The 57312-nt window shown below is 63.0% G+C and carries 54 protein-coding genes and 1 other RNA gene (1 of these 55 only partly in view); 27 read left to right on the plus strand and 28 right to left on the minus strand.

Annotated elements, in window-relative coordinates; genetic code table 11:
• Nucleotides 1-214 precede the first annotated feature (214 nt).
• Nucleotides 215-445, minus strand: a complete 231-nt coding sequence (locus V8352_RS14285; protein WP_336424971.1) for a hypothetical protein — start codon at nucleotides 443-445, stop codon at nucleotides 215-217.
• Between the two features lie 445 nt (nucleotides 446-890).
• On the opposite strand from V8352_RS14285, the gene V8352_RS14290 reads away from it, so the two are divergent.
• Nucleotides 891-1715 (plus strand): helix-turn-helix domain-containing protein, encoded by an 825-nt coding sequence (locus V8352_RS14290; protein WP_336424972.1) that lies wholly within the window; start codon nucleotides 891-893, stop codon nucleotides 1713-1715.
• Nucleotides 1716-2060: 345 nt separating this feature from the next.
• Here V8352_RS14290 and prfB read toward each other — a convergent pair whose 3' ends face one another.
• The 4 genes from prfB to V8352_RS14310 form a co-directional block, all read right to left on the minus strand.
• Nucleotides 2061-3185: a peptide chain release factor 2 gene (gene prfB / locus V8352_RS14295; protein WP_336424973.1), complete on the minus strand. Its 1125-nt coding sequence runs from the start codon at nucleotides 3183-3185 to the stop codon at nucleotides 2061-2063.
• 99 nt (nucleotides 3186-3284) lie between these two features.
• Entirely contained in the window at nucleotides 3285-5801 is a 2517-nt protein-coding gene (locus tag V8352_RS14300; RefSeq protein ID WP_336424974.1) for a penicillin-binding protein 1A, read from the minus strand.
• 12 nt (nucleotides 5802-5813) lie between these two features.
• Nucleotides 5814-5939 (minus strand): hypothetical protein, encoded by a 126-nt coding sequence (locus V8352_RS14305; RefSeq protein ID WP_336424975.1) that lies wholly within the window; start codon nucleotides 5937-5939, stop codon nucleotides 5814-5816.
• On the minus strand, nucleotides 5917-7155 hold the full coding sequence (locus V8352_RS14310) for an N-acetylmuramoyl-L-alanine amidase (protein WP_336424976.1): 1239 nt from the start codon (nucleotides 7153-7155) through the stop codon (nucleotides 5917-5919). Before V8352_RS14310 ends, V8352_RS14305 begins: the two co-directional genes overlap by 23 nt.
• A 192-nt stretch (nucleotides 7156-7347) precedes the next feature.
• On the opposite strand from V8352_RS14310, the gene V8352_RS14315 reads away from it, so the two are divergent.
• Both V8352_RS14315 and V8352_RS14320 read left to right on the plus strand, forming a co-directional pair.
• Complete coding sequence (locus V8352_RS14315) at nucleotides 7348-8682, plus strand: M48 family metalloprotease (protein WP_336424977.1); 1335 nt, start codon at nucleotides 7348-7350, stop codon at nucleotides 8680-8682.
• Between the two features lie 50 nt (nucleotides 8683-8732).
• Nucleotides 8733-9536, plus strand: a complete 804-nt coding sequence (locus V8352_RS14320; RefSeq protein WP_336424978.1) for a DsbA family protein — start codon at nucleotides 8733-8735, stop codon at nucleotides 9534-9536.
• Between the two features lie 52 nt (nucleotides 9537-9588).
• Here V8352_RS14320 and ispG read toward each other — a convergent pair whose 3' ends face one another.
• The 3 genes from ispG to hemA all read right to left on the minus strand — a co-directional run bounded on the left by ispG (nucleotide 9589) and on the right by hemA (nucleotide 13466).
• A complete protein-coding gene (gene ispG, locus V8352_RS14325) occupies nucleotides 9589-10722 on the minus strand; it encodes a flavodoxin-dependent (E)-4-hydroxy-3-methylbut-2-enyl-diphosphate synthase (RefSeq protein WP_336424979.1) in 1134 nt (377 codons plus the stop codon).
• A 127-nt stretch (nucleotides 10723-10849) separates the two neighbouring features.
• Complete coding sequence (locus V8352_RS14330; RefSeq protein WP_336424980.1) at nucleotides 10850-12130, minus strand: helix-turn-helix domain-containing protein; 1281 nt, start codon at nucleotides 12128-12130, stop codon at nucleotides 10850-10852.
• A 112-nt stretch (nucleotides 12131-12242) separates the two neighbouring features.
• The gene (gene hemA, locus V8352_RS14335; RefSeq protein ID WP_336425038.1) at nucleotides 12243-13466 is read right to left on the minus strand and encodes a 5-aminolevulinate synthase; all 1224 of its coding nucleotides are present in this window, start codon (nucleotides 13464-13466) and stop codon (nucleotides 12243-12245) included.
• 278 nt (nucleotides 13467-13744) lie between these two features.
• Here hemA and V8352_RS14340 point away from each other — a divergent pair, with 278 nt between their 5' ends.
• Complete coding sequence (locus tag V8352_RS14340; protein ID WP_336424981.1) at nucleotides 13745-15166, plus strand: M20/M25/M40 family metallo-hydrolase; 1422 nt, start codon at nucleotides 13745-13747, stop codon at nucleotides 15164-15166.
• 189 nt (nucleotides 15167-15355) lie between these two features.
• Here the strand turns inward: V8352_RS14340 and phoU are convergent, their stop codons facing one another.
• The 14 genes from phoU to V8352_RS14410 all read right to left on the minus strand — a co-directional run bounded on the left by phoU (nucleotide 15356) and on the right by V8352_RS14410 (nucleotide 30823).
• On the minus strand, nucleotides 15356-16072 hold the full coding sequence (phoU, locus tag V8352_RS14345) for a phosphate signaling complex protein PhoU (protein ID WP_336424982.1): 717 nt from the start codon (nucleotides 16070-16072) through the stop codon (nucleotides 15356-15358).
• A gap of 11 nt (nucleotides 16073-16083) precedes the next feature.
• Entirely contained in the window at nucleotides 16084-16881 is a 798-nt protein-coding gene (pstB, locus tag V8352_RS14350) for a phosphate ABC transporter ATP-binding protein PstB (RefSeq protein WP_336424983.1), read from the minus strand.
• A gap of 28 nt (nucleotides 16882-16909) precedes the next feature.
• Nucleotides 16910-18214 carry a phosphate ABC transporter permease PstA gene (gene pstA, locus V8352_RS14355; protein ID WP_336424984.1) on the minus strand — a complete coding sequence of 435 codons (1305 nt, stop codon included), beginning with the start codon at nucleotides 18212-18214 and terminating at the stop codon, nucleotides 16910-16912.
• 13 nt (nucleotides 18215-18227) lie between these two features.
• Nucleotides 18228-19604 carry a phosphate ABC transporter permease subunit PstC gene (gene pstC, locus V8352_RS14360; protein WP_336424985.1) on the minus strand — a complete coding sequence of 459 codons (1377 nt, stop codon included), beginning with the start codon at nucleotides 19602-19604 and terminating at the stop codon, nucleotides 18228-18230.
• Nucleotides 19605-19675: 71 nt separating this feature from the next.
• Nucleotides 19676-20713 carry a substrate-binding domain-containing protein gene (locus tag V8352_RS14365; protein WP_336424986.1) on the minus strand — a complete coding sequence of 346 codons (1038 nt, stop codon included), beginning with the start codon at nucleotides 20711-20713 and terminating at the stop codon, nucleotides 19676-19678.
• Nucleotides 20714-21029: 316 nt separating this feature from the next.
• A complete protein-coding gene (gene arsB / locus V8352_RS14370; protein WP_336424987.1) occupies nucleotides 21030-22049 on the minus strand; it encodes an ACR3 family arsenite efflux transporter in 1020 nt (339 codons plus the stop codon).
• A 4-nt stretch (nucleotides 22050-22053) separates the two neighbouring features.
• Nucleotides 22054-22395 (minus strand): ArsR/SmtB family transcription factor, encoded by a 342-nt coding sequence (locus V8352_RS14375; protein ID WP_336424988.1) that lies wholly within the window; start codon nucleotides 22393-22395, stop codon nucleotides 22054-22056.
• A 346-nt stretch (nucleotides 22396-22741) separates the two neighbouring features.
• Nucleotides 22742-24745, minus strand: coding sequence for a Hint domain-containing protein (locus tag V8352_RS14380; protein ID WP_336424989.1), 2004 nt, complete (start codon nucleotides 24743-24745; stop codon nucleotides 22742-22744).
• 195 nt (nucleotides 24746-24940) lie between these two features.
• Entirely contained in the window at nucleotides 24941-25462 is a 522-nt protein-coding gene (locus tag V8352_RS14385; protein ID WP_336424990.1) for a glutathione peroxidase, read from the minus strand.
• A 276-nt stretch (nucleotides 25463-25738) separates the two neighbouring features.
• The gene (locus tag V8352_RS14390; protein WP_336424991.1) at nucleotides 25739-25903 is read right to left on the minus strand and encodes a hypothetical protein; all 165 of its coding nucleotides are present in this window, start codon (nucleotides 25901-25903) and stop codon (nucleotides 25739-25741) included.
• Nucleotides 25900-27036 carry a YeeE/YedE family protein gene (locus tag V8352_RS14395; protein ID WP_336424992.1) on the minus strand — a complete coding sequence of 379 codons (1137 nt, stop codon included), beginning with the start codon at nucleotides 27034-27036 and terminating at the stop codon, nucleotides 25900-25902. The genes V8352_RS14390 and V8352_RS14395 overlap by 4 nt, the downstream gene beginning before the upstream one ends.
• Nucleotides 27036-27968 (minus strand): sulfurtransferase, encoded by a 933-nt coding sequence (locus V8352_RS14400; protein WP_336424993.1) that lies wholly within the window; start codon nucleotides 27966-27968, stop codon nucleotides 27036-27038. Before V8352_RS14400 ends, V8352_RS14395 begins: the two co-directional genes overlap by 1 nt.
• Nucleotides 27969-28299: 331 nt before the next feature.
• Nucleotides 28300-29217 (minus strand): dimethylarginine dimethylaminohydrolase family protein, encoded by a 918-nt coding sequence (locus V8352_RS14405; protein WP_336424994.1) that lies wholly within the window; start codon nucleotides 29215-29217, stop codon nucleotides 28300-28302.
• A gap of 13 nt (nucleotides 29218-29230) precedes the next feature.
• Entirely contained in the window at nucleotides 29231-30823 is a 1593-nt protein-coding gene (locus V8352_RS14410) for an amidohydrolase (protein WP_336424995.1), read from the minus strand.
• 126 nt (nucleotides 30824-30949) lie between these two features.
• Here V8352_RS14410 and V8352_RS14415 point away from each other — a divergent pair, with 126 nt between their 5' ends.
• From V8352_RS14415 to V8352_RS14435, 5 genes are all read left to right on the plus strand, one after another.
• A complete protein-coding gene (locus V8352_RS14415; RefSeq protein WP_336424996.1) occupies nucleotides 30950-31840 on the plus strand; it encodes a LysR substrate-binding domain-containing protein in 891 nt (296 codons plus the stop codon).
• Nucleotides 31841-31955: 115 nt separating this feature from the next.
• Nucleotides 31956-33023: an ABC transporter ATP-binding protein gene (locus V8352_RS14420; RefSeq protein WP_336424997.1), complete on the plus strand. Its 1068-nt coding sequence runs from the start codon at nucleotides 31956-31958 to the stop codon at nucleotides 33021-33023.
• A 38-nt stretch (nucleotides 33024-33061) separates the two neighbouring features.
• The gene (locus V8352_RS14425; protein ID WP_336424998.1) at nucleotides 33062-34183 is read left to right on the plus strand and encodes an ABC transporter substrate-binding protein; all 1122 of its coding nucleotides are present in this window, start codon (nucleotides 33062-33064) and stop codon (nucleotides 34181-34183) included.
• Between the two features lie 59 nt (nucleotides 34184-34242).
• Nucleotides 34243-35061 (plus strand): ABC transporter permease, encoded by an 819-nt coding sequence (locus V8352_RS14430; protein ID WP_336424999.1) that lies wholly within the window; start codon nucleotides 34243-34245, stop codon nucleotides 35059-35061.
• On the plus strand, nucleotides 35058-35867 hold the full coding sequence (locus tag V8352_RS14435; protein ID WP_336425000.1) for an ABC transporter permease: 810 nt from the start codon (nucleotides 35058-35060) through the stop codon (nucleotides 35865-35867). Before V8352_RS14430 ends, V8352_RS14435 begins: the two co-directional genes overlap by 4 nt.
• An 84-nt stretch (nucleotides 35868-35951) precedes the next feature.
• Here the strand turns inward: V8352_RS14435 and V8352_RS14440 are convergent, their stop codons facing one another.
• Nucleotides 35952-36572 (minus strand): TetR/AcrR family transcriptional regulator, encoded by a 621-nt coding sequence (locus tag V8352_RS14440; RefSeq protein WP_336425001.1) that lies wholly within the window; start codon nucleotides 36570-36572, stop codon nucleotides 35952-35954.
• A 134-nt stretch (nucleotides 36573-36706) separates the two neighbouring features.
• Between V8352_RS14440 and V8352_RS14445 the strand changes: the two genes are divergently transcribed.
• From V8352_RS14445 to V8352_RS14470, 5 genes are read left to right on the plus strand one after another with little or no spacing between them, the layout of a single operon-like run.
• Nucleotides 36707-37768 carry an ABC transporter substrate-binding protein gene (locus V8352_RS14445; RefSeq protein ID WP_336425002.1) on the plus strand — a complete coding sequence of 354 codons (1062 nt, stop codon included), beginning with the start codon at nucleotides 36707-36709 and terminating at the stop codon, nucleotides 37766-37768.
• Nucleotides 37768-38616 carry an ABC transporter permease gene (locus V8352_RS14450; protein ID WP_336425003.1) on the plus strand — a complete coding sequence of 283 codons (849 nt, stop codon included), beginning with the start codon at nucleotides 37768-37770 and terminating at the stop codon, nucleotides 38614-38616. Before V8352_RS14445 ends, V8352_RS14450 begins: the two co-directional genes overlap by 1 nt.
• Nucleotides 38613-39386 carry an ABC transporter permease gene (locus V8352_RS14455; RefSeq protein ID WP_336425004.1) on the plus strand — a complete coding sequence of 258 codons (774 nt, stop codon included), beginning with the start codon at nucleotides 38613-38615 and terminating at the stop codon, nucleotides 39384-39386. Before V8352_RS14450 ends, V8352_RS14455 begins: the two co-directional genes overlap by 4 nt.
• On the plus strand, nucleotides 39383-40426 hold the full coding sequence (locus V8352_RS21980) for an ABC transporter ATP-binding protein (protein ID WP_442971039.1): 1044 nt from the start codon (nucleotides 39383-39385) through the stop codon (nucleotides 40424-40426). The genes V8352_RS14455 and V8352_RS21980 overlap by 4 nt, the downstream gene beginning before the upstream one ends.
• Nucleotides 40423-41178 carry an MBL fold metallo-hydrolase gene (locus tag V8352_RS14470; protein ID WP_336425005.1) on the plus strand — a complete coding sequence of 252 codons (756 nt, stop codon included), beginning with the start codon at nucleotides 40423-40425 and terminating at the stop codon, nucleotides 41176-41178. The genes V8352_RS21980 and V8352_RS14470 overlap by 4 nt, the downstream gene beginning before the upstream one ends.
• Here V8352_RS14470 and cobO read toward each other — a convergent pair whose 3' ends face one another.
• On the minus strand, nucleotides 41179-41787 hold the full coding sequence (gene cobO / locus V8352_RS14475) for a cob(I)yrinic acid a,c-diamide adenosyltransferase (protein ID WP_336425006.1): 609 nt from the start codon (nucleotides 41785-41787) through the stop codon (nucleotides 41179-41181).
• An 83-nt stretch (nucleotides 41788-41870) separates the two neighbouring features.
• Entirely contained in the window at nucleotides 41871-43478 is a 1608-nt protein-coding gene (locus V8352_RS14480) for an ABC transporter substrate-binding protein (protein WP_336425007.1), read from the minus strand.
• A 297-nt stretch (nucleotides 43479-43775) separates the two neighbouring features.
• On the opposite strand from V8352_RS14480, the gene V8352_RS14485 reads away from it, so the two are divergent.
• The 10 genes from V8352_RS14485 (at nucleotide 43776) to V8352_RS14530 (ending at nucleotide 51908) form a co-directional block, all read left to right on the plus strand.
• Nucleotides 43776-44114, plus strand: a complete 339-nt coding sequence (locus V8352_RS14485; protein WP_336425008.1) for a P-II family nitrogen regulator — start codon at nucleotides 43776-43778, stop codon at nucleotides 44112-44114.
• Nucleotides 44115-44164: 50 nt separating this feature from the next.
• Nucleotides 44165-45493 (plus strand): ammonium transporter, encoded by a 1329-nt coding sequence (locus V8352_RS14490; protein ID WP_336425009.1) that lies wholly within the window; start codon nucleotides 44165-44167, stop codon nucleotides 45491-45493.
• Between the two features lie 92 nt (nucleotides 45494-45585).
• Nucleotides 45586-45938, plus strand: a transfer-messenger RNA (tmRNA) gene (ssrA, locus tag V8352_RS14495).
• Between the two features lie 165 nt (nucleotides 45939-46103).
• Complete coding sequence (gene chrA / locus V8352_RS14500) at nucleotides 46104-47351, plus strand: chromate efflux transporter (protein WP_336425010.1); 1248 nt, start codon at nucleotides 46104-46106, stop codon at nucleotides 47349-47351.
• A 73-nt stretch (nucleotides 47352-47424) separates the two neighbouring features.
• Nucleotides 47425-47880 (plus strand): SspB family protein, encoded by a 456-nt coding sequence (locus V8352_RS14505; RefSeq protein ID WP_336425011.1) that lies wholly within the window; start codon nucleotides 47425-47427, stop codon nucleotides 47878-47880.
• A 96-nt stretch (nucleotides 47881-47976) separates the two neighbouring features.
• Nucleotides 47977-49380, plus strand: a complete 1404-nt coding sequence (gene fumC / locus V8352_RS14510) for a class II fumarate hydratase (protein ID WP_442971040.1) — start codon at nucleotides 47977-47979, stop codon at nucleotides 49378-49380.
• Nucleotides 49377-49571 carry a DUF4169 family protein gene (locus V8352_RS14515; RefSeq protein ID WP_336425012.1) on the plus strand — a complete coding sequence of 65 codons (195 nt, stop codon included), beginning with the start codon at nucleotides 49377-49379 and terminating at the stop codon, nucleotides 49569-49571. Before fumC ends, V8352_RS14515 begins: the two co-directional genes overlap by 4 nt.
• Nucleotides 49568-49804, plus strand: a complete 237-nt coding sequence (locus V8352_RS14520) for a ribbon-helix-helix domain-containing protein (protein ID WP_336425013.1) — start codon at nucleotides 49568-49570, stop codon at nucleotides 49802-49804. Before V8352_RS14515 ends, V8352_RS14520 begins: the two co-directional genes overlap by 4 nt.
• A gap of 74 nt (nucleotides 49805-49878) precedes the next feature.
• Entirely contained in the window at nucleotides 49879-50325 is a 447-nt protein-coding gene (locus tag V8352_RS14525; RefSeq protein ID WP_336425014.1) for a GNAT family N-acetyltransferase, read from the plus strand.
• A gap of 158 nt (nucleotides 50326-50483) precedes the next feature.
• A complete protein-coding gene (locus V8352_RS14530; protein WP_336425015.1) occupies nucleotides 50484-51908 on the plus strand; it encodes a protein adenylyltransferase SelO in 1425 nt (474 codons plus the stop codon).
• Nucleotides 51909-51960: 52 nt separating this feature from the next.
• On the opposite strand, the gene V8352_RS14535 is transcribed toward V8352_RS14530, so the two are convergent.
• A complete protein-coding gene (locus tag V8352_RS14535) occupies nucleotides 51961-53274 on the minus strand; it encodes a DEAD/DEAH box helicase (RefSeq protein WP_336425016.1) in 1314 nt (437 codons plus the stop codon).
• 368 nt (nucleotides 53275-53642) lie between these two features.
• Between V8352_RS14535 and V8352_RS14540 the strand changes: the two genes are divergently transcribed.
• Nucleotides 53643-54056: a Fur family transcriptional regulator gene (locus V8352_RS14540; protein WP_336425017.1), complete on the plus strand. Its 414-nt coding sequence runs from the start codon at nucleotides 53643-53645 to the stop codon at nucleotides 54054-54056.
• Here V8352_RS14540 and V8352_RS14545 read toward each other — a convergent pair.
• Nucleotides 54043-55191 (minus strand): FAD-dependent monooxygenase, encoded by a 1149-nt coding sequence (locus V8352_RS14545; RefSeq protein ID WP_336425018.1) that lies wholly within the window; start codon nucleotides 55189-55191, stop codon nucleotides 54043-54045. The genes V8352_RS14540 and V8352_RS14545 overlap by 14 nt on opposite strands.
• Before the next feature lie 72 nt (nucleotides 55192-55263).
• Nucleotides 55264-55737, minus strand: a complete 474-nt coding sequence (gene dksA, locus V8352_RS14550; protein ID WP_336425019.1) for an RNA polymerase-binding protein DksA — start codon at nucleotides 55735-55737, stop codon at nucleotides 55264-55266.
• 143 nt (nucleotides 55738-55880) lie between these two features.
• Here dksA and V8352_RS14555 point away from each other — a divergent pair, with 143 nt between their 5' ends.
• Both V8352_RS14555 and V8352_RS14560 read left to right on the plus strand, forming a co-directional pair.
• Nucleotides 55881-56720: an AAA family ATPase gene (locus tag V8352_RS14555; protein ID WP_336425020.1), complete on the plus strand. Its 840-nt coding sequence runs from the start codon at nucleotides 55881-55883 to the stop codon at nucleotides 56718-56720.
• Between the two features lie 222 nt (nucleotides 56721-56942).
• Nucleotides 56943-57312, plus strand: the 5' portion of a protein-coding gene (locus V8352_RS14560; RefSeq protein ID WP_336425021.1) for a DUF2927 domain-containing protein. 986 nt of this gene lie beyond the right edge of the window; only the first 370 of its 1356 coding nucleotides appear in the window; its start codon is at nucleotides 56943-56945; its stop codon lies off the right edge, out of view.

The raw sequence follows: 57312 nt of genomic DNA on the forward strand, positions 1-57312 counted from the left end.
ATGGCACGCGCCAGCTATCTGGGGAGCGCACGTGCCATGGCGCTTGGCACCCCGCCACTGGCCTGGTTTTGCGCCGCCACGTGGCCGGTTTTGTCTCCGCCGTTGACACCGAAGCGACGCGCATTCTACAACACATCTGGTAAGGGGCTTGCAACAAATGGGCCCGCCCTCTCACATCAAGATTCCCCTACTTTCACCTGTGAGCGTTCGGCTCTCAGGCATAGGCCGCCACACGTGCCTCGCGCAGTGGAATGACATTGGCGCCATGATCGCGGTTGACCATGCGGCGCGGCGCCCCTTGCAGCACACCAAGCCGCGCGCCGGCCTTCTTCAACTCGCTCGTAAGGCTTGGATGGCTGCGCTGGGTGATCAGACGCGGAGTGTCGGCCAGGCGCATGTCGCCGCCATCGCGCAGATCGAACTCCACCAGATCGCCCGCTGTCATTGCCGCATCAGCGCCTTCGGCTCCGCGGTAAAAGGCCAGATCACCGTGGTCCTCACACCAGATAACAGCGCGATTTTGACGTTGATCTGTCCAAAGAACGACTCCATACATTTAGCTATCCCCAATTGCCTTGCGTGAGCGCCGCCTTATCGGCTGCTGTTTCCCAAGTCCCGGTTGCCGCACCCTTGGTGCATTTCCCTTGACCTGGCTCACGAACCAAGATGTCGTTTTCGAGCGTCGGAGGCCATGTTTGAATCGGGCGTAAACGAGGTCTATTTGTGTCATAACATGTAAAATCTGACGCTGAATAGCGTCACGTTTCGTGACAATCAATCTGAGGTATGATGTAGTGCAAACTGCCGGGCCATTTACACCAAACGGGCTATGACGACCATGAACCACCCACAGCTTCAACGCGACTTGCGCCTTTTCTGAGGACGCAGCATTGACGCCCCATACCCATAAACCGTCCTCCGCGACAGAGACCCACCCAGCCCAGTTGCGCGCGATCTTCGGCGACAACCTGCGCAGACTCAGCGCCGAATACCCTTCCGTGGCCGAGCTTTGCCGCGACCTCGGAATCAATCGCACGCAGTTCAACCGCTACCTCAGTGGCGAAAGCTTTCCACGCCCGGACGTCCTGCACCGGATATGCCAGTTTTTCGGAACAGATGCGCGCATTCTGCTCGAGCCGGCAGGCGACCTCAAATCGGCCTCCTTCGATCTGCTCAGCCACCCGGCCGTCGCCGGCTTTTTCGGCTCCGAGCCCGTGTCAGTCCCCGAAGAACTCTTTCCAAGCGGAATCTACCGCTTCGTGCGGCGCAGCTTTGTCGATGAAACGCTGTTCGTGCGCGGGCTGGTGTATATTCACCGCAAGGATGGATACACCTTTCTGCGCGGCAGCGAGCCGCTGGATGCGCTGCGACGTCAGGGCCTCTCAACAGCCCGGCGGGACCGCGAGTTCAAGGGGATCGTGATGCGCCAGGAGGAGGGAATTTTGATCCTCGTCACCCATCGCAATTCCTTGGCCTGCTCGTTCAACTTCCTAGCGCCCGAGACATCGTTTCAGTCAAATCTTTGGGAGGGCTATGTGACGCGAACGGTTCGCGAAAAAATCACCGGAATCCGCGCCGCCCGCATGGTGTACGAGCATCTGGGCCGTGACACAGGCGCCATTCTCGCCGCTGCACGCGGCAAGGCCCTGCTGAGCATCGATGAGCTGCCGCCATTCCACGCGCGACTGCTGCGACTGGATCAGCCGTTCCGCTAGCGGCACGATAATGCTCCTGAGTGCCCGCCCCGCGCAGGATCAAAGCACGTCGCCTTATTCTCGCGCGCCGTCCAAATCTGGGTGGAATGGCGCAGCCCTCGACCGCGCGGTGACCAACGCATGAACGAGGCAGTCGTCACGGATGGACAAGCGGACCGAGGCCTTAGCCTCATCGCATCAGCCGACCTGAACAAACCAGCCCTTCCCTTCATGCGTGGCCTAGGGGCTTACGTCTCACGGAAAGGGCACAGATCAAAGGCGAGCGCGGTTCGCAATCCTGCCACATCCCGGCTTTCATTGTTCCGAAAATACTCAGAACCCGCAGCTCAGGGCTAGGCGCGGCGCTCAGTCGCCTTGCGCCTCCGCCCGGCTCTTGCCACTCACATCCATTGCCAGCGTAGCGGCCATGAACTGGTCCAGATCACCGTCCAGAACGCCCTTGGTATCCGACGTCTCGACCTGAGTCCGCAAATCCTTGACCATCTGGTAGGGCTGCAAGACGTAACTGCGGATCTGGTTCCCCCATCCGGCATCCCCCTTGGCATCATGCGCCTCGTTGATGGCAGCGTTGCGGCGGTCCAGCTCTAGCTGGTAGAGGCGCGATTTCAGCGCCTTCATGGCGATATCGCGGTTCTGGTGCTGCGATTTTTCCGAGCTGGTCACGACGATTCCGGTCGGATGGTGTGTGATACGCACCGCGGAGTCGGTCGTGTTGACGTGCTGGCCACCCGCGCCCGAGCTGCGGTAGGTGTCAATGCGGATGTCGGCGGGGTTCACCTCGATCTCGATATCGTCATCGACCACGGGATAGACCCAGACCGAGCTGAAGGAGGTGTGCCGCTTGGCCGCTGAATCAAACGGGCTGATCCGCACGAGGCGGTGCACGCCACTTTCCGATTTGAGCCAGCCATAGGCGTTGTGTCCGCTGATCTTGTAGGCAGCCGACTTGATCCCGGCCTCTTCGCCCGCACTCTCGGATTGCAATTCAACGGTATATCCGCGCTTTTCGGCCCAGCGGACATACATCCGTGCCAGCATGTTGGCCCAGTCGCAGCTCTCGGTGCCGCCCGCCCCCGCGTTGATTTCCAGAAAGGTGTCGTTGGCGTCCGCCTCACCGTTCAGCAGCGCCTCCAGCTCCTTGGCGGCGGCGCGTTTTTGCAGCGCCTTGAGCGCGGTCTCGGCCTCGGTGATGACATCCGCGTCACCCTCGGCCTCGCCCATTTCGATCAGTTCGACGTTATCCGAAAGCTCTTGGTTGATGTCATCATGCGTCTTGAGCGCATCCACCAAAGCCTGGCGGTCGCGCATCAGCTTTTGCGCCCTCGTGGGATCATCCCAAAGCGTTGGATCCTCCACACGCGCGTTGAACTCCTCCAGCCGGTGCTGAGCCGTTTCCCAGCCCAGGCGCTGGCGAAGCAGCTCGAGCGATGTCTGGATCTCTTGGGTGATATTCTGAATTTCAGCGCGCATCTGGGCCTTCCTGAGTGGTCACCTGCCTGATACCGCAGCATCGGAGGGCGGGCAAGCCGTGGCGGCCTGCCTGCCCCTTGTTGACGCAATGTGGAACAGTCAATACAGCCCGCCCGAACTCATCGAGCCGAAAGTGGCCCGGTCGCCAACCTGGCCGGTCTCGCCACTGGAGGTGGTCACGTCGCGTACCTGCTCGCCCTGCCCCTCGACATAGAGCTCCAGGTCGTCGCCCATTGCAAAGCCGCCATCGAAGGCAAGACCGAACATCGGATCTTCACCGTCGCGGAAGTATTCGGCCACGACATTTGGACCGGAGGCATCATCGGCCAGACGGGCGCCGGTAAAGCGATCAATCTTGATGAAGTGCCCGCCGGGCGGCACATCGAATTCGCCGCCACCGTATTTTGCCGTCGCCTTTTGCATGAACTGGGTAAAGACCGGCCCGCACATGCCGGCGCCATAAGCGCTCCGTCCCAGACTGCGCGGCTGATCATAGCCGATATAGCAGCCCGCGACGATATTGCTGGTAAAGCCGACGAACCAAACGTCGCGCGCGTCATTGGTCGTCCCGGTCTTGCCCGCGACGGGAACCGACAGGTTCACATTGCCTGCCGCCGTTCCGCGCTCCACCACGCCCTCCATCATCGAGGTCAGCTGGTAGGCTGTGATCGCGTCAATCACGCGTTCGCGGTTCGACACGATGCGCGGGCTGCGACCCGGCGAAATGTTGGGATCGTCACAATCGGTGCACGCGCGCGGATCGTGGCGATAGACCGTGCGGCCATAACGGTCCTGCACCCGGTCCACCAGTGTCGGCTCGACGCGTTCGCCGCCATTGGCAAACATCGCATAGGCCGCAACCATGCGATAGACGGTCGATTCCTCGGACCCCAGCGCATTGGCCAGATACGGACCCATGCTGTCATAAACCCCAAACCGCTCGGCATAGGAGGCGACCGTGTCCATCCCGACCTCTTGCGCGAGGCGGATGGTCATCAGGTTGCGCGATTGCTCGATGCCAGTCCTGAGGGGCGTCGGCCCATAGAACTTGTTCGACGAGTTCCGCGGCCGCCAGAGGCCGTCCGGCGTATCCACCTCGATCGGCGCATCGACCACGACGGTTGCCGGTGAGTAGCCGCTGTCGAGGGCCGCCGCAAAAACGAAGGGCTTGAAGCTTGAGCCGGGCTGGCGCTTGGCTTGGGTCGCGCGGTTGAAGACGGAATCCTGATAGGAAAAACCACCCTGCATCGCGATCACGCGGCCAGTGTTCACGTCCATCGCCATGAAGCCGCCCTGCACCTCGGGCACCTGCCTCAGCGACCAGCGGACGAACGCACCGTCCTGGCTCATGCGACGCACATGCACGACGTCGCCGACATCAAAGGTTTCCTGGAAATTCCCTGGCAGCCACGAGATGTCTTCGCGCGGGATCACATGCGGCGCGTCATCGGCTTCCTCGACCCCCTCGATGCCGATGCGCATCTGCTGGTCCTCGATCCCGAGGATGACGGCGGGATACCACTGGCTGCCGAGTTCGACGTCGCGGGCGATGTCGACATCGGACAGCGCCTCGCGCCATGCCTCTTCGCTCTCAAGGACTTCGGCGGGCAGCGTCTTGCCCGTGCCGCGCCAGCGGCCCAGATTGCGATCGTATTCCTCCAGCTTGCTTTGGAGGGCCACCGCCGCCTCGGCTTGCATTTCTGGGTCGACCGTCGCACGCACACTGAAGCCACCGGAAAAGAATTCGCCCTCACCGAAATCGCGGCTCAGCTGGCGGCGGATCTCGTCGGTGAAATAGTCGCGCGGCGGCAGGTCGGCCGAGAACGGTTCGAAATCTCCGCTCTGTACGCTGCGCAGGGGCTCCGCCACTTCGGCCTCATAGACGGCCTGCGTGATATAGCCGTTCTGCTGCATCTCGCCAAGCACGTAGTCGCGGCGCGCCAGCAACCTGTCGTGGTTGCGCACCGGGTGAAAATTGCTGGGCTCGGCGGGCATCGACGCCAGAACGGCCACCTCGTGGGGGGCCAATTCCTCGAGCGACTTGTTGAAATAGGTCTGCGAGGCGGCGGCAACGCCATAGCTGTTCTGCCCAAGGAAAATCTCGTTGAGATAGAGCTCGAGGATCTTCTCTTTGGTCAACGCCTCCTCGATGCGCGTGGCAAGGATGATCTCCTTGATCTTGCGCTCTATCCGGCGATCACCCGACAAAAGGAAGTTCTTGACCACCTGCTGCGGGATCGTGGAGGCGCCGCGCACCCGGCGACCGCGCGTCTGGATCGCCTCATAAACGGCGGCTGCAATGCCGCGCGCGTCATAACCGCCATGGGTGTAAAAATTCTTGTCCTCTGCGGAAATGAACGCCTCCTTGACCAGCGCCGGGATCTCGTCGGCGGGGGTGTAGAGGCGTCGTTCGCGACTGAATTCGTCGATGATGCGGCCCTCACCCGAGAAGATGCGGCTGATCGTCGGGGGGGTGTAATTGGCAAGGCTCTGGTGCGACGGCAGATCCCGGCCATAGATGTAGAAGATCGCGCCAATGCTCAGCGCAACCATCATGATGCCCATGGTGATCAGGCTGAAGATCGAGCCAAAGAATATCAGGATATGTCGAAGCACACGCGCCCCTTCTCAGACGGAATAGCCGCCCGTATATGCGCCGCCGCGCTCGACGTCAAAACACAAGCGCGCCATCGCTGGGCCAAGATCCGCGCATTTGCTGGGCGCGCCTGCGTCATTGGCGCACCAGATCTGCATTGGCCTCATCCGCGATCATCCACGCGCCGATCCCGTCCGCGATCGCCTGCGCCATGCGCCCGCGCCATTTGGGGTCGATCAGATTGTCCAGATCGCGCCCGTTCGACAGAAACCCCAGCTCAAGCAGTAGCGACGGAACATTCGGCGACTTCAACACCGAGAAGCTGGCGGTGCGAATGGGCTTGGAATTGGTTGGCAGCCCCTCCTCCTCGAGCCCGATCAAGAGCGCACGCGCCAAGAGATCCGAGCGCGGCTGTGTCTCCATTCGGGCCAGATCCATCAGCACATCCGCGACCACATCGTCCGTGCCGCTCAGGTCGAGGCCCGCCAGCATGTCGGCGCGGTCATGCCGCTCGGCCAGCGCGGCACTCGCGGCATCGCTGGCCTCATCGCCCAGCTTGTAGAGGGTGGCCCCCTGCGCGCGTCCCGCGCCCAGCGAATCCGCATGCAGCGACAGAAAGAGATCCGCATCGGCACCATGCGCGATCGCCACCCGCCGCTCAAGCGAGACAAAGCTGTCATCGTCGCGCGTCATGACGACGCTGACATCGCCGCGCCGCAAGAGGGCCTCCTTCAACTCGCGCGCAAAGCTGAGCATCACGTCCTTTTCCAAGACCTCGCCCTCGCCCGCACCGGGATCAATGCCCCCATGACCGGGATCGAGTACGACCACCAGATCGGCAGTCGCCTTGGCCTGCACCTTGGTGCCCACATCCGCCGGCTCAGGCAAATCCCAGCCGGTCTGATCGGGCACGCCCGCCCCGGCAGCAAAGGCCTCGGGGGTGGTCCGCTCAAGCAGCAAGCGCAGGTTCGAGCCTGCGGAATTCGGATCGCCCGTCAGCCCCGCCTGCGCAAGGGCGTATGGCCCGGCCAGCGCAAGCACCATGCGCGACCAGCCCGGACGAAACCCGCCGACGCGCGCCGAGGTGACAAGCTCGGTCTGGACCAGTTCGGGGCCAAGTGTGCCCGCCCAATCCACCTCGCGGAAATCGACGACGATGCGCGGCGGCGCATTAAGGGTGAAGATGCGAAACGGCACCCCTTGGCTCAGCGCCAGATCGACCTGGATCGCGCCCCGCACCTCGGTGATCGCGCTGGCGTCTGCATCAAGGCGGGCCAGCGCGCCAAAATCGCCCTGCTGCGCGGCGGCGTCAGAGCCGCTACTTATCCCGGTGGCGGCAACAGCAAGCGCGAGCGCAAGGATCCAAGAGTTCATCGTCAAAAAGGCCCAATTCCCAGCGCCACCCTGCGGGCGCCATTACGACTGGTTCTAGCACCTGAAACGCCCGGCGCCCAGCCCATCACGATCAGCGGAGCATGGTCGTCGGGGGGTTGATGCAAGCGGCGGTTTGTCCCTACTGTGAACGGGTCTTTCGCGCTTTTTCACGCCCATTCACGAGGTTCGCCCATGCGCCACCTTCGCACGTTCCCGGCCTGCCTCGTGCTTGCCCTGTGCCTTGTTGCGACCACCCTCGCGCAGCCTGCGCGCGCGGTGACGCTGCTGCGCGATCCCGATATCGAACACGCGCTGGGACAACTTGCCGCGCCAATCCTCCAGGCGGCGGGTCTCAATCCGGCGCGCACCGATGTGCTGGTCATCGACGACCGCTCTCTCAATGCCTTCGTGGTCGACCGCGAGACGATCTTCATCCACTCGGGCCTTCTGCTGAAGATGGAGACGCCCCAAATGCTTCAATCGGTGCTGGCCCATGAGGCCGCACATATTGCCAACGGCCATCTGGTGCGCCGCCCGCAAAACATGCGCAACGCGCGCACGGCGGCGGGGCTCGGCATGGCGCTGGCTGCCGCGGCGGGCGCGATCTCTGGCAATGCCTCCGCCGCCGCGGGGATCGCGGCGGGTGCGCAAGGCACCGCCACGCGGCTCTTGTTCGCGCATACCCGCGCCGAGGAAAGCAGCGCCGACAGCGCAGGCGTGCGCTACATGGTGCGCGCGGGGCGCGATCCGTCGGGCGCGGTCGCCGTCATGGACATCTTTCGCGGCCAAGAGGCGCTATCGGCGGCGCGGCAGGATCCTTACGCACGCACGCACCCGATGTCGTCGGACCGCGTGCGCGTGCTCAAACGCCTGACCGCCGCCTATGAGGGCAAGACGCCGCCCTCCAACTCCGATCTTTATTGGTTCGCCCGCGCCAAGGGCAAGCTTTCGGCATTTCAACGCAGTCCGAAATGGACGATCAACCGCGCCGGAGAAGGCGGCTTTGCCGATGTTGGCCACATGCGGACGGCTGTCGCGTGGCACCGGCAGTCGAATTTGCAAAAATCCATCGCCGCAATGGACCGCGCCATTGCCGCGCGTCCGAATGATCCATTCTATCACGAGCTGCGCGGCCAGATCCTTATGGAAAACCGACAATTCGGCGCCGCCACGAATGCCTATGGCACCGCCGTCAATCTGGCACCGAACCATCCGCTGATCCTGGGCTCCTACGGGCGCGCACTGGTGGCGCAGGGGCAACATGGGCAGGCGCTTCAAGTGTTGGAGAAAGCTCGCTCACGCGATGGGCGCGATGCCCGCGTGATGCGCGATCTGGCCGTGGCCTATGCCAAGTCAGGACAGAACGGTATGGCCTCGCTGGTCACCGCCGAGCGCTATGCGATGATTGGCCGGCTGGATGATGCCGAGATACACGCCACGCACGCCTCTGGCCTGCTGCCAAATGGCTCGGGCGGTTGGCAACGCGCGCAGGATGTGCTTTCTGCCGCCAAAGCCGCGCGCCGATAACCCGAGATGCGCCGAACCACCATGACTTTCACCCTACGGAGACCATGCCGATGAACCGCACCGCCATTCTGACCGGGGTCGGCGTGATTGCCGCCGGATCCGCACTGACCGCGCTGCTCGCGCCGGAGACCACCCCTGAACCTGCGGCCCCTGCGGCACAGGAGGAAAGCCAGGCCGCACCAGCCGCCGCGGCGACGGAGGATGCCGCCTTTGGAGCGCGCGTGCGCGACTACCTGCTGGAAAATCCCGAGGTCATCTTCGAGGCGGTTGCGATCATGGAGCAGCGCCAGCAGGATCTTCAGAGCGCCAACGACGGGGATCTGATTTCGCAGAACGCCGACGCGATCTTTGATGACGGTCATTCATGGGTCGGCGGCAACCCCGAGGGCGACGTGACCATCGTGGAATTCATGGATTATCGCTGCGGCTATTGCCGACGCGCCTTTCCCGAGGTCGAAGAGCTGATCGCCACGGACGGCAATATCCGCATCATCGTCAAGGAATTCCCGATCCTGGGCGAGGAATCGACCATCGCCGCGCGCTTTGCCATCGCGGCCCAGCAGCAATTGGGCGACGAAGCCTACAAGGCGATCCACGACGCGATGATGACCTACAAGGGCGACATGGCCATCCCTGCCCTCACGCGCCTTGCCGAGGCACTGGAGCTGGACGCCGAGGCGATCACCGCGCATATGGACGACGACGCTGTAAGCCAAGTTATTGCCGAAAATCAGGCGCTTGGCCGGGCTCTCCAGATTTCGGGAACGCCATCCTTCATCATGGAGGACCAGATCTTGCGCGGGTATATCCCGCTGGCGGGGATGCAGGAGATCGTCGAGGACATCCGAGGCTGAACCGCGATCATTGTGCCTGCGCGCCTACCCTGCGCGCAGGCTACTTGGCCGCTTACTCAGTGGCAGCCACTTCTGTGGCCGCGCCTGCCTCGATTTCGGCGGCGCGCTTTTCCACCTGCTCGACGATATGCTCGATCATCTGCTCGTTGCTCAGCTTGTGGCTTTGCTTGCCCGCCAGATAGACCATGCCCGAGCCTGCCCCGCCGCCGGTAAACCCGACATCGGTCATCAGTGCCTCACCCGGCCCGTTGACCACGCAGCCGATGATGCTCAGGCTCATGGGCGTCTTGATGTGCTCCAGTCGCTGCTCCAGCGCCTCGACCGTCTTGATGACGTCAAAGCCCTGACGCGCGCAGCTGGGGCAGCTTATGATGTTGACCCCCCGGTGGCGCAGTCCCAGGGACTTCAAGATTTCAAAGCCCATCTTGACCTCTTCGACCGGATCGGCGCTGAGGCTCACGCGGATCGTGTCGCCGATCCCGGCCCAGAGCAGATTGCCCATGCCGATCGCCGATTTGACCGTGCCACTGATCAGCCCGCCCGCCTCGGTGATGCCAAGGTGAATGGGCGCGTCGGTTGCCTCGGCCAGTTGTTGATAGGCGGCGGCGGCCATGAAGACGTCGGACGCCTTCACACTGATCTTGAACTCGTGAAAGTCGTTATCCTGCAAGATGCGGATATGCTCCAGCCCGCTCTCGACCATCGCGTCGGGGCACGGCTCGCCGTATTTCTCCAGCAGATGACGCTCAAGGCTGCCGGCATTGACCCCGATCCGGATGGAACAGCCGTGATCGCGCGCTGCCGCGATCACATCGCGGACGCGGTCGGGGCTGCCGATGTTGCCAGGATTGATGCGCAGGCAGGCCGCACCCGCCTCGGCGGCCTCGATGCCGCGTTTGTAGTGAAAGTGGATGTCGGCGACGATGGGCACGGGCGATTCTGCCACGATATCCTTGAGCGCCTTGGAGGACGCCTCGTCAGGGACCGACACGCGCACGATGTCGGCGCCCGCATCCGCCGCCGCCTGAATTTGCGCGACGGTGCCCGCGACATCCGTGGTGGCGGTATTCGTCATCGTCTGAACCGAGATCGGCGCGCCGCCACCCACGGGCACGTTGCCGACATGGATCTGGCGGCTCTGGCGGCGCTCGATGTTGCGCCAGGGGCGTATGGGATTCAACGACATATGGGACGGTCCTTCCTTCGACGACGGGCGCCGCCGGGCTTGCGTTCCTTCTACAAGTAGGACGGTTGCTACCGGGCTTCAATCGCCAAGCGGCGCTTGCCGCCTTCTGGGTGGCCTGCCCTGTTGCCTACTCGGTCGGTTGGGGCGCTGCGGACGCGCCAAGATCGGCACTCAGCTCGGCCACATAGCGTTCCAGATCCGCGTCCTGCGCAAGATTTGCAACGTCGAACGTGCCGGTCAAATCAGAGGGCGCCAGCGCCAGATTGGATGTGACAGCGCCGCGCGGACCGGCGGGGCCATAGTGCTGGCCTGCAACCTTGAAGTAGATCGCCCCGGATTCGCCCACACGCAGCGTCGGCGGCACTTCGGTCATCGGCACGTCATAGGTGTCCCCACCATTCATGACCCCCTCAAAGATCGTGGTGCCATCAGCGCTGCGCACACGCACCCATGCGGGGCGAACGGCCACCATCTGAACACCGCTGGGCGTCTCTGCCACGACCTGTAGACTGACCTGTGGGCCGACTTGGGGGCTGATGACGGATGCGATGGCGGCATCAATGGCGCTCGGCTCAAGTTCAGATGGCTCTGATGGCTCGGCCGAAGCGACCGAGACGCCGGGCAGCGTGCCGCCCTGCATCGGGTCAAGCGTGGATATAGGTCCGTCACGCGCCACCAGCACCGGCAGATCCAGCGCCTCGGGACGATAGAGCCGGTCGAGTGTTTCACTTTCCGGGGCGGCCATGCCAGCGCGCTCCGCCACATTCGTTTCCGAATCGCTGGCCGTGCGGGTCGTCTCCACACCGTCAAGTGGATCAAGGTCGGCCAGAACGTCGGGCGTATTTTCAACAGGCACGACCTGCACGCGCTGTACCTCGTTCAAAACACTCCAACCACCATAGCCAATGGCCCCGATCAGCGCGACCAGAACGGCGACTGACCCGATGGCACCCGGCTCAATCCGGCTGAAAATGCTCTCGGATGCAGGGATGAAAGGCGTGCTGGGTGCTGTCAGGCGCGCATCGCCGCGTCCCATCGGACGGGGCATGGGCATATCGCTCCGCCGCACCGAGGAAGCGGCGGCAGACATGCCATGCGCGATGGAAAACCCGCTTTCGTTGCAGAATGTCGCAAAGGCCCGGTCTGGATCCATATTGAGGTAGCGCGCGTAGGAGCGCACGTAGCCGGGGATAAAGCCGGGCGTATCAAAGGCATCGGGGTTGGCATTTTCGATGGCCGCGACGTAGCTGGCCTTGATGCGCAGCTCGCGCTCGACGTCCAGCAGCGATTTGCCCATCGTGGCACGCTCGCCGCGCATGAGATCGCCCAAGCGCAGATCGAAGGAGTCAAAGCCGCGCGGCTCTGCCTCTTCTACGGTGTTCTTTCGCGAAAACCGGCGCAAAATCATGCAAACTGCCCCTCAGTGCCCACAAGCGCTGTGTCGAATGTCCCGATTCGACCATGCTCTTTGTTTTCAGGCAAGCTAGCACACCGCAATAGCGTTTGCATCAATTAGGCATCTACGCGCTCAACTCGGCGCGATTTAGCGCACATTGGCTCCACAGTGCGTCCATCGCCGAAACCAGATGATCCATCTCTGCCGGGCCATGCACGGGCGACGGGGTAAAGCGCAAACGCTCGGTCCCGCGCGGCACGGTGGGGTAGTTGATCGGCTGCACATAAACACCATAGCCCTCAAGCAGCATGTCACTGAGTTGCTTGGTATGTTTGGGATCTCCAACGATCACCGGCACGATGTGGCTGCCATGATCGATCAGCGGCAGGCCCATCCCCTTGAGGCGCAGCTTGAGGATCTTGGCTTGCGTCTGGTGGCGCGTGCGCAGGGTCTGATCGGTCTTGAGAAACGCGACACTGGCCGCCGCGCCCGCTGCCACGGCAGGCGCAAGCGAGGTGGTAAAGATAAAGCCCGGCGCATAGCTGCGCACCGCGTCGCACATGCGCGCCGAGGCGGCGATATACCCGCCCATGACTCCATAAGCCTTGGCAAGCGTGCCGTTGATGATGTCGATGCGCTGCGCAAGGCCGTCCCGCTCGGTCACGCCGCCGCCCCGCGGGCCATACATGCCCACCGCATGAACTTCGTCAATGTAGGTCAGCGCGCCGAATTCGTCGGCGGCATCGCAGATCGCCTCGATCGGGCCGAAGTCGCCATCCATCGAGTAAACGCTTTCGAAGGCAACCAGCTTGGGCGCCGCCGGATCATCCGCAGCCATCAGCTCTCGCAGATGGGCGACATCGTTATGGCGAAACACCCGCTTGGCCCCGCCATTGCGGCGCACGCCCTCGATCATTGAGGCGTGATTCAGCGCATCGGAATAGATGATCAGGCCGGGAAAGAGCTTGGGCAGCGTGCTGAGCGTGGCGTCATTGGCGATATAGGCCGAGGTAAAGAGCAGCGATGCCTCCTTGCCATGCAAATCGGCCAGCTCGGCCTCGAGGCGCTTGTGATAGACCGTCGTGCCCGAGATGTTGCGCGTGCCGCCCGACCCTGCACCGGTGGCGTCTATCGCCTCATGCATCGCAGCCAGAACCACCGGATGCTGGCCCATGCCAAGGTAATCGTTGCCGCACCAGACCGTGATGTTGCGCTCGGTCCCGTCCGCGTCTGTCCACGTCGCATGCGGAAACTGTCCGCGCCGCCGCTCGATGTCGATGAAGGTGCGATAGCGACCCTCTTCGTGCAGACGGCCAAGGGCCTCGTCCAGCTTTGCGGAATAGTCGATGCGCAGGTCCAAGTCGGATCCTTTCCTGGGTCAAGCCCGCCGCGCTCTGACGCCGTCATCCGGCATCGTGCTCTAACGGGGGCCAGCCGCGTCCTTGCGCGGCGCCTGAGATAATGAGGGTGATATAGGCCCCCGCTTTTCGTTGCAACAGGGTACAAAATGACGCGCCAGAGGCGCTTGATCCACATCAACAAACACACAGTTTCCGCCCACTGGCTGGACAGCGCGCCCCGCCCTGTTAGGGTCGCGCCAATCCCCAGCCAGCGAGGTCCGCGCCCATGTCTCCGACGACCGCACAGAATGCTCCCTTGAATGACGTTCTCACCCGCATCGACGCCGCGATGCCCGAGACGGTTCAGCGCCTTCTGGAATTTCTCGCCATCCCTTCGATTTCGACCGATCCGGCCTACGCCGACGCGTGCCAGGAGGCCGCCGACTGGCTGGTGGCCGACCTGCACAGCATGGGTATCACCGCCGAAAAGCGCCCGACGCCCAAGCACCCGATGGTCGTCGCCCATGCCGGGCAGGATGCGCCCGAAGGTGCGCCGCATCTGCTGTTTTATGGCCATTACGATGTGCAGCCGGTCGATCCGCTGAAGCTCTGGGCGCGCGAGCCCTTTGACCCCGCGGTCGAGCAGACGCCCAAGGGCGAGGTCATTCGCGGGCGCGGCACCAGTGACGACAAGGGACAGCTGATGACCTTTGTCGAAGCATGCCGCGCATGGAAGGCGGTGCACGGCACCCTGCCCTGCCGCATCACGTTCTTCTTCGAGGGCGAGGAAGAATCGGGTTCGCCCTCGCTGGTGCCGTTCATGCAGGAAAACGCCGAAGAGCTGCGCGCCGACATCGCCCTGATCTGCGACACCGGACTTTTCCAGTCGAAAACCCCCGCCATCGTCACCATGTTGCGCGGCATGGTCAGCGAGGAGGTCACGATCACCGGCCCAGACAAGGATCTTCACTCGGGCTTTTTCGGCGGCATCGCGGCCAATCCGATCCGCGTGCTGGCGGGCGTGCTGGCGGGCCTGCACGATGAGACGGGCCGCGTCACCCTGCCCGGCTTCTACGACGGCATTCCCGATCTTTCGCCCGAGGTGCGGGCACAATGGGAGGGGCTTGGCTTTGATCACGCCCGCTTCCTTGGCGACGTGGGCCTCAGCGAACCGGCGGGCGAGGAGGGGCGCATGCCGCTGGAAATGATCTGGTCGCGCCCGACGGCTGAGGTCAACGGCATCTGGGGCGGCTATACCGGAGACGGCTTCAAAACGGTGCTGCCCAGCGAGGCGAGCGCCAAGATCAGCTTTCGCCTTGTTGAGGGGCAAGATCCGTCAAAGGTGCGGGACGCCTTTCGCGCCTACGTCACGGAGGCGCTGCCAGCCGATTGCACCGCCGAGTTCACCGCGCATGGCAACAGCCGCGCAGGTATAATGGATATCTCGGATCCCGCCTTCGAGGCCGCGCGCACCGCGCTGTCGGATGAATGGCCCGAAGAGGCCGCCTATGTCGGCTGCGGCGGGTCGATCCCCATCGCGGGGCATTTCGGCGAAATCCTCGGCATGACGGCCATGCTGATCGGATTTGGCAAGGATGACGACGCGATCCATTCGCCGAACGAGAAATACGACATGGAGAGCTTTTACAAGGGCACGCGCAGCTGGGCGCGTATTCTGGATGCGATCAGCAAGAAAGCGGCGGCCTAATGGCGTTGCGCAAAGCGCAGGTCAAACTGCGAAGAGAATGCATGCAACCCCAGCTCGGTGCGCCCGCCGCAGATGGCATTGGTGCAAGCGCAAGATGACGCGCGACCTGCCGAGACCATCTTCGGCGAGGGTTTCTCCTTGCGCAGGCCCGTCCCCGACACCCGGCCGGGGAGGGTTGCATCGCTGCCTTCAATCAACGCTTTCCTGCGGTTTCAGCGATGTCTGGTCGAGTTTTGGGCGGTCATCATCGGGTAGCTCGCCCGTCACCAGATAGATCGTCTGCTCCGCTATGGCGGTTGCGTGATCGCCGACACGCTCGATATTCTTGGCGATAAAATGCAGATGCATCCCGACGGCGATGTTGCGGTGATCTTCCATCATGTGGGTCAGAAGCGACCTGAAGAGAGTGTTGTAGATCTCGTCGGCTTCCCGGTCCCGCTCGATGATTTCCCCGGCCTTCGCAACATCGCGCTGGATGTATGCGTCGAGGGCATCATCGACCATCGCTTCGACGAATTTCGACATCCGGCCAAGCGCCGCCCGCGACTCGATGATTTCGCCGCTGCCTGCCATCGCAATCGTGCGCTTTGCCATATTCTTGGCGTAGTCGCCGCAGCGCTCGAGGTGCGAGCTGATCTCCATGACGGAGAGCACCGTGCGCAGATCGCCCGCCGTCGGCGAGCGCAGCGCAAGAAGCCGGGCCGCGTCCGACTTGACCGCAAAATCCAGCTCATCAATGGTCTTGTCACCCTTGCGGACACGCTCGGCCTGATCGACATCGCCGGCCTTCAGGGCGGCTGACGCATCCGACAGCGCCTTTTCGACAAGACCGCCCATCTTCATGACAGTGGCCTGAATGCTTTCAAGATCCCGGTCAAACGAGGATACAATGTGCTTGTCACTCATCGCTCTGGTCCCTACCCGATCCGGCCGGTGATATAGCTTTCGGTGCGGCTGTCCTGCGGATTGGTGAAAATCTGATCCGTCGTGTCGAACTCCACCAGATCGCCAAGGTGGAAAAACGCTGTCTTCTGGCTGACCCGCGCGGCCTGCTGCATGGAGTGCGTGACGATGACGACCGAGTATTCCTGGCGCAGCTCGTCGATCAGCTCTTCGACCTGAGCCGTGGCAATCGGGTCAAGCGCCGAGCAAGGCTCGTCCATCAGCAGGACTTCGGGCTCCGTAGCCACGGCCCGTGCAATGCAAAGGCGCTGTTGCTGGCCGCCGGACAGGCCCGTGCCGGGCTGGTCCAGACGGTCCTTCACCTCGTTCCAGATGGCACCGCGGCGCAGGGCGCGCTCGACGATTTCGTCCAGATCAGTCTTTGATTGCGCCAGCCCGTGAATGCGAGGCCCGTAAGCCACGTTGTCGTAGATGGATTTGGGAAACGGGTTCGGCTTTTGAAACACCATGCCCACTTGCGCCCGCAACTGCACGGGATCGACGGACTTGGCATTGATGTCATTGCCGTCCATTTCGATCTGACCGGTCACGCGGCAAATGTCGATGGTATCGTTCATGCGGTTCAGGCACCGCAGGAACGTGGATTTTCCGCAGCCTGACGGGCCGATGAAGGCCGTCACGGTCTTGTCCGAGATATCGACGTTGACATCCTTGATGGCGTGCGTGTCACCGTAATAGACGTTGACGTCGCGCGCTGTGATTTTGATATCTGTCATCTTTACGCCCCGTTCGATCTTTCTCATGTCATTCATGTCATTAATCCTTTGTTGTGCGGGACGCTTACCATTTGCGTTCGAATTTCTGCCGAAGGTAGATTGCGATGCCGTTCATAAGGATCAAGAAGCTCAGCAACACCAGGATAGCTGCCGAGGTGCGGGATACAAACCCCCGCTCGGGACTATCGGCCCAGATGAAGATCTGTGTCGGAAGAGCTGTTGCGCTATCGAACGGAGTGGATGGAGCCGAGGTGATGAAGGCATTCATGCCGATCAGCAGCAGCGGCGCCGTCTCGCCAAGGGCCTGTGCCAGACCGATGATCGTGCCGGTCAGAATGCCGGGCATCGCCAGAGGCAGCACGTGCTGGAACACGACCTGATGCTTGGACGCGCCAACACCAAGGGCGGCCTCGCGGATGGAGGGCGGCACCGCCTTGAGGGCGGCCCGCGTTGCGATGATGATCGTCGGAAGCGTCATCAAGGCCAGCGTCAGCCCCCCCACGAAGGGAGCGGAGCGCGGCATGCCGAACCAGCCGATGAACACGGCCAGTGCCAGAAGGCCAAAGACCACCGAAGGCACAGCCGCGAGGTTGTTGATGTTCACCTCGATGAAATCGCTCATCTTGTTCTTGGGCGCGAATTCCTCAAGGTAGATTGCGGCCCCGATCCCCAGCGGAAAGGAAATCAGGAAGCAGACCAGCAGCGCCCAGAAGGAGCCGACAATCGCACCCTTCAATCCGGCCAGTTCCGGGAAACGCGAGTCCGCGTTGCTCAGCAGTCCGATGTTGAGGGGCTTGGTTATCAAACCCAGCTCCTCCAAACGGTCGAAGCGGTCAATCGCCGCATCGTTCAGGCGGCGAAACTCCTCCCCCGAGTCCCTCTGAACAAGACCCTTGGCCAGCTGATCGTAGGTGTCGGCCGTCGGCACATTCAAGGAGATGGTCTGACCGATCAGGGAGGGATCCGCCACAACCATGTCACGCAACTCGAATTGCGCGCCATTCGACAGGATCGACGACACTTCGCGTGCGTCTTGCCGGTCGGACATGTCCACGTCGGGGAAGTACTGCCCCAGCGATGTGCTCAAGACCTCCCGAAATCCACCACGCGGCAGATTTTCGGCGGGCACTTCTTCGGGATCGATGAAAACCTCGATCTCCAGATGCGTCTGCGTGAAGGCATGATACCCGGTTCCGACAAGCGAGCCGATCAGGATCAGCAGCATCGTGATCGCGAATGTGATCGCCGCGATACCGAACCCCTGCAGGATGACCTGCTTGCGATTGCGGCGCGCAAGGCTGTTGCGAACCGCCTCGGTGGTTGCGTTTGCCGGACGAGGCCCGGATGGATCTGATGTGTAATCGGTCATATCTGCGCGCGCCTCAATCGTAGATTTCGCGGTACTTGCGGACGATCCGCAGTGCCAGAACGTTGATCAGCAGCGTCACAATGAACAGCATCATGCCCAGTGCGAACGCCGCCAGTGTCTTGGGGTTGTCAAAGGACGTATCGCCGATCAGCAGCGTTACGATCTGCACCGTTACCGCAGTCACGCTATCCAGCGGGTTGATCGTCATCTTTGCGATCAGGCCAGCGGCCATCACCACGATCATCGTCTCGCCAATGGCCCGGCTGACAGCCAGCAGGACACCGCCCACGATGCCCGGAATGGCCGCAGGAAAGAGAACGTTCAGCATGGTTTCCGCCCGCGTCGCACCCAGCGCGAACGCCCCGTCCCGCAGGCTTTGCGGGACTGCGGACAAGGCGTCATCGGCAAAGGACGAGATGAACGGGATCAGCATCACACCCATGACGCTGCCCGCTGCAAGCGCGGTGTTGGGTGCCACATCAAGACCGATGCTCTGCCCGAACTGGCGAATGGCAGGCGCGATGACGAGGATCGCGAAAAAGCCGTAAACCACAGTCGGAACACCGGCGAGGATCTCCATGATCGGCTTGATGACCTTGCGCACCTTGCGCGGTGCAAACTCGTTGAGATAGATCGCGGTCAGCAGGCCAACAGGCACAGCAACCGTCAACGCGACGGTCGCGATCACGATTGTCCCCAAGAAGACGGGCACGGCACCAAAGGCCCCTTCGGCGGCGATCTGATCTTCGCGGATCGGGATCTGCGGCTCCCAGCTTGTGCCAAAGAGGAACTCGGTGAAGGGCACCATCGAAAAGAACTTGATCGTCTCGAACAAGAGCGCCGCAACAATGCCAACGGTGGTAAAGATCGCGACAACGGAACAGAAGATCATCAGGCCGGATGTGATCTTTTCGACCTGCTGGCGCGCGCGAAACTCCGCTGCAACGCGGAGGCGGGCAAAATACAGCAGCGTGGCAGCCAGAACCACGACAAGGCCCAGCATGAGGGCCGTGGAAAGACTTTGATATGTGACCAGCCGATCAACGGCTGCGAGTTTCCAGTCTTCGGGCGTGCCGAAGACGGTGCCCCTGCTGATCGACTTGATTTCAGCCAGGATCAATTGAACTTCGCCCGTGCCCAAACCATCCAGCGTGCCGCTGGGCAGGCTGGCCATGACAATCCGGTCGATGACCGGGCCCTGAAACACCAGCCAAGCCAGCAAAAACACGAAGACCGGCACAAGGATCGTTAGTGCAGAATACAGCCCGTGGAAATTTTCTAACGAATGCAGGCGCGTGCCCCCAGCCCTGATGGCCTGTGCCGCCCGCCGGTTGATCATGTAGCCGACCAATGTGGCAGCGAATAAAACGAGAAAGGCCGCGAGGGTCATGTTATCGCCCTTGATCTAAGTGACAAAAAGCTGCCCGGGCGTGAGCCCGGGCAGCCTTGCAAGACGAGGTCTTACTCAGGTGCTTCCATGGTCGCGCCGTTCAGAACATTGTCCTGCACGGTTGCGCGACGCTCGTCTCCAAGTGCGACCATGCCGCGCTCGGTCAGATACCCACCGGGAGCCATTGCGTCTTCCGACATGTACTCTTCGAGGAACTCGTTGAGGCCGGGGATCACGCCGCGGTGCGCGTTCTTGACGTAAAAGAACAGCGGGCGCGACACGGGGTAGTCACCCGAGGCGATGGTTTCGGCATCCGGCCCAACGCCATCGATGGTGACGGCTTTCAGCGTATCAAGGTTCTCGTAGAGGAACGAATACCCAAAGATGCCCAATGCATTCTGATCGGAATTCAGACGCTGAACGATCAGGTTGTCGTTTTCACCGGCTTCGATGAAGGGGCCGTCCGTGCGCATGCGCGAGCAGTTCTCTTCGACCCAGTCACCATCATAGTCACCGTCGGAAACGAAGGGGAGATCTTCGCAGCCAGCATGCATCGCCAGTTCGACAAATGCGTCACGGGTGCCGGATGTCGGCGGCGGTCCAAGAACGATGATCTCGGTTTCGGGCAGACGCTCGTCGATTTCGGACCACATGGAATAAGGGTTCTCACCCCATTCGCCGTCGACGGGAACTTCGGCGGCAAGCGCGAGGTAGATTTCAGCGAGGGAAAGATCCCAATCGAACTCGTTCGCGCTGGAAATCGCGATGGACAAGCCGTCAGAACCGATATTGGCCTGTGTAATGTCCGTCACACCGTTCTCGACACACAGCTCGTACTCGGACGGCTTCATGCCGCGCGATGCGCCGGTGATGTCGGGATGTGCTTCGCCGATACCTTCGCAGAAGATCTGCATGCCGCCACCGGTGCCGGTGGATTCGACGATCGGCGAGGGGTTGCCGGTATTGTTGGCAAACTGTTCTGCAACGGCTTGGGTGTAGGGGAACACGGTGGACGAGCCGACGATGCGGATTTCGTCACGTGCAGCGGCTGAAGTGGCGGACACGGCGGCAAGCGCCAGCGCCGACACGGAAAGCTTGGTGAAAGACATATTATCTCCTGGTTTGCATAGCAGGCCGGAGCAGTCGACCTGCTAACGGGGGTTAACCCGATTCCATGATGCTTATGCAAAAGTTAGATGACAGTTATGTAACAACGGAGGTGTCTGATCGTCGATTTCTTGAAAAACGGCGAAATTTTCAGGTTTCATAAGATCCCGCCGGGGAAATTGGCCGGTAATGGCCTGCCCGCACTGGCAGGCGGAGCAATTATGCCCCGGTTTCCGCCACGCAGCATAAAAACGCCACAGCCCTCATCGGGGCCTCAGCCTTGTTACAAACAGCCCTGCCACGCCCCCTGCATGGGGCTCATACCGGGAAGCTTTTGCGTGTGCGATTGGCAAACCAGACAAGGGACAGCATCACCGGCACCTCCACCAGCACCCCAACCACCGTGACAAGCGCCGCGCCCGAATTCAGGCCGAAGAGCCCGATTGCGACGGCCACCGCCAGTTCGAAGAAGTTGGACGTGCCGATCAGCGCGCAGGGCGCGGCCACCTTGTGCGGCACGCGCCACCGCCAGGCCCAGAAATAGGCGATGGCAAAAATGCCGTAGGACTGGATCAGGATGGGCGTCGCCAGAAGCAGGATGAGGAAAGGCCGCTCGAGGATGATATTGCCCTGAAACCCGAACAAAAGAACGACCGTCAGCAGCAGGCCCAGAACCGACGCGGGCTTGACCCGCGCGGTGAACCGCGCCACCGCCTCTTCGCCGCCCTGCCCCATCAGCCGAGCGCGCGTCATCATTCCCGCCGCCAGCGGCAGCACGATATAGAGCACGACCGACAGCACCAATGTCTCCCACGGCACCGACAGGTCCGTCACACCCAGCAGCAACGCGACGATGGGCGCAAAGGCGAACACCATGATCACGTCGTTCAGGGACACCTGCACGAGCGTGTAATTTGGATCCCCCTTGGTCAACTGGGACCACACGAACACCATCGCCGTGCAGGGCGCCGCCCCCAGCAGGATCAGCCCCGCGATGTATTGGCCCGCGTCAGCGGGGTCGATCAACCCGGCAAAGACATGTTCGAAGAAGAGCACGCCGAGGGCGGCCATGGTGAATGGCTTGACCAGCCAGTTCACGACAATGGTGATCACCAGCCCCTTGGGCCGCTTGCCGACACCCTTCAGCGCGCCGACATCCACCGCGACCATCATCGGATACACCATGGCCCAGATCAGCACCGCAACGACCAGATTGACCGACGCATATTCAAGCCCGGCCAGAAACGCAAAGACGCCCGGCAGCAGATTGGCCAGCACAATGCCCGCGACGATGCCCAGGCCGACCCAGAGCGAAAGATAGCGTTCAAAGAAGGGCATGGGATTATCCTTGGTCAGATTTTGGGGTTATGCACAGCTGGCTCTCAGGGCACATCGGCCTGAACTCCTCGATCAGCGCCGAAAGCGTGTCCAACGCGCCGGGCGCCAGCGAATAGCACACGCGCGGTGGATCGATCTGGCCCTCGATCAGCCCGGCATCGCGCAGGATGCGCAGATGTTCGGACACGGTCGATTGGGCAAGGCCGACCGCATCCACGATGTCGCCGCCGATGCAGCCCGGCGTGCGCGCCAGAAGGCGCAGAATACGCAGACGCGCCGGGTGCCCAAGCGCCCTGGCCATGGCGGCTATCGCCCGATCCGACTGGTCCTGATCGGCGTCACACATCCCGCATCCCGCCTGCAAAATTCATATCGTCGTCTAGCGATATGAAGGGACGGGGCCAGACGCAAGGCGATTCATGATCAAGCCGCGCCCGGCCTCGGGACGACGATGATCCACCGCCCGGTTCCGGCATGGCCTGCCGGATCAGAAAACTCATGGATGTCTTGCCCGCTCAAGACGCGGCCCAGACACCCGGTTCTGGTCTTCTGCTAGGGCAAACTCTCGGCAAGGCGTATGTGGCCTGCAACGAACTTATCCTTGGCGACACGCCTCAAGCAGCTTTCGAGGAGTTTCACCGTATCGAATCCCTGCCGCGACGGAGGAAAAGCCACCCTTCCAAGCCAACAGATCACCCCTGCGCCCGTGCCAGCGCCCCTAGATGGTCTGGCAGTTGCCGGAACGCCGCAAAACCTCGGGCGGTCTGTCCATAGACCTCCGAAGGCCCGCCGCACAGCAGTTCGGGGAAAAGCACGCTGATCTCGGCGCGGGTATCAGGCGCAAGCGCGCCCAACGCTTGAGGGCCGGGATAAAAGCTCTCGGCTGGCGCGCCATTGGCAAAGATGATCTGATGCGCCTCGAACATCATGTGGTGATAGGTGATCCGCTGGCATCCGCGCATCACGCGCGCCTTGCCGCCGCGCAGCCGTGCAAGATGGGTTGCGCGCACCAATGTCTCATCGCCGCCCGAGGCCCGGAAAAGCAGACCGTGCTGGGGCGAGACGACCAAAGGCGTGTCTGCACCGATCAACTCCGGCGCGATGCAGACCGGCTTCAGCTTGGGGTTTCGGGCCATCTCCCGCTCCGGGACATGGCGCGAGCCGGTCCAGACGATCGCCTGGGGGCCGTTGTCACGCGTAATGACGCGTTCGCCGGGAGCAAGCCGCTCGATCGGCACTTCGCCCCGTTCGGTCAGAATGAGGGTTCCCGTGGCAAAACAGATGACGCCGGTGTTCTCGACCGTAAAGAAACTGCTGTCTGCGGATGCGCTGAGGAAGGTGATGCCTTCATTCGGTGCGAATTGAGTGTTGTCAGAATAAACGACGGCGTTGCCTTGGGTGTCGAACACATTGGACTGGTTCAGAACGCCGTCATCGGCCTGATCGGCCCAGAGTTCGAACAGGTGATCATAGTATCCTGACAGGTCGATCCGGTCATTGTTGCTGTTGTCGCCATCATTGAGCGTGCCCGAGTTGTCCTTGTTGAAATCGGTGATGAAATCCGACCCGCCGGAATAGACAAAGACATCGTCCCCGGTGCCACCGGTCAGCGTGTCATCCCCCGTGCCGCCGGCCAGCGTGTCGTCGCCATTCCCACCAACAAGGCTGTCATTGCCGCCTTCACCGCTAAGCGTGATGCCGATCGTAGCATCCGTGGCATCCAGCATGTCGTTGAACGCCGTGCCGCTGATATGCTCGAAGCTGGTGAATGTGCCGGTCGTATTCCCGGAATAATGACTGAACGTGCCCGCCCCATCGGGGCCGATGTCGACCTGCGCGCCATCGGTGCTCTGCCAGTTGTGAAAATCCAGGGTGTCGTTGCCCGCGCCGCCGTCCAGACTGTTGTCGCCCGCATTGTCCCACAGCCGCACAAGATCGTCACCGCCTTCCATGAAGACGGTATCATTGCCCGAGCTGAGGTCCACCATATCGGCACTTTCGCCCGCAAAGACGAGGTCATCGCCGATCCAGTCGTCGATCAGGTCGCCTCCTGCACCGCCGTAGATTGTGTCGTTGCCGGAATCGGCATTGATCGTGTCATTCCCGTCCCCGCCCAGGATGTAGTCAGCCCCCGTCGTGACAGCGTCACCTTGGGCATCGACATACCCGGAGTAGATTGAAATATCGTCGTCTCCAGACGTTCCGTCGACGACGGTCTTGAAATCACCGGCGACGCGATTGCCTTCCATGTTGGCGGTGTCCTCCAGGACGCTTTGCAGACTGAGCGACAGGATCGGCTTGGCCGTCAGCGCCGCTCGATCGGGATTTTCGGTCAGGTGAGGTGCGAGATACGTTTTGCCGTCAACGTCCTGAAAAACGATTGCGGTGATGTCGGCGGTATCGCCGTCCGCGTAGGTGATGACAGCATCATAAAGAGCAACCGCGTCAAAATACTGGGGCGCCGCGCCATCGATCCGAAAACTGTCGGCAAAAAACCAGTTGTTCGTGTCATACATCCCTGGCTGGCGCACGCTCAGGTTTTCGGCCGAAAGGGTCTGGACCTGCTCGCTCAGCGGGTCCGAAGGCGCGCCATAGGTGCCCAGAATGCCTGCTGCATTTTCCGAGGTGTCATTGCCCGCCTCAGTGTCGATGAGGGGCAGATTGCCCAGAAAGATGACATCGAACGTTGTTGGCATGGTGGGGTCCACTAATGACTGCAGCGCAGCAGCATTTGTGGAGGCACAATATTAAGAAAGCCGACTGCACCCCGGATTTAATGAGAACAATTCGCTCTTTCTGCCTGGCGCCAGTTCGGGCCAAAGACGACGGGCGAAGGGTGCGCGCAGCGTCCCGCGCGCGTCCTTTGGCGGCACATGTCCCACCCTTTCGCGTTACTCCAGAAGATCCTCGACTGCGCCGGTTATCTCGCCCGACAGCGGCGCGATGCCCGACCCATAGGTGGCGACCACGCTGCCGTCCGGGCCGATGAGAACCTTGTTGAAGTTCCAGCGCGGCTCAAATCCCGTCTCGCTGCGCAGCGTGGTGTAAAAGGGATGCGCCTGCGCCCCGGTCACCGGGGTGATTTCGGTCATGGGCATGTCGATGCCGTATTGCAGCTCGCAAAACTCCTTGACCTCTTCGTTGCTGGACAACTCCTGCCGGAAGTCATCCGACGGCACGGCAAGCACGACGAGGCCGCGCGCGCGGTAGCGGTCGTATAGATCCTGAAGGCCGCGATACTGCCGGGTAAAAGCGCAGCGCGACGCGGTGTTGACCACCAGAACGGGCTGGCCGCGCCACTGCTCCAGCGTCAGTGTGCCGCCATCGATCGAGGCGAAGGGCGCGCGCAGATCAACGGCATGGGCCTGCGTGCCAAGCATGAGCGCTATGGTCAGGATAATGGCGCGGATCATCTGCGGTGCTCCTCTGTCATATTAGATTACGGCCAAGTCGCGAACACGGATCAAAAATCATGCCGCGGCACGGCATAAGCCCAGCGCTGCAATAGCCTACAAGATCTCTGCCGGGATGTAGCTTAGATGTGCTGGACGGCAATCAGGTCTAAAGGCGCATGAATGCGGCCCCGGCCTGCGCCGCGCCGAGTTACACCGCGGCGCGAGGTGGTCCGCCACATGACGCGGGCACCCAGCGCAGATTGGAACGAGGCCCGCGTAATGGGCTGGCCTGCATCAATCAGGCAGCGCCCCGCAGAAACCGCCCGAAGACGCCTGCCCCGACCCGAAGGCGATCAGCGAAGGCGCGGAATAGGGGTTGGGCGGCGATGCGGTCAGATCCAGCGCGACCACACCGATCGCCATGACCAGCGCCGCGATGGCGATGATGCGGCGGCTCATGTGCGTGGCTCCAGACCCAGGATGGGCCGCAGGCGCACCCCATACCACGACCCGGCAAAGGCGGCAGCAAACCAGACCCAGCCATGCAGGCTGCCCGTCGAGATGCCCGAGAAAAACGCGCCCACGTTGCACCCGAAGGCCAACCGCGAGGAATAGCCCAGCAGCAGGCCCGCGATCACCGTGGCAGCCCATGCGCGCGCGGGCAGCTTGGGCAGCGGCGCGGACAAGCCGCCGGCCCGCCAGCTTGCCACGAGGAAGGCGCCTGCGATCAGGCCGAAATCGGTCAGCGAGGTGTAATCGGTCAGCACGCTGGCGCCGACGCGCTCGGCATTGCCGGGCGCCGACCAGAAACCAGACCCGCTGAGGTCCGCACCAAGGCCCACCGCCCCCTTGGCCACCCAGAGGCCAAGACCATAGACAACACCCCAAGGCTGGCCTGCGACCAAGAGGTTCGCAATGGCAAAGACCGCCAGCAGCACCGCCGCAAGGATCAGGCGACGCGGGATCGCACGGGTGCCGGGCGCGGCGCGCCACAACAGGAACGCGGCAACGGCGGCAAGCCCCGCAAGCGTGATGGCAAGGCCGGAGACCCCTTCGAGCACCATGATGGGCATCGCGCCAAGGTCGGTCCACCACAGGAGGTGATAGGCGCCAAAGAAGCTGCCGATGGCAAAGAACGGCAGCGCAACAAGGCCCACCGGATTACCGCTACCGGCATTGATAAGCGTGCCCGAGCCGCAGCCCAGCACAACCTGCATCGCGGCGCCAAAGACGAAGGCGCCGCCGATCATGGCAAACCCGATGGGCGCCTCGGCGCCCACAAGCTCGCCGCCATGGCTGGCCAATAGCGGCAGCGCGACAATGGCGACGATCGCAATGGCCAGAAGCTGCGCCAGAATGCCCGCAGGCTCGCGCCGCAGGATCATTGCACGCCACGGCCCCGCAAAGCCGAAACGCAGCCCCTCAAGGGTCATGCCGATACCAAGGCCAATGGCCAGCATCAGCCCGAAGCGCGCCCCCGCGAGGGCGGCCACGCTCGCCACCAGCACTGCGGCCAGCACGATCAGGCCAAAGCGCGGCAAAAAGCGCCCCCGGCCTTCGCCCGGAGCGCTCTGATTTACAACGGCGCTCATCAGTTGCCCGTGATCTGGTTCAGCAGGTTCTTGATGAGGCCGGGCACATTGGCCATCTCGTTACCGGTCTTGGAGTAGCCGACCATCGATTCCGGGTAGAGCTTGACGTTTTCCACACCGGCAAGTTCGGACAGGGCGAACCAGTCGGTCGCGGCCCAGTGGCCCGTGTTGCAGAAGGACAGGATGGGCTGGTCCGATTCAAGGCCGAGGCTGGTATAAATCTCGCGCGCCTTGGCTGCATTGACGATCTGCGTGCCACCCTTGCCTTCGAAGAAGTCGGAGTGGATCACGTTCCGTGCGCCGGGCAGCGTGCCGGGACGCTCGGCCGCGCCATGGCCCTGCTTGCCCTCGAAAAAGCTCGCGGGGCGCGCATCGACCAGTGTGGCCTCATCCTCGCCGTTGACGACCGAGGCGACTTCATCGGTCGTGGCCAGCCACTTGTCGGTCCAAGTGATCTCGATATCTGACGGGGTCGGCGCAAGCGTGCCAGTCATGAGGGGCAGATCGCTCGCCTCCCATGCCTGCATGCCGCCATTGACGATCGCCAGCTGCGTCAGGCCCGACGACTTGAGCGTCCAGTAAACGCGCGCGGCGGCGCCAAAATCGGTGTCGCTGTCGCCTTCATGCACGATGGCGACGGGGCGGTCCATCGTCACCCCAAAGCCTTGCAGTGTCGCTTCCAACTGGTCCTCGGGGATCAGCTGGCCGGGGTTGTCCGAGGGTCCGCGAAACGCGGCATAGGGGGCCGAAACTGCGCCGGGAATGTGACCCTCGGCATAGGCGTCACCGCGAATGTCGAGAATGAGGGGCGCGTCCTCCTCAAGCTGCGCGTTCAGCGCATCGGGTGCGACCAACGGGCCGAATGTGTTCTGGGCGAAAGCGGGGGCGACGAGGCTGGCAAGGGCCAGCGCTGCGGGGGCGAGAATCTTCATGATGCGTTCCTCTTGGATGATGCTTGGGCGTGATGTCGGCCCGAATGGCCCGATTGGCAAGGCCCAGCCTGGCCGAGCGCACCCTTCGCCCCCGTTTGATCCGGTCCGGCGGTTCCAGAGCAGAAGCTCGATTGATGACGCAGGCGGCGCAATCGGGCGGCGCTATGGACAAGATACCGCAAGACGGCGCCCTTTAGGAATGTTTTCCTTAATCGGCGCGCCAGACGCATCCATGCACCCATTGCCGTTCCACGCCTGACAAAACGGTCGGCGCGTCCCGCGACGCGCCGACCGTCTCATTTGCCGTGCCCCTCAAGAGCCTGTCTCAGGCTCAGGCCCGGTTCAGCGCCTGCGCCATGCAGTGAATCCCGCCACCGGTTTTCGAGATTTCGGCGGTGTCGACCGCCGCCACTTCGAAGCCGCGCGCGCGCAGGGCCTCGACCAGCACCTTTGACGCCTTGGGCGCGATCACCTTGTCGTTCCCAAGGCTCATGACGTTGCAGCCAAGGTTGATCGTGTCGCGGAAGGGCACGTCGATGATGTCGTGACCCTTGCCCTTCAGCCAGTCCACGATCCAAGGATCGGTGCAATCCAGACAAACGGCAGTCAGCTTTTCGGCGATGGGCACGACCATAAGGTCTATATGGACATAGTATTCGTCGATAAAGGCCAGTTTGACCTCCCATCCCTCATCCTCGAACCAGCCAGCAACCTGGCGCGCGCCCGGCTCGTTGGTGCGTGCGCCACCGCAGCCGATCAGCAGAACGCCCTCTTCGATCACGTTGAAGTCGCCGCCCTCGAAGGTGCCCGCCGTGACCATATCGTAGATCGGGATGCCAAGGTCCTCGAAGGTGCGGATAGCCGCGTAGTTCTCGCCCCGGCGCCACCACTGCGACATCGCCGTGATGATTGCGCCGTAAGGTGTCATGACCGCGCTGTCGCGGGCATAGACCTGCATCGGCAGTTCGGGCTCGGGTTTGTGCATGTGGACCTTGACGCCGAAGTGCTCGTAGGCGGCCACCATCTCGGCATGCTGCGACTGCGCGACCTGGATGTTGCAAGGGTTCTCGCGCAAATGCTTGGACGACAGGCTCGACGTCGACAGATGCTTGAGATGCGCGGGCGAGCCCAAAAGGACATGGCTGAGCGCGCCGGTCTCATTGGGCAGGTGCCAGTGCTGCATGGGGGCGGTGCCGCCGCCGCGCTTGCGCCGCTGCAACGTGAATTCGGATTTGGTCTGATCAAGCATTAGGTCTCTCCTGTCATGCGCCGGGCATGGTGGAAGGTATCCACCAGTCGCGCCCGCGCGGGGTTGAAATATATTCGGGCCAGCGGAAATGGATCGGCGGCGCGTAATCGCAGAGCGGAGCGAGCCATTCCGAGCCGCCGACCCCGCCGCCCGTGCGATCGTTGAATTCCTGCATTGCGGCCTCGCGCGCCGCAGGGTCCTCGAGCAGGCGCAGCGCCGACAGGGCGCAGACACGCGCCGCTGTCCTGACCATCGGGTCGATCGTGGCGGGAATCCCGCCGAGCGCGTTCATCACCCAATTGGGATAGGGCGCACCATTGGCCTTGAGCGCGGGCCGCGCGATATAGAACCGCGCAAGCGGGGCGTGCCAGCTCATGTCGGTGTAATCGTCGGACGTGCTGTTCAGCTGGCTGGGCGGCAGGTCGCGGCGCAGGATCGCCTCGGCGTCCTGCGGCGAAATCAGGCGGCTCATTTCGTCGATGAATGGCTGCTCCATCGGCGCCTGCCCCAGATTGCTCTGGATGTCTTGCGCGACGCGCACCGCATCCGCGCCCCATTTCGGCGCGCCCGCCTCGCGCAAAGCGTCCCAGACGACATTCGCCATCGCATGATTGGCAAGGCCGGGGCGCGACTTGCAGACCCAGTGACGCTCCCACCGGCAGCCGGTCATCGCGGCGACGGCGGCGGCGTTGCGGTCCAGCATGGCTGTCACCTGCTCGGCCATCGCGACCGTCGGCACGCGGATCATGTATTGCAGCTCTGCCAGCCCCGCAGGCTGATTGTCGGCGGTCGCTTGCCCGGCTGTCAGGATCGCCTCCGAGATCGACCAGCCGCCCTGATGCGGCAGCATCGACTCCCGCAGCGCCTTGGACAGGCTATACATCTGCACCAATGCCTCGGACGCGCCGGGCGCGCGGATGGCGCTGTGCGATTGAGGGATCGGCGCACCGTCGCCAGCGTGCCCTTCGGGGCCCCACGTCTCGGGCGCGTCGCAGATAAAGCGGTAGATCATCGAAAAGGCAGCGCCGCAATGCGTGTCCCAGCGCACGGTGTTGCACATCGGCAGCATGTAGAACGGATGAAAGGAGAGCATCCCCGCAAGGCCGTCATAATACCCCGCAGCCGCGTGAATGGGCTTGGACCCCCTCACCTTTTCCGCCGGCTCGCCGGTAAAGCGCAAGCCGCCCTTGATGCCGCGCGCTTCCATCGCCGCCTTGGTCGCCAACAGCCCGCCCAGCGCGCCGACCCCGAGGCCCGAGTGCGGGTCAGTATGCCCGCCCGCCTGATAGCCAAGGCCCGCACGCGGCGCGCGCCGGGTCTCGGCGGCCTGACAATTGCCGGGGATCGCATCGTATTCGGCATACATACCGATGATCGGGCCATCGCCGTTCGACCATTCGGCGCAAAAGGCGGTAGGCATCCCTGCGCTGCCCTCTTCGACGGTAAACCCTTCGGCGCGCAGACGCTCAACGTACCACGCAGCCGACTGATATTCGCGCCACGCCGTTTCGCCATGGTCAAAGATCGTGCTGCACCACTCCGACAGCTCGGGCATGCGGGCGTCGACGACGCCCAAGGCATGGGTCTGTGCATCGGTCAGGGTCATGCGCGTCCTCCTTGACCCAAGACTAGCCAGCGGGGCGGGGCGGATCATAGTGAAACCTTTTCCTTGCATCGGCAAAATTTACTCACCTAACTGGACGCACCGTTTCCCCAGCCAAAGGCCCCGCCCATGTCCCGTATCCCGTCAACCCAAGCCCTGCGAGCGCTCGAATGTTTCGCGCGGCACGGCACGGTCTGGGGGGCCGCGGACGAGCTGAACCTGACGCGCAGCGCAGTCAGTCATCAGCTGCGCCTTCTGGAGCGCGCCCTCGGCTTTGACCTCTTTACCCGGATCGGCACGCGGATCGAGCTCACGCCGCGCGGCCGGGCCTATGCGGGCGATGTGCGCGGCGCACTCAGCACCATCGCGGGATCGGCGGCGCGCAATGCGGGCCACGGCCTTTCGGGCACGCTCACGATCAGCTCGACACCCGGTTTTGCGGCCTTCTGGCTGGCCCCCCGCGTCGGTGCCTTCCGCGCCATCTGCCCCGATGTGGACCTGCGCATCGTGACGCCCCGCCGCCTTGATGACGTGAGCAATCCTGACGCCGATATCTTTATCGCTTTTGGCTCTGGCAGCATGCAGGATGTCGAGGTCGAGCTTTTGCAGGAGGTTGAATTCGCGCCGCTGATCTCGCCCGCGCTGGCAAACCGGCTGGGCGGCATCGAAACCGCGCCCGACCTGCTGCGCGCTGACCTGCTGCACCTTGGCGACGGCACCGATTGGCGCCGCTGGCTCAAGGCGGCAGGCCTGCCCACGGGTGCGGCGGACCGGGGGCCTGTCTTTGGCGACATGAACCTTGTCTACGCCGCGACCATCGCAGGCCAGGGCGTTTCGATCGGGGATGCCATCATCGGCAACGCGGCCATGGAGGCGGGTCAGCTGATTCGAGTGGGCGATGTGCGCATTGCTTCGCCCGATGCCTATTATCTGTGCACGCCGCCCCAGAAAAAGGCACTCGAACCCGGCCGCGCCTTTCGCCGCTGGATCATCGAGGCGCTGGCGCAGCGCGCGCGATGAACCCAGCGGTCGCCCAGCCCCTTCGGCAAATTCCATTTGCCAGCTCCGCGAAAACATTTCATTTGCCCCGGCGCGCCGCGCGCCTCTACGCTTGGCCCTCTAAAGGGAGCGCTCAATGACCGTAAAAACACGCGCGGCAGAAATCGGCGTAGAAGGCATCGGCAAGGATTTCGGCACCTTCACCGCCCTTGACGACATCTCGCTGACCATCGGGCGGGGCGAGTTCCTGACGCTGCTCGGCCCCTCTGGCTCGGGCAAGACGACCTTTCTCATGCTGCTCGCCGGCTTTGAGGAGGCGACGCGCGGGCGCATGACGCTGGACGGGCGGGACATGACGCGCGTGCCTGCCGAAAAGCGCGGCTTCGGCATGGTGTTTCAGGGCTATGCCCTCTTTCCGCACATGAGCGCAGCAGCCAATATCGCCTTTCCCCTCAAGGTTCAAAAGCGCGGCGCGCGCGAAATCAAGGCGCGCACCGAGCAGATCATCGAGATGGTGGGCCTTGCCGGGCATGGGCACAAACGCCCCGATGCATTGTCGGGCGGGCAGCAACAGCGCGTGGCGCTGGCCCGTGCACTGGCCTGCGAGCCGCCCGTGATGCTACTGGACGAGCCCTTTTCGGCGCTCGACAAGAACTTGCGTGGCCAGATGCAGGACGAGGTGCGGCGCCTTCACCGCGAGACGGGCACCACCTTTGTCTTTGTCACCCACGATCAATCCGAAGCGCTGGCGCTCTCGTCGCGCGTCGCCATCTTCGAGCAGGGCCGCCTTCAACAGATCGCGCCGCCCCGCGAGGTCTACGACCGGCCCCATAGCCGCTTTGTCGCGGAGTTCCTCGGCGACATCAATCTTCTGCCACTGTCCGACACGTCCCGCGATGGCGACATGCTGCGCGGCACATTCGCCGGGCGCACCCTGCGCGCGCCGGGGAAGGCAGGGGGAGAAACGCTTGCCATTCGCCCCGAATACATGCGCCTCGGCCTCACCGCCCCGTCCAGCGGTAACGCCATTCCCGCCACCGTCACCGACCTGACGTACCTCGGCGCCGATACGCGGATCGACCTGCGCGGGCCGGACGGAATGGCGCTGGTGATGACACATGCCTCGGGTAGTCTGCCGGACGGTCTAGCCCCCGGCACGGACATCTGGGCCACATGGCCCGAGGAAAAGGGCTTCTTGCTTTAGCCGACGACACACGAACAACCAACCAGGGAGATATAATAATGAAACATAACGATACATTCACCGACGACCAGCTGGAACTCTTGGCCGACAAGGCACGTCAGGGCAAGATCAGCCGCCGCAAGTTCACGCAACTGGGCGCGGCCCTTCTGGGCACCGCGGCACTGGCGACGCGCGGCGCGCCCGTGCTGGCGCAGGATGGTCAGCTGGTCTTTGTCAGCTGGGGCGGCGACGCGGTCGATGCCTATGACGACGCCTATGGCAAACCCTTCGAGGAGGCCACCGGCATCCGCGTGCGCCAGGACGGCTCGGGTCCAACCGAAGGTGCGATCCAGGCCCAGTTCGAAAGCGGCGCCCCCAGCTGGGACATCGTGGACGCCGATGCCTTCTCGGCCGAGAGCCTGGGCAAGAAGGGCATGATGGAGCCGATGGACTACGACGTCATCGACAAGTCGAAGATGCGCGAAGGCTTCGGCTGGGAATACGCCGCATCGACCTATTTCTTCAGCTATGTCATCGCCTATGACGCCACCAAGTTCGGCGACAATCCCCCAACCTCGATGGCCGACTTCTTTGACGTCGAAACCTTCCCCGGCAAGCGGTCCATGTACAAATGGGGCGCAGGCATGTGGGAGGCGCTGCTGATGGGCGACGGCGTCGCACATGCCGATCTCTATCCGCTGGACATGGAGCGCGCGCATGCCAAGCTCAATGACTTCAAGGAGCATGTCATCAGCTTCTGGGGCAATGGCGCCGAAAGCCAGACCATCATGCTGAACGGCGAGGCGTCCATGGCGCTGATCTGGTCGACACGCGCCCGCCTGCTCGAGCAGGACACCGACGGCGAGGTCAAGTTCATCTGGCAGGACGGCATCATCTCGCCGGGCGCTATGGCGGTGATCAAGGGCAATCCGGGCGGCGCAGAAGCCGCGATGAAGTTCATCGCCTCCGCACAGGACCCCGAAAAGCAGCTGGTGATGTTCGACATGCTGTCCCAAGGCCCCGCGAACCCTGCGGCCGACGAGATGATCCCCGAGGATCAGCGCCGCTTCAATCCCGTGGCACCCGACAACTTCGAGCAGCAAGTGGCGCTCGATGTCGCATGGTATGAGGAAAACTACGGCGCGGCCCTCGACGAATACCTTTCGATCGTCTCGGCCTGACGCCTTTGGCCGCTCCCGGACCGATGTCCGGGGGCGGCACTCAAAGCTAAAGGACTTCCATGCCCTACCTGCGTCCCATGATCCTGCTGGCACCGCTGCTGCTGTTCCTCAGCCTCGCCTATGTGATGCCCTTTCTCGGCGTCGTCGGTTGGAGCGTGACGCTGCCCGAGCCGGGGATGCAGAATTACACGACCGCCCTTTCCGATCCGCTGATCCTGTCGGTCTTCTGGCGCACCTTGCGCATCTGCGCGATGGTCACGGTGATCTCGGTCGTCATGGGCTATATCCTTGCGCTGCTTTGGGTGCGGGGAACGCCGCTGGTGCGCACCTTGACCGAGCTTTGCATTCTCATCCCCTTCTGGATTTCGGTCCTCACCCGCGCCTTTGGATGGCTTGCCCTGCTGTCCAGCCGGGGCATCCTCAATGGCTGGCTTGAGGGTATGGGGATCATCGACGATCCCTTGCGCCTCGTGCGCAACGAATTTGGCGTTGTCGTGGGCATGGTGCATTTCATGATCCCCTTCGCCGTCTTTCCGATCGCCTCGGCCATGCGCAACGTGGACGAACGTGTGCTGCTCGCTGCCAGAGGCATGGGCGCCAGCCGCACCCGCATCTTTGCCCAAGCCTTTGTGCCAATGACAGCGGCGGGCATCATGGGCGCATCCCTGCTGGTCTTTGTCTTTGCCATCGGCTTCTTCATCACCCCTGCCATCCTTGGCGGCGGGCGCAGCGTCATGGTGGCCGAGATGATCTATCTGCGCATCTTCCAGTCGCCCGATTGGGGGCTGGCCGCGGCGGTCAGCGTGATCCTGATGGTGGCCATCTCGGCGCTGCTGGCGGTGCTGCTGAAACAGCTCAGCCCCAAAGGTGTGAAATGATCCGGTTGCGCCCCGGCCTTCTGGCCATGTTCCTCGCCGTTCTGGTGGGCATCTTCATGCTGATGCCGCTGATGTCGGTGATCCCGGTCTCGTTCACGCCCAAGCGGTTCCTGTCTGTGCCCGAGGGCGAGCTGTCGCTGCGCCATTACCGCACCCTCATCGAGGATCGCGAGTGGATCGAGGGGATATGGCTGTCGCTTCGCGTCGGCCTGCTGTCGGCCTGCTTTGCCACTGCACTGGGGACGCTCTTCAGTCTGGGGATCTGGATGTTCCGGCCCCGGTTCGCGGGCCTTTTGATGGGCGTCGCCCTTTTGCCGATGGTCGCCCCGCCCGTCGTGTCGGCGCTCACGCTTTACTTCTTTCTCATCACACTGACCAAGGTCAATGGCACCATTGCCTACGACACGCTGCTGGGCGTTGCGCTGGCCCATTCGGTGATGATCGTGCCGTTTGCCGTCGTGCTGGTCAGTGTCTCGCTCGCGCAGGTTGACCGGCGCATGGATCTGGCGGCGCGGGCGATGGGCGCATCGCTGGCGACGCGCGTTTTCAAGGTGATCCTGCCCAATATCAAATTCGGCGTCATCGCATCGTTTTTCCTGACCTTCGTCCTGTCATGGGAGGAGATCGCCGTCACAATCTTCATCACCTCCGTGGATGCGGTCACCCTGCCCCGCCTCATGTGGCAAGGCCTGCGCGACAACATCGACCCGGCCATCGCCGCGATATCCGTGGTGCTGATCGCGATCGTCGCGGCTGTGGTCATCGGGCGCGCGGTCATCACCGCCGCGCGCAGCAAGGACGCCTAAAGCGCATCGCTAAACACAGCGCGACATCAAGGCGTTGCACGCGTTTCGCCTTTTGCTGATATCTCAGGTTAAAGGCGAAACGCTTTAGCCCTTTGCCGCGATAAGCTTGGCGATGGGCGCAATCTGGTGCGCGACCCGCGCGTTCAACTGATCCAGCGTCATGGCATCATCCTTGACGAACTCCATGAACATCGCATTGAGATTGTTGAAGATCACCTCGCCCAGCGCCTGCGCATCAAGCGCGCCCGCCACTTCGCCGCGCGCCTGAAGGCGCACGATCAGCGCCACCACTTGCGCCGACAAGGCGCGGTCCAGCTCGGAAAATCGCACGCCATTGGGCGTATGCGGGGCCTCGACCGACAGAGCAAAGGCGGTGCGCCACATCTCCTTGGTCAGATATTCCTGCGAATGATCGTAATACGACCCGATCAGCGCCATCAGCGCCGCGTCCACGCCGCATGGCGGATCGGCCACGATGCTGTCCCCCGCCGCGAGCACCTCATCGACCTCCATAGCCACGGTCGCAAAGAGGATATCCCCCTTGGAGCCGTAGTAATTATAGACCGTGCCGGGCGAGACCTCGGCCATGTCGGCCACATCCTCGATCCGGGCCGCGCGATAGCCATCGGTCCGAAAGAGTGTCACCGCCGCATTGAGAATCCGTTGATGGCGATCCGCCTTCTGCCGCTCGCGCAATCCTGACATCGGTTCATCTCCTCCATCTCCCATCATTATTTTAGTGTTGACTTTAAAATTGAAGCAACTCATTTTTTTGACCAAGCGGCACGAAGTCCGCAGAGACAAATCACTGAAACGCACACCAACACGGAGAGACCCATATGACCCATTCCCCCCTGCGCCGCACATTGCTTGGCACCGCCGCAATGCTCGCCCTGCCCGCTGGCGCCCATGCTGCCGAGGATCTCAATGCACTCGTCTGGTGCGATCACACAGATCCCGCGCTGATCGAGCCCTTCGAGCAAGAGCATGGCATCCGCGTCAACCTGCGCGAATATGAGGGCACCGCGACCGCGCTGGCCCTGCTTGAGCAGTCGCGCCCCGGTGACTGGGACGTGCTGGTGATCGACGGCATCGACGTGCCCCGCGCCGTCGAGGCGGGCCTGATGGCCGAACTGCCCGCCGATGAGCTGCCCACAAGTGATTTCTGGCCCGGCGTCGCGATGGAAGAGCAGACTACCGTGGATGGCAAGACCTACGCCGTGACTGAAAAATTCGGCTACAATACGATCTCGTTCAACTCGGACAATGTCGACGCAGCGGACATGCAGAATCTGAGCACCGTCTGGAGCGAGAAATACAAGGACCGCATCGCGGTTTATGACTATTACCTGCCCGTCATGGGTCTTGCCGCCATCGCGAACGGCAAGGAGACTGCCAACCTGACAGCCGAGGATCTGCCCGCCCTCAAGGAGACGCTGTTGACCATGAAGGACAACGCGCGGTCGGTCGGCGAAGTCGTGGCCTCGCAAACCGCACTGGCCACCGGCGAGGTCGATATCGTGGTGGGCGGCGGCGAGTGGCTGACCGCCGTTCTGGCCGAAGAGCAGCCCGAACTGACATGGACCATCCCCGATCAGGGCGCCGTGCGCTGGTCGCAGTCCATCGGCGTACTGGAGACCAGCGAGAACAAGGACATGGCCGTCGAGTTCGTCAAATACATCACCAGCCCCGAGGGTCAGGCGCGCCTTGCCACCTCCTCTTGCTACTGGGGGATGCCAGCCAATGAGAAGGCGGGCGAGCATTTGACGGACGCGCAAAAGGACGTTCTGCGCTGGGACGAACAGGGTGATTATCTGGCCCGCGCACAGCTCTACCCGGCGCCCGATGCAACGCTTGACGGCCAGATGCAGGATGTCTGGCTGGAAATGCTTCAGCACTGATGCAACGTTCCGACAGCATACGCGGCTGGGGCTTTGTGGCCCCGGCCCTTTTGTGGACGCTGGCGTTCTTCGTCGTGCCCTTCGGCGTGATGGCGGCGATGAGCCTTGCCACGCTCGAAGGGCGCGAGTTGATCTGGGGCTTCAGCCTCGACAATTACGCGCGTCTCTTCGGTCAGAGCTACCTTTTGCGCGCAATCGTGGTGTCGCTGGAGATCACGCTGACGGTCACGATCGTCTCGATCCTGCTGGCCTATCCGCTGGCCTGGATCATCGCCTACCGCGTGCCGCCGCGTTGGCAGCGGCTGGCGCTGCTCATGGCGATCCTGCCGTTCTGGACCTCTTATGTCGTGCGCTCCTACGCCTGGCTGCTCGTCCTGTCGCGTGAGGGTGTCATCAACCAAACCCTCTTGGGCATCGGCCTCATATCCGAGCCGTTGAACATGGCCTCGACCCGTTTTGCGACGGTCACCGGGTTTGTGCATTTCTTCGTCATGCTGCTGACGCTGACGATCTACGCCAATCTGGTGCAGCTACCACCGAACTATCGCCGCGCGGCGGTCGATCTGGGCGCGAGCAGCTGGCAGGCCTTTCGCCATGTCGTGCTGCCGCTGACCCTGCCCGGCATCATGACGGGCGCCTTCCTGACCTTCGTGCTTTGCGTCGGCGACTACATCACGCCGCAGATCCTGGGCGGCAACAACGAGTTGACCGGGCCGCAGATCATTATGGTGCAGCTGGGGCGCGGGGCGAACTTCCCGCTGGCGGCCGCGATGTCGATCGTGCTGATGGGCCTTGTCACGCTGGCCTACCTCGGCGCGTCCCGCTGGCTGAGGATTGACCGGCTATGAGACGCAGCATCCCTTGGATCTACATGGCGCTGGCCTATGGCTTCATCTTTCTGCCGGTCGTCACGCTCGTGCTTTTCTCGTTTCAGGACGGGCGCCTGCCGGTGCCCCCCTTCAACGGCCCGACGCTGAAATGGTATGCGGATGTGCTGGGCGACAATCGCCTGATGTCGGCGCTGCTCAACTCGCTGCTCGTCGGTGCGGGCTCTGCCGCTGTGTCCTGCACGCTGGGCTTTCTCGCCGCCTACGGCCTTGCGCGGCACATCCTGCCGGCAAGCGCGCTGCTGCGCGGCCTTCTGATCGCGCCGATGACGGTCAGCTATCTCATCATCGGGCTTGGCCTCTTGATCGTCTTCAACAATTACGGGCCCGGCCCGTCGCTCTATGCCGCTGCCGTGGGCCATGTCGTCATCAACCTGCCGCTGGCCTTCGCCATCATCTACGCCTCGATGGGCGCGCAGCAAGAGAATGCCGAGCGCGCGGCGCGTGATCTGGGGGCCTCCGAATGGCGCGTGCTGGCGCTGGTGACGGTGCCGATGCTCGCCCCTGCCATCCTCGCCTCCTTTTTCTTGTGCCTCACGCTCAGCTGGGACGAGTTCATCATCGCGTTCCTCATGACTCGCTTTGACGTGACCCTGCCGGTCGAGATCTGGAGCCTGCTGCGCTCGGGCCTGTCGCCGCGCACGAATGCCATCGGCAGCCTCGTCTTTCTTGTCTCGGTCGCTCTGGTGGTCGGGCTGGAGCTCTTTATCTTCGGAAGGAAACGCCGATGACCGCCTCGATTTCGATCCAGCATGTCAGCCATGATTTCGGCACGTTCCGCGCGCTCGACGACATCAACCTCGAGATCGAGGCGGGCGAATACATCGTCCTTCTTGGTCCCTCGGGCTGCGGCAAGACCACGCTCTTGTCGACGCTTGGCGGCTTTATCGCGCCCGGCGCGGGCAGCGTTTCGATTGGCGGGCGCGACATGACCGGCGTTGCCCCTGCCAAACGTCCCACAACGACGATGTTTCAGGATTACGCCCTCTTTCCGCACATGAGCCTGCGCGACAACGTTGGCTTTGGCCCGCGCATGGCCGGCACCCCCAAGGCGCAGCGCAATGCCAAGGCGGACGAGCTGCTGGATCTGGTCGGGCTGAAGGATGCCGCGTTGAAGCGCCCCTATGCGCTCTCTGGCGGTCAGCGGCAGCGCGTCGCGCTCGCCCGCAGCCTTGCTGTCGACCCCGACGTGCTACTGCTGGACGAGCCTCTGGGCGCGCTCGATCTGAAACTGCGCCGGGCGATGCAGGACGAGTTGAAGCAGATCCAGCGTAAGGTGGGCACGACCTTCGTGCACGTCACGCATGATCAGGAAGAGGCGATGGCCATCGCCGACCGCATCGTGGTGATGAATGGCGGCAAGATCGAGGATTGCGGCCCGCCCGACCGGATCTATCGCAAGCCCGGATCGCTTTTCTCGGCTGGCTTCATGGGCGAAATGAATCGCATCAAGGGCACTGTGCGCGGCGCGCGGATCGAGACCGCGCTTGGCACCATCAGCGCGCCCGGCGGCACGCCGAACGGCGAGGTCGCCCTCTGCCTGCGCCCCGAACAGATCGGCACGGCCAAGGGAGACTGGGACATGGGGCCCGCGCGCATCATCGACGCCGCCTTCTTCGGCACGCATTTTCGCTGCCACCTCGCGCCCGAGGCAGCGCCCGAGATGGCGCTGATCGCGCATCTGCCACCGGGCGCGCGGCCCGAGGCGGGCAGCATGGTCAGCCTTTCGGCCGATCCTGCGGATCTGAGCATCTTCGAGGCGCAGCCATGAGCGCGGGCGCGCCCGGCGGCATGAAGCGCGCAGCCCCCGAGGATTGGTATCGCGTGGAGCGGCGCGCCAATGATGTGACCTACATCTGCGAGCCGCATATCCAAGAGTTCTACCGCTGCAACATGTGGCACGTGCGCGGGCGCGACCGCGACATGCTGGTCGATAGCGGGATGGGGGTTCTGTCGTTGCGCGAATGGGTGCCATTGGTCACTGAACGCGCATTGACCGCCGTGGCCAGCCACACGCATTTCGATCACATGGGCTGTCATCACGAGTTCGAGGATCGCTGCATCCACGAGGCCGAGGCGCATATTCTGGCCCACCCGACCAATGCCGCGACGCTGGCCGATCCCTATGTCACCGATGAGATTTTTACCCAGCTTCCGCCCCTGCCCTACAGCTCGGACACGTATCGCCTGAAATCCGCGCCCGCGACGCGCACGCTGGTCGATGGCGACATGATCGATCTTGGGGATCGCGCCTTCGAGGTGATTCACACGCCCGGCCATTCGCCCGGCGGCATCGCCCTGTGGGAGGCGCGCACCGGCATTCTCTTTTCAGGCGATATCGTCTATGATGGCCCGCTGATCGAGGACACGTATCACGCGGACGCGGCGGATTATCACCGCTCGATGGTCCGGCTTTACGATCTGCCAGTGCAGGTGGTGCACGGCGGGCATTTTCCCAGCTACGACCGCGCGCGCCACCGTCAGATCATCAAGGACTGGCTGGACGCGCGCGAGCGCGGCTGATCACATCTCGACGCCGATCTGCGCCTTGATGCCATCTCTGAACGGATGCTTGATCAGGCTCATCTCGGTCACCAGATCGGCGGCCTCGATCAACTCGGGCTTGGCGCTGCGCCCTGTCAGGCAGACATGCGTCATCGCGGGCTTTTGCGTCAGCAGAAACTCGACCACCTCGTCGATATCGAGGTAGTCGTAGCGCAGCGCGATGTTGATCTCGTCCAGCAGAACGAACTGGATCTCGGGGTCGAGAATCTGCTCGCGTGCGATCTTCCAGCCGTTTTGGGCGGCGGCGATGTCGGCCTCGCGGTCCTGCGTCTCCCATGTGAAGCCTTCGCCCGAGACGAAGAACCGGCATTCATCGGCAAAGCGCTCGCGCAGCAGCGTCTTTTCTCCCGTCACCCAAGTGCCCTTGATGAACTGGACGACCGCGCAAGGCATACCGTGCCCGATGCAGCGCATGATCATGCCAAAGCCCGAGGATGACTTGCCCTTGCCATCGCCGGTATGAACCATGATCAGGCCCTTTTCCTCGGTCTTGTGCTTCATCAGGGCGTCGCGCTGCGCCTTGATGCGTTTCATCTTTTCTTTGTGGCGTTCGTTGATGTCGTCCATGGGCGTGCTTCCTCACATGCTGCGGCCCGCCAGAGGTGTCACCTCGGGCGGGCCGCGTCAATTGCGCTTGGGCCCATCGCGGATCAGGCAAACCACCAGCGGTGATATCCGCGCGCGCCATCCAGTTCCCAGACGGCTGCGATGCTGTCCTCGTGCATGACATTGTCGCGCCGTGCCGACATGCGGTCGCGGAAGAACGGCACGATCGTGCCGCCATCATCACGGCACAATGTCTGCATTTCGGCATACATCTCGGTGCGCAGTGCGTCGTCGGTCTCGGCCTTGGTCTTCAGCAGCAGTTCGTTGAAGCGCTCGTTCTCCCAATGGCTCTCGTTCCACTCGGCGCCCGCCTTGTAGGCGATCGAGAACATCACATCCGGCGTCGGGCGCGCAGCCCAGGACACGACGCAAAACGGCTTTTTCAGCCAGACATTCGACCAATACCCATCCGAAGGCTCCTGATTGACCTTGATGTCGATGCCAGCAGCGCGCGCCTGCTCGGAGAACAGCGTGCACATATTGGTCGCGCCGGACAAAAGCGTGTCGTTGACCGAGATCTCCACCGACAGATTGTCATGCCCTGCCTGCTTGAGATGATAGCGTGCCTTGTCCAGATCCTGTTCGCGCTGGGGCAGATCGGCGGCATATGGCATCGAGGGCGAAATGGGGTGATCGTTGCCGACCGTGCCATAGCCAAAGAGGATCTTTTCCACGATTTCCTGACGGTTGATCGCGTGTTTCAGCGCAAGACGCACGTTCACATCGTCAAAGGGCGCGACATCGCAGAACATCGGCATCGTGATATGCGTGCCTGACGGCACGTTGTCGAGGATGACGCCCGGCGCCTGCGCAAGGCGGCTGGCGGTTTTCAGATCCACGTCCGTCACCGCATCCACATCGCCTGTGACGATGGCCGCCTGACGCGCGTTGGCATCGTTGAGCACCGTCATGTCGATCTCGTCGAACCACGCACCCTCATCCGCGCGGTGCCAATCATCATGGCGCACAAATTTGGCGCGGATGCCCGGCGAGAAATCAACCAGCTTGTACGGGCCGCAGCCGATCCCGTTAGCCCAGTCGATGCCGCCATCGGAACTCGCGGGCTGAATGGTCAGGTGAAAGTCCGAGACAAGGTAGGGCAGATCGGCGTTGCCACGATCCAGCTCGAACACCACCGCATGATCGCCATCGGCGCGGATATTGGTGATCCCTTCCATCAGCGGCTTGGCCGCCGAGGATGAGCCTTCGGCGCGATGATAGTTCATCGACGCGATGACATCCTCTGCCGTCACCTTGCGCCCGTCATGAAAGGTCGCGTTCTGCGCCAGCTCGAAACGCCACTCGGTCGCATCATCCTTCGTCGCCTCCCACGCGGTGGCAAGATCGGGGCCCAGCTCGTTCGTGTTGGTGATCTCGGTCAGGTAGGAGCGCACGACGTGGTTCGAGTGGATCATCAGGATACTCTCGGTCGTGGCCGGATCCCATGTGTCGGTCGAACTTCCGTCATGCACGCCCACACGGAATATGCCGCCGCGCTTGGGCGCGGCGCGCGCGGGCGCCGCCCAGCCGAGGGGCAGCGCGGCGCCAAGACCGGCGGCGGCGCCGCCCGCCAGCACGTGTCGGCGGTTTGGCCTGACGCCCTCAGCGCGGCGGAGGGGGTCCGTGGGGCGCGGGCTGCGGAAATGGCTCATCGGTCTGTCCTATCGCTTTGCTCCAGTCGAACGAGCCACTTAGGTCTGCAGGCAGGCATGTCCAGCGCTGCGCGGACGAGATGTGCATCCATGTGCATCGCACCCGCCAGCAGCGCCAAATCTGCGCTTAAACAATTTTTGCCTAATTTTTAGGCAATTCAGGTGCGCTGCACATTTTGTAATCAGACAGCCCGAAATCCCGCCCCTATCTGGCGGCGCCGACTTACGCCGCAACGCAGAAATTGCCAGCTTCGGGCGGCAAGCAGGACAAACTGCGCTCAAAGGGAGAGGACTTTCGTGAAACTGATCATAGCAACGATCAAGCCATTCAAGCTGGACGAGGTGCGCGAAGCACTTACCGCCATCGGCGTACGCGGCATGATGGTGACCGAGACAAAAGGGTTCGGCGCCCAATCGGGCCATACCGAAATTTATCGCGGCGCTGAATACGCCGTCAATTACGTGCCCAAGATCAAACTGGAGATCGCCGTCGCCTCGTCGATGGCCGATCAGGTCTGCGAGACGATCATGCAGACCGCCCGCACCGGCAAGATCGGGGACGGCAAGATCTTTGTGCTGGACCTCGCGCATGCCGCGCGCGTGCGCACCGGCGAAACCGGCGAGGAAGCGCTGTGATGCGCATGCCCCGCCGCCCCTTGGACACATCCATTCAAACGGACAGGACAATGAACATATCATTCACGAGTAAACTGAGCCTTGCGGCCGCGCTGATCGCATTGCCGCAGATGGGCCTTGCGCAGGACACGGCCGCAACGCCCAGCTTTGACGAAATCGGCCCCTACATCATGACGACGCTGCTGTTCTGCATGGCAGGCTTCCTCGTCTTCTTCATGGCCGCAGGCTTTGCCATGCTCGAGGGCGGGCTGGTGCGGTCCAAGAACGTGACCATGCAGATGACCAAGAACATCGCGCTCTACTCCATAGCCGCTATCATGTATTGGTTCATGGGCTTCAACCTGATGTATCCGGGTGAGTTCAACGGCTACGTCGGCACCTTCTTCTCGCCGACCGTGCTGGACCCGGTGGGCGTGGCTGCCGCCGACGCCGCCCTTGATTACGCCTCAATCGGCTCGGATTTCTTCTTCCAGCTCGTGTTCGTCGCGGCCACCGCCTCGATCGTCTCGGGCGCGCTGGCCGAGCGGATCAAGCTCTGGCCGTTCCTGATCTTCGTCATTGTGCTGACGGGTGTCCTCTATCCGATCTCCGGCTCCTGGCAGTGGGGTGGCGGCTGGCTGTCCGAGGCGGGCTTCTCCGACTTCGCCGGCTCGACCGTCGTGCACTCCGTGGGTGGCTGGGCCGCTCTGGCCGGCGCCATCGTGCTGGGCCCGCGTCTGGGCAAATACGCCAAGGATGGCAAGGTTCACCCGATGCCCGGCTCCAACCTGGCGCTCGCCACGCTTGGTACATTCATCCTGTGGCTCGGCTGGTTCGGCTTCAATGGCGGCTCGCAGCTTGCCATGGGGACCGTGGGCGATGTCTCTGACGTCAGCCGCATCTTTGCCAACACCAACATGGCCGCTGCGGCAGGTGCCGTGACCGCGCTGATCCTGACGCAGATCATGTACAAGAAGCCCGACCTGACCATGGTGCTGAACGGCGCGCTGGCAGGTCTGGTGTCGATCACGGCAGAGCCTTTGGCCCCGTCGCTCTTCGGCTCGCTCTGGATCGGTGCCATCGGCGGCGTGATCGTGGTCTTGACCGTGCCGCTGCTGGACAAGCTGAAGATCGACGACGTCGTCGGCGCCATTCCGGTGCACCTCTTCGCCGGTATCTGGGGCACCATCGCCGTGGTCTTCTACAACGGGGACGCGAGCATCGTGACACAGGTCATCGGCATCGTCGCCTACGGTGTGTTCACCTTCGTCGCAAGCCTCGTGGTGTGGTTCATCCTCAAGGCCGTGATGGGCATCCGCGTGAGCGAAGAGGCCGAGATACAGGGCCTCGACACAACCGAGCTGGGCATGGAAGCCTACCCGGAGTTCAGCAAGGGCTGATTGCCTCTGGCATATCTGCACTGAAAACCATCAGCGCCCGGCAGGATCTGCCGGGCGCTTTTTCATAAAAAAGTGGCGCACTAGCCCCCGAGACGGTTTGCAAACCGCGCAAGGGCGCCTATATTCCAACTGTCCCTTAGGGGACTATGGACATAAACGCGCTCGTAATAAGCGGATCGGACCCGGGGGCGGTACCCGGCGACTCCACCAATCACCCTTCATTTGGGGGCGGATCGGGGTCGAAACAGGATCGACGAACGTCTAAAGGGGTTTTGCTTTGTCTCGGCGGGGTGCCACCGTATCGGCCCGAAAAGTACAATTGCAAATGACAATCGTGCTCCGGTAGCTCTGGCCGCGTAAGCGGTTCGAGAGATCGAAACTTAAGCCCTTGCGCCTAGCAGCGTAAGGCGGGGTCCGCAGGCACCTGGCAACAGAAGCCTGCACTTTATTCCCTCATTTAGTATCCCCTATCCAGTCCCATGACCGGCAACCATAAGGTTCGCGTGTCATGCAAGTTTCATATGCCGGCGCGTTGACACGCGCGCGCTACCCGATGAGAACTGAGCGTCATCCGGCGCGTCACCAGCCCGGCAGACAAATTGGGCGGAACATGCCGGTCAGCACACGCGATTTCCTCGCCGCCTTTGCGCGGATCGGCCTTTTGTCTTTTGGCGGGCCTGCGGCACAGATCGCGCTGATGCAATCTGAGCTGGTCGAGCGGCGCGGCTGGCTGGAGCAGCGCCAGTTTCTTGGTGCGCTCAGCTTTTGCATGCTTCTGCCCGGCCCCGAGGCGATGCAGCTGGCCACCTACGCGGGATGGAAGCTGCGCGGCACTTGGGGCGGGCTGATTGCGGGGCTGTTTTTTGTGTTGCCGGGCGCGGCGGCGATCCTCGTGCTGGCGCTGAGTTATGCCCATTATGGTGATCTGCCGCTTGTCGCCGCGCTGTTTCTGGGCATCAAGGCTGCCGTCCTTGTGATCGTGGCCCAAGCGCTCTGGCGGCTGGGCCAGCGCGCGCTTGAGGGGCGCGCGCAACTGGTTCTGGCCATGCTCGCCTTTGCCGCGATCTATGCCGCCTCCCTGCCCTTTCCCGCGGTCATCTGCGCTGCCGCCCTGTGGGGCGCTTGGGCCGCGCGAAATACGCGCCCCGAGGCTGCGGCACCTGTTCCGCCCGGTCAGTTGCAGCGCACCGCACGCACGGTTCTGATGTGGGGCGCGCTCTGGGCCGCGCCGGTGGCTGTCGCCTATGCCATGGGCGCCAGCTTTCTTGGCGCCATCGCGCTCTTTTTCAGCAAGCTGGCGGTCGTCACCTTCGGCGGTGCCTACGCAGTGCTGGCCTACATGACGCAGACCGTGACGCAAAGACATGGCTGGATCAGCGCCGAGCAGATGATCGACGCGCTGGGACTGGCCGAGACAACGCCGGGGCCTCTCATCCTCGTGACGCAATTCGTCGCCATGCTGGCGGGCTTTGGACAGGGCGGCACCGCCATGGCGCTGGCCGCTGGGGCGATGGCGCTCTGGGTCACGTTCATTCCCTGCTTCTTGTGGATTTTTGCCGGCGCCCCCTATCTGGAGCGCACTCTCGCCCAGCCGCGTTTGCGCGGCGCGCTCGCGGCGATTTCGGCCGCCGTCGTGGGCGTCATCGCCAATCTGTCGCTCTGGTTCGCGCTCCACGTTCTTTTTGGCCGCGTCCTTGCCAGCCCCGTTGGCGCCTATCCCGATCTGGCGACACTGGATGTGCGCGCTGCGGGCCTGACGGCGCTCGCGGCGCTGCTTCTGGTGGGGCTGCGTCTGCCGGTGCCGGCGGCTATCGCGCTCATGGCGGCAGCGGGCGGCCTCTTGCATGTTGCCGGATAGGGCGTGCGGCAGGCCCTTTTCCTTTCCTCAGAATCCCGTATTGTGGAGGGATAATGAAATCCGGGGGACGCGAATGTCGCGCACGATCGAATATGGCAATCTGATGCATCGGGCCATGCGCGGCCTTATTCAGGAGGTGCTGGAGGATGTGGCCGAGCATGGCCTGCCCGGCGCGCATCATTTCTTCATCACCTTTGACACGAACCATCCCGATGCCGCCTTGGCCGATTGGCTGAAACAGCGGTATCCCAGCGAGATGACCGTGGTGATGCAGCACTGGTATGACAATCTCGAAGTCACGGACGAAGGCTTTGGAATCACATTGAATTTCGGGGATGCACCCGAAAGCCTCTATGTGCCCTATGACGCGATCCAGACCTTCGTGGATCCTTCGGTCGAATTTGGCCTGCGCTTCGAAACGCAGCCCAAGGACGACGAGGATGAGGATACAGACGACGAGGACGATGACGAAAACGCATCCACGGGCGGCGGCGATATCGTCAGCCTCGACAGCTTTCGCAAGAACTGAACGGCAAACGGGCAAGGCCGGCGCCCGGCGCGCTTGCCGTTGAACTTTTCGCCGCGTCCGGTAAGAGAGAGGCAATTCTGATCAAGGAGCGCCCGCATGAGCCGGACCGAGATGACCACCCGCACCGAAACCGACAGCTTTGGCCCCCTCGAGGTGCCAAGCGATAAATACTGGGGCGCGCAAACACAGCGCAGCATCATCAACTTTCCAATCGGCTGGGAGCGTCAGCCCATCGCGATCGTCCGCGCCCTCGGCGTGATCAAGAAAGCCTGCGCGCAGGCCAACAAGGCATCCGGTAAGCTGGACGAGGCGCGCGCCGACGCCATCATCGAGGCGGCGAGCGAGGTCATCACCGGCGATCTGGATGACAATTTCCCGCTGGTGGTCTGGCAGACCGGCTCGGGCACGCAGTCCAACATGAACGCGAATGAGGTGATCGCCAACCGCGCGATCGAGATCATGGGCGGCACCATCGGCTCCAAGGATCCGGTCCATCCCAACGATCACGTCAACATGGGTCAATCGTCCAACGATACCTTTCCGACCGCAATGCATATCGCGGCAGCCATGACCGCCCATGGCGTCACCCTGCCCGGCCTCGAGAGGCTTCAGGACGCGCTGGAGGCCAAGGCGCAGAAATGGGCGCATATTATCAAGATCGGGCGCACTCATACCCAGGACGCCACGCCGCTGACACTGGGCCAGGAATTCTCGGGCTACACGCATCAGGTCGCCATGGGGATCGAGCGCATTCACAGCGCGCTGGAGCGGATCTACGAACTGGCCCAGGGCGGCACGGCGGTCGGCACCGGCCTCAACACCCAGAAAGGCTGGAGCGAGACGGTCGCAGCCAACATGGCCGAGATCACGGGCCTGCCCTTCGTCACGGCGCCCAACAAGTTCGAGGCGCTGGCCGCCCATGACGCGATGGTCGAGATCTCGGGCGCGCTGCGCGTCGTCGCAGGGAGTCTTTTCAAGATCGCCAATGACATCCGGTTCCTCGGCAGCGGCCCCCGCTGCGGTCTGGGCGAGCTGATCCTCCCCGAGAACGAGCCGGGCAGCTCGATCATGCCGGGCAAAGTGAACCCGACCCAATGCGAGGCGCTTACTCAGGTCTGCGCGCATGTCATGGGCAATGATGCCGCCGTCGGCTTTGCCGGGTCGCAAGGCCACTTCGAGCTGAACGTCTACAAGCCGATGATGGCCTATAACGTGCTGCAATCCATGCAGCTTCTGGGCGATGCGGCCTCGGCCTTCACCGACAATCTGATCGACGGGCTGGAGGCGGATGAGACGCGCATCGACAAGCTGATGCGCGAGTCGCTGATGCTTGTCACCGCGCTGGCGCCCGAAATCGGCTATGACAATGCGACCAAGGTGGCCAAGACCGCCCACAAGAACGGCACGACCCTGAAGGAAGAGGCCATCGCCCTCGGCTTTGTCGATGCCGAAACCTTCGACCGCGTGGTGCGGCCCGAAGACATGGTCGGACCCAAGTGACGGGCACGCCCATCAATCTGAACCGCGCGCGAAAGGAACGCGCGCGGTCCCAGGCCAAGACGAGGGCAGACGAGAACGCCGTCCGGTTTGGCCAGACCAAGGCGCAAAAGGCGGCAGAGCGCGCCGAGGCCGAACGCGCCGCCCGGCGCCTTGAGGAGCACAAGCGCCCTGCGCAGAGCGACGACGAATGACCCAGCGCCCGGTCAAACACTCCCTGACCCTGCGCGGCCATCGCACCTCCGTCACGCTCGAGCCGGAATTCTGGACCGCCTTTCGCGCCATCGCCGCCAGCACCGACACACCGATCAACGCGCTGGCCGCCGAAATCGACGCGGCGCGCGGCCCCGATCTGGGCCTTGCCTCGGCCATACGCCTGCATGTGCTGCGCCACTACCTGGCGGCGGCGGAAAAGGGCCCCCGCTGAGCGGAGCGCATGGACAGCCCCGCCCGCGCCGGGCATGTTGTCGCCGCAATCCAATGATGAGGCCAATACCCCCCGTGACAGCGCTGACCCTCGCCAAACCCGACGACTTAGACCGCATCCTGCCGCTGATCGCAGCCTTTCACACCGAGGCCGGCATCGCCCAGGACGATGCCGGGCGCCGCGCGGCCGTGCAGCCCTTGCTCGACGGCTCGCCACATGGCGCGATCTACATCGCCGGCCCGGTGCGCGCGCCGATCGGCTATGCAGTCATCAGCTTCGGCTGGTCCATGGAATACGGCGGCCTCGATGGTATCCTTGACGAGATTTACATCCGGCCAGGCGTGCGCCGGCGGGGCATTGGCTCAGACATGCTCTCGGCCCTGCCCAAGGCGCTGGCGGGTGCCGGATTGCGCGCGCTTCACCTCGAAGTGGCTCGGGGCGATGACAAGGCGCGCGCATTCTACGAACGGATGCATTTCCGACCGCGCGACGGATATACACTGATGTCGCGCATCTTTTGACCCGGCCGGGGCGCTGCCCCGGACCCCGGAGTATTTCCGGAACAATGAAAGACGGACGCACGCCCGAGGTCTTTTCTTGGTAAAAACACCCATTGGCTGAGCAAATTGCCTCCCCGCCCTCCATTGGCGTTCGGACGGTGCGGGCATATATTGATGGTATGACCCATACATCCATTCCCTTCGACAATTCCTACGCGCAGCTCGCGCCCGCTTTCTTCACTGCGCAGGAGCCACTGCCTGTGACATCCCCTGCGCTTGTGGCGATCAACCGGCCCTTGGCGGACGATCTGGGCATGACGCTCGGCGAGGACGCCGAACTGGCCAGGATTTTTGCCGGCAACCTCCTGCCAGAGGGCGCCGAGCCCTTGGCACAGGTCTATGCCGGTCACCAGTTTGGCGGGTTCTCTCCGCAACTGGGCGATGGGCGTGCCGTTCTTCTGGGCGAGGTCGTGGACAAGGGCGGCGCGCGCCGCGATCTGCAACTCAAGGGATCGGGGCGCACGCCCTATTCGCGGGGAGGCGACGGGCGCGCGTGGCTCGGCCCTGTCCTGCGCGAATATGTGCTGAGCGAGGCGATGCATGCCTTGGGCATTCCCACCACCCGCGCGCTGGCGGCCGTGCGCACCGGTGACATCGTCTATCGCCAGGAGGGCGGTCTGCCGGGCGCGGTGCTGACCCGTGTCGCTGCGAGCCATCTGCGCGTCGGCACGTTTCAATATTTCGCGGCGCGGCGGGACACAGGCGCGCTCCAGCGCCTCTTGGACTACGCCAGCGCGCGCCATTATCCCGGCGCGCCGGAGCCGGGCGCGTTTCTGCGCGCGGTCATCGCGCGGCAGGCAAAGCTTGTGGCGCAATGGATGGGAGCGGGGTTCATCCATGGGGTGATGAATACCGATAACACCTCGATTTCGGGGGAAACGATTGATTATGGCCCCTGCGCCTTCATGGACGCCTATGCCCCCGATCAAGTCTATAGCTCGATCGACCGGCAAGGCCGGTATGCCTATTCAAATCAAGGGCATGTGATTGTCTGGAACATGGCACAACTGGCCAGCGCGCTGGTGCCGCTGATGCCCGATGAGGACGCCGCGGTGGCCGATTTTACCCATGCGGTGCATGCGATGCCCGCGATGATCGAGGCCGAGTGGCTGCGTGTCTTTGGCGCCAAGATCGGTCTTGGCGCGCCCAGCGAAGACGATCGCGCCCTGATCGAAGACCTGTTGGCCTTGATGGCCGAAAGCGGCGCTGATTTCACCAATACGTTCCGCGCGCTGGGGCATGGCACCGCAGAGGCGCAGTTTTCCGATCCCGCGCGCTTTGCCGCGTGGCAGGCGCGTTGGCACGCGCGGCTGGAGACTGAGGAGGGTTGGCGCGCCCGAATGGAGGCCACAAATCCCGCGATCATCCCGCGCAATCACCACATCGAAGAGATGATCGCCGCAGCCGTCGCAGGCGATGATGCGCCCTTTCACAGGTTGCTGGGCGTGCTGGCCTATCCCTATCAGGAGCAGGCAGACGCAGAGTTTCTGACCCATCCGCCTGCACCGGAAGAAATCGTGCGCCAGACATTCTGCGGCACATGAGCCGAAGAGGATCGCCGCCCAAAAGGCGACGATCCTGGCATGTTTTGCAGTATCAGGCCGCGTTGCTGCGGGCGGCATTGCCGCCGCCGCCACCACTGCGCCGACGACGGCGCTGACCGTCCGGCTTGGCAGCACCGCCACCACCGCCACCCGGCTTGCCCCCGCCACCGCCACGACGACGACCACCGCCGTTGCCGCCGCCGCGGTTGGGCTTGGCCTTGGGGTCGGGCAATTCCTCCCACGCGCGGCCCGAGGCCACGGGGATCGAGAGCCCCATCGCCTTCTGAATATCCTTCAGCTCGCCCATCTCGTCGGGGGCGCAAAAGGCGATGGCCGCGCCATCCTTGCCCGCGCGGGCAGTGCGCCCAATGCGGTGGACGTAATTTTCGGGCACATTGGGCAGATCGAAGTTATAAACATGCTTCACGTCCGGGATGTCGAGGCCCCGTGCGGCCACGTCCGTTGCGACCAGCACGTGAATATGCCCGTCGCGGAAGGACTTGAGGGCACGCTCGCGCTGTCCCTGACTCTTGTTGCCATGAATCGCGGCAACCTTGAACCCAGCGCTTTCCAGCTTGCGCGCCAGCTTGTCCGAGCCATGCTTGGTGCGGCCAAAGACCAGCGCCAATTCGCCCTTGTGCTTGGCCAGCAGCTCGATCAGCAGGTTTGGCTTCTCGGCCTTGGCGATGAAGTGCACGGCTTGCGTGACCTTGTCTGCGGCCTTGCCCGGAGGGCTGACCTGCACCTTTTTCGGGTGGTTCAGGTAGCTGCCGGCGATCTCTTCCATCTGCTTGGGCATGGTGGCGGAAAAGAGCATTGTCTGACGCTCCTTGGCCAAGAGAGCCGCGATCTTGCGCAGATCGTGGATGAAGCCCATGTCGAGCATCTGGTCCGCCTCGTCCAGCACCAGAAAGCGCGTGGCATCCAGCCGGATCGCGCGGCGGTCGATGAGGTCAAGCAAGCGGCCCGGTGTCGCCACCAGAATATGCGTGCCCTTCTCGAGGCGACTGATCTGCGGATTGATGGACGAGCCGCCAACCACGACGTTGATCTTCATCGGCGTGTCCTTGACCAGCGGCAGCAGCGTGTCGCGGATCTGGTTCGCCAGCTCGCGCGTCGGCGCAAGGATGAGGCTGGTCGCGGTTTTCGGGCGCGGACGCTCGTCATTTTCCATCATGTGCGCGATCAGCGGCAGACCAAAGGCCGCCGTCTTGCCCGTGCCGGTCTGGGCGAGGCCCATGACGTCATTGCCGTCCAGCGCATAGGGAATGGCGTGGGTCTGGATCGGGGTCGGCTCGGTGATGCCCATATTGCCGAGTTTGCGGACCAATACGGCCGGCAGGCCCATTTCTTCAAAGAGGTTCAAATCTTATCCTTTCGGACATGGGATGCCCCATGCCGTTTTGCGGGCGCTCATGGCCCGGGACGGGGCGGCAGACACCTGCCCCATACGGTGGTTCCGCCGAGGCCCTGACGCACAGGCGGAATTGCCCGTCGCGCCGATCCGGCGGCTGGCCCCACGCGTGATATTGGGATCAATTTCGCGACATTTCGTTAACTGGGGGCGGCCATGCGGGCGGCCCGGCTGCTCACGCGGCAGGAAACGTCGGTATGGCTCAGATGGACGCTTGCGGCTGCGAAGTCAACCTTTGACTGCACCCCGCCGCGAAGAACGGTGGAAGTTTGGCGCAGCGCGCGCTATTCAGAAGGCCACCAAGACCACCGGATGACCCTATGACCGATACCATAACCGACCGCTGCGAGGCACGCGGCCTGCGCATGACAGGCCAAAGGCGCATCATCGCCGCCGTGCTGGAAGAGGCCGAAGACCACCCGGATGTCGACGAGCTTTATGTGCGCGCCGCCGCGCGTGACCCCAAGATCTCGATCGCAACGGTCTATCGCACCGTCAAGCTCTTTGAGGAGACGGGGATCTTGGACAAGCTGGAGTTCGGGGACGGGCGCGCACGCTATGAGGATGCCAAGCGCGGGCATCACGACCATCTGATTGATCTGGATACCGGCGATGTCATCGAATTCTTTGACCCCGAAATCGAGCGCCTTCAGGAAAAGATCGCGGCGCGCCTTGGCTACAAGCTCAAAGGGCACAAGATGGAGCTCTATGGCCGCCCGCTCAAGAAAGGGTGAGAGGCGGCGCACCGCCGGTTACGTCATGGCCGTAGATCCAATCGAATCGCCGCATCATCCGGGCCGGAGCAATTGCCCCGCCAAGTTTAAGCGATAGATGAGCTGCGGCGCGTAATGGCTTGAAACTGATGTGGTATTTCCAGGCATTTCCATTGGCTGCCTCTACGACGCGGCGCGCCCGGCCCTCGCGCGCCGACTGGTAGGCGCCAAGCGAGGCGGCAAGGTCCGGCCACGTCGCCAGCGCATCGGCCAGCACCCATGCATCCTCAAGCGCCAATGACGCGCCCTGCGCCATGAAGGGCAGCGTGGGATGTGCGGCATCGCCCAGAACCGTCAGCCTGCCCTGCCCCCAGATCGGCGCGACGGGATGGCGAAAGAGGCCCCATTTGCCCACCGTCTCGACACGGGCCAGCATTGCCTGCACATCTGCACCAAAATCGGCAAAGCGAGCGCGCAGCTCCTCCGGATCGCCCGCTGCACTCCAGCTCTCTTCGGTCCAGCCGCTGCGCTCTTCGACGGCGACGAGGTTGAGCTGTGTGCCGCCCCTCAAGGGATAGCTGACCAGATGGCGGTGCGGGGCCATGTGCACGCGCGCCTCGCCCATGCGACTGCCGTCATGCGGCACGGTCGCGCGCCATGCGACCTGACGGGTAAAGAAGGGCGCGAGCGTACCGTTCAGGGCCTTGCGCACCACCGAATGAAGCCCGTCGGCTCCGATGACCAAATCCGCCTCCAGCGCGGCAGGGTCTGCGACGCGGGTGCCAAGCGCGATGTGAACTCCGGCCTCCAGCGCGCCGCGATGCAGAATCTCGATTAGGTCGGCGCGGTGCAAGAACCAGTAGTCGCGCGTGGCAAGCTGCGTGAGGTCGAGCCGCACCACCGGCCCGCGCCGGTAATCATGCAGCGCAACCGCGCCGCCCTGCACCCCCGAGGCACGCACCGCATCCCCAAGGCCCAGCCCCCGCAGCACCGCAAACCCGTTGGGCGAAACCTGAAGCCCTGCGCCGACCTCGGAAATCTCGGCCGCCTGCTCGTACACGGTGACGCGCGCGCCCCGCAGCGCGCAGGCGCGCGCGGCGGCCAGCCCGCCAATACCTGCGCCGATGATCGCGATGGTGAGGTTTTGCATATCCATGCATCATTCTTCATACGAAAAACGCCGGAGCAACAGCCCCGGCGTTTTGAAATTCTGCGGTGGTCTGCGCGATCATTCGTCGCGATGCACTTTCTCGCGGCGCTCGTGACGCTCTTGCGCCTCCAGCGTCATCGTGGCGATGGGGCGCGCATCCAGACGCTTGAGACTGATGGGATCGCCAGTCATCTGACAATATCCAAACTCGCCCTCTTCAAGGCGGCGCAGCGCCTGATCGATCTTGGCAACCAGCTTGCGCTGGCGATCACGGGTGCGCAACTCAAGTGCGCGGTCCGTCTCTTCGCTGGCGCGGTCGGCGACATCGGGAATGGCGCGGGTGCCATCCTGAAGCGCTTCGATCGTGTCACGGCTGCCGGCGAGCAGATCTTCACGCCATCCGATCAGCTTGCGCCTGAAATATTCTCTCTGGCGTTCATTCATAAAGGGCTCGTCTTCGACGGGCCGGTAATCGTCGGGCAGGAAAACTTCGGCTTTCAAGCGTTGATCCTCTTTCTTTTCAAGGTCCAAGGCGTCAGGATGCTGTCTCATCTGGCTCCCCCTCGGCTTGCATTTAATGCAACCGCGAGCGGTTGTCACTACTCGAATTCAGTGCGGATTGATCGGATACCGCGCTCAGGCTATGCTGCGCGCTTGCGCAAATGAACTGCGATACGAAAAGGATTGAATAGGTTATGAAATTCGAGGGAACCAGCAGCTATGTGGCAACGGACGACCTGACCATCGCGGTCAACGCCGCCGTCGCGCTGGAGCGCCCCTTGCTGGTCAAGGGCGAGCCGGGCACGGGCAAGACCGAACTGGCACGCCAGGTGGCCGCAGCGCTGGAGTTGCCGATGATCGAATGGAGCGTGAAATCCACCACACGCGCGCATCAGGGCCTTTACGAATATGACGCGGTGTCACGACTGCGCGACAGCCAGCTGGGCGAGGCGCGTGTGCATGACATTTCCAATTACATCCGCCCCGGCAAGCTTTGGCAAGCCTTTGCCGCCGAGGGCCGCGTGGTGCTGCTGATCGACGAAATCGACAAGGCCGACATCGAGTTTCCGAACGATTTGCTACAGGAACTCGACCAGATGGAATTTCACGTCTACGAGACCGGCGAGACGATCCGCGCGGTGCACCGGCCCATCGTTATCATCACCTCCAACAACGAAAAGGAACTGCCGGACGCCTTTCTGCGGCGCTGTTTCTTTCATTACATCCGCTTTCCCGACATGGACACGATGCGCCGCATCGTCGAAGTGCATCATCCGGGCATCAAGGAGGCGCTGCTGACCACCGCGCTGACCCAATTCTACGAGATCCGCGACCAGCAGGGCCTCAAGAAGAAGCCATCGACCTCCGAAGTGCTCGACTGGCTCAAGCTCCTGCTGGCCGAGGATCTGTCGCCCGAGGATCTCAAGCGTGGCGGCAAGGACAGCCTGCCCCGCCTGCATGGCGCGCTGCTCAAGAACGAGCAGGATGTGCATCTGTTCGAGCGACTCGCCTTCATGGCGCGGCGCGGCGCATGACCGCGCAGGGCGTACAAATGGCAAAGGCTGCGGCGCAGGCCGCTTCACAGCCCTCTGCGACGCCCTCCCGCCTTTGCCGCAAAATAGTCTCAAATGCTCCCTATAGAAAACGTTAACAAGGACGAGCCTGCCTTGGGGCGCGCGACGGACAGCGGTCCAAACCGCGTCGTGCCACCCCGGCGCGGTGGGTCTTTCTTGTCCGGTCCGACCATGGGGATGCACATGCGCCAAATGATTTTGCCGATCTGCCTGATGCTGGGGGCCTGCATGCCCGGAGCGTCTGGCGATGTCGCCTCGCGCGCTGCCACTCCGGATCTGGGCGGCTTCCCGGCGATCAAGGTCTTCTCCACGCCGCAGCCCGAGGCACCTACGCGGTCGAACGTCGACATCGCCCGCGATTTCATGGAGCTGTCCATGCGCCTCGAATCGGGGCGCGACCTGCCCGTGCTCAGCCGCTTTGAAGGGCCGATCAGTGTTGCGGTCACAGGCGCACCGCCCACCACGCTGCAATCGGATCTAGCGCGCCTGCTCCACCGGCTGCGCAGCGAGGCAGGTATCGACATCACGCAAACGACCGGCCCCGCCAACATCA

This window comes from Roseovarius sp. D0-M9 (assembly GCF_037083805.1).
Lineage (GTDB): Bacteria > Pseudomonadota > Alphaproteobacteria > Rhodobacterales > Rhodobacteraceae > Roseovarius.

Bases quoted from the DNA above. Each gene is read 5' to 3' on its own strand.
- V8352_RS14285 (WP_336424971.1), bottom strand. From the start codon at position 445: ATGACAGCGGGCGATCTGGTGGAGTTCGATCTGCGCGATGGCGGCGAC.
- prfB (WP_336424973.1), bottom strand. From the start codon at position 3,185: ATGCGCGCTGAAATTCAGAATATCACCCAAGAGATCCAGACATCGCTC.
- V8352_RS14305 (WP_336424975.1), bottom strand. From the start codon at position 5,939: ATGCAGATCTGGTGCGCCAATGACGCAGGCGCGCCCAGCAAATGCGCG.
- V8352_RS14310 (WP_336424976.1), bottom strand. From the start codon at position 7,155: ATGAACTCTTGGATCCTTGCGCTCGCGCTTGCTGTTGCCGCCACCGGG.
- V8352_RS14315 (WP_336424977.1), top strand. From the start codon at position 7,348: ATGCGCCACCTTCGCACGTTCCCGGCCTGCCTCGTGCTTGCCCTGTGC.
- V8352_RS14320 (WP_336424978.1), top strand. From the start codon at position 8,733: ATGAACCGCACCGCCATTCTGACCGGGGTCGGCGTGATTGCCGCCGGA.
- ispG (WP_336424979.1), bottom strand. From the start codon at position 10,722: ATGTCGTTGAATCCCATACGCCCCTGGCGCAACATCGAGCGCCGCCAG.
- V8352_RS14330 (WP_336424980.1), bottom strand. From the start codon at position 12,130: ATGATTTTGCGCCGGTTTTCGCGAAAGAACACCGTAGAAGAGGCAGAG.
- V8352_RS14340 (WP_336424981.1), top strand. From the start codon at position 13,745: ATGTCTCCGACGACCGCACAGAATGCTCCCTTGAATGACGTTCTCACC.
- phoU (WP_336424982.1), bottom strand. From the start codon at position 16,072: ATGAGTGACAAGCACATTGTATCCTCGTTTGACCGGGATCTTGAAAGC.
- pstB (WP_336424983.1), bottom strand. From the start codon at position 16,881: ATGAATGACATGAGAAAGATCGAACGGGGCGTAAAGATGACAGATATC.
- pstA (WP_336424984.1), bottom strand. From the start codon at position 18,214: ATGACCGATTACACATCAGATCCATCCGGGCCTCGTCCGGCAAACGCA.
- pstC (WP_336424985.1), bottom strand. From the start codon at position 19,604: ATGACCCTCGCGGCCTTTCTCGTTTTATTCGCTGCCACATTGGTCGGC.
- V8352_RS14365 (WP_336424986.1), bottom strand. From the start codon at position 20,713: ATGTCTTTCACCAAGCTTTCCGTGTCGGCGCTGGCGCTTGCCGCCGTG.
- arsB (WP_336424987.1), bottom strand. From the start codon at position 22,049: ATGCCCTTCTTTGAACGCTATCTTTCGCTCTGGGTCGGCCTGGGCATC.
- V8352_RS14375 (WP_336424988.1), bottom strand. From the start codon at position 22,395: ATGTGTGACGCCGATCAGGACCAGTCGGATCGGGCGATAGCCGCCATG.
- V8352_RS14380 (WP_336424989.1), bottom strand. From the start codon at position 24,745: ATGCCAACAACGTTCGATGTCATCTTTCTGGGCAATCTGCCCCTCATC.
- V8352_RS14385 (WP_336424990.1), bottom strand. From the start codon at position 25,462: ATGATCCGCGCCATTATCCTGACCATAGCGCTCATGCTTGGCACGCAG.
- V8352_RS14390 (WP_336424991.1), bottom strand. From the start codon at position 25,903: ATGAGCCGCCGCATCATCGCCATCGCGGCGCTGGTCATGGCGATCGGT.
- V8352_RS14395 (WP_336424992.1), bottom strand. From the start codon at position 27,036: ATGAGCGCCGTTGTAAATCAGAGCGCTCCGGGCGAAGGCCGGGGGCGC.
- V8352_RS14400 (WP_336424993.1), bottom strand. From the start codon at position 27,968: ATGAAGATTCTCGCCCCCGCAGCGCTGGCCCTTGCCAGCCTCGTCGCC.
- V8352_RS14405 (WP_336424994.1), bottom strand. From the start codon at position 29,217: ATGCTTGATCAGACCAAATCCGAATTCACGTTGCAGCGGCGCAAGCGC.
- V8352_RS14410 (WP_336424995.1), bottom strand. From the start codon at position 30,823: ATGACCCTGACCGATGCACAGACCCATGCCTTGGGCGTCGTCGACGCC.
- V8352_RS14415 (WP_336424996.1), top strand. From the start codon at position 30,950: ATGTCCCGTATCCCGTCAACCCAAGCCCTGCGAGCGCTCGAATGTTTC.
- V8352_RS14420 (WP_336424997.1), top strand. From the start codon at position 31,956: ATGACCGTAAAAACACGCGCGGCAGAAATCGGCGTAGAAGGCATCGGC.
- V8352_RS14425 (WP_336424998.1), top strand. From the start codon at position 33,062: ATGAAACATAACGATACATTCACCGACGACCAGCTGGAACTCTTGGCC.
- V8352_RS14430 (WP_336424999.1), top strand. From the start codon at position 34,243: ATGCCCTACCTGCGTCCCATGATCCTGCTGGCACCGCTGCTGCTGTTC.
- V8352_RS14435 (WP_336425000.1), top strand. From the start codon at position 35,058: ATGATCCGGTTGCGCCCCGGCCTTCTGGCCATGTTCCTCGCCGTTCTG.
- V8352_RS14440 (WP_336425001.1), bottom strand. From the start codon at position 36,572: ATGTCAGGATTGCGCGAGCGGCAGAAGGCGGATCGCCATCAACGGATT.
- V8352_RS14445 (WP_336425002.1), top strand. From the start codon at position 36,707: ATGACCCATTCCCCCCTGCGCCGCACATTGCTTGGCACCGCCGCAATG.
- V8352_RS14450 (WP_336425003.1), top strand. From the start codon at position 37,768: ATGCAACGTTCCGACAGCATACGCGGCTGGGGCTTTGTGGCCCCGGCC.
- V8352_RS14455 (WP_336425004.1), top strand. From the start codon at position 38,613: ATGAGACGCAGCATCCCTTGGATCTACATGGCGCTGGCCTATGGCTTC.
- V8352_RS21980 (WP_442971039.1), top strand. From the start codon at position 39,383: ATGACCGCCTCGATTTCGATCCAGCATGTCAGCCATGATTTCGGCACG.
- V8352_RS14470 (WP_336425005.1), top strand. From the start codon at position 40,423: ATGAGCGCGGGCGCGCCCGGCGGCATGAAGCGCGCAGCCCCCGAGGAT.
- cobO (WP_336425006.1), bottom strand. From the start codon at position 41,787: ATGGACGACATCAACGAACGCCACAAAGAAAAGATGAAACGCATCAAG.
- V8352_RS14480 (WP_336425007.1), bottom strand. From the start codon at position 43,478: ATGAGCCATTTCCGCAGCCCGCGCCCCACGGACCCCCTCCGCCGCGCT.
- V8352_RS14490 (WP_336425009.1), top strand. From the start codon at position 44,165: ATGAACATATCATTCACGAGTAAACTGAGCCTTGCGGCCGCGCTGATC.
- chrA (WP_336425010.1), top strand. From the start codon at position 46,104: ATGCCGGTCAGCACACGCGATTTCCTCGCCGCCTTTGCGCGGATCGGC.
- V8352_RS14505 (WP_336425011.1), top strand. From the start codon at position 47,425: ATGTCGCGCACGATCGAATATGGCAATCTGATGCATCGGGCCATGCGC.
- fumC (WP_442971040.1), top strand. From the start codon at position 47,977: ATGAGCCGGACCGAGATGACCACCCGCACCGAAACCGACAGCTTTGGC.
- V8352_RS14520 (WP_336425013.1), top strand. From the start codon at position 49,568: ATGACCCAGCGCCCGGTCAAACACTCCCTGACCCTGCGCGGCCATCGC.
- V8352_RS14530 (WP_336425015.1), top strand. From the start codon at position 50,484: ATGACCCATACATCCATTCCCTTCGACAATTCCTACGCGCAGCTCGCG.
- V8352_RS14540 (WP_336425017.1), top strand. From the start codon at position 53,643: ATGACCGATACCATAACCGACCGCTGCGAGGCACGCGGCCTGCGCATG.
- V8352_RS14545 (WP_336425018.1), bottom strand. From the start codon at position 55,191: ATGGATATGCAAAACCTCACCATCGCGATCATCGGCGCAGGTATTGGC.
- dksA (WP_336425019.1), bottom strand. From the start codon at position 55,737: ATGAGACAGCATCCTGACGCCTTGGACCTTGAAAAGAAAGAGGATCAA.
- V8352_RS14555 (WP_336425020.1), top strand. From the start codon at position 55,881: ATGAAATTCGAGGGAACCAGCAGCTATGTGGCAACGGACGACCTGACC.